The organism is Enterobacter cloacae complex sp. SHL018 (genome assembly GCF_049237905.1).
Taxonomy (GTDB): domain Bacteria; phylum Pseudomonadota; class Gammaproteobacteria; order Enterobacterales; family Enterobacteriaceae; genus Enterobacter; species Enterobacter hormaechei_C.
On the sequence record NZ_JBMKJE010000008.1, the window covers coordinates 1 to 57027 of the forward strand.

Sequence of the window (57027 nt, forward strand, 5' to 3'; positions counted from 1 at the left end):
TTTCAGAGTCAACCCGTTATTTCAGGATTTTTTCTCTTCAACCGACCGGGTTGTCTGTGAAGTGATTCACATCCGCCGTGTCGATGGAGGCGCATTATAGGGAGTTCCCGAGCGACCGCAACAGAAAAGTTGCAAAAAAATGACTGACTGCTGTATTCCCCAGCAAAACCCCGCCTTATACCTTTTTACGCACAGACTTATCCACAATCCATTGACGATCCCGGTGTGATCCAGCGATTTGAACACTATACTAGCGGCAAATATTTCTCTCGCGGGCCAACCTCATGACGACACAACGACTTCAACGTGACTGGCGTATCCCAACCGCCGGGCTCGCCGTGCTGGTGTTACTTATGGCAGGTTTTGCACTGCATACGCACTGGAATGCTTTTATTCAGTGGTGCCTCGCCACCCAGATCACCCTGCACCGATATCTGGTGATGTATCTGCTGCAACTTAATAATGATCAGTACAGCGGTGGGCTATGGTTGTTAACCGGTGCGTTTCTTTATGGTGTACTCCATGCCGTTGGACCTGGGCACGGCAAATTTATCGTTACCACGTATCTCACCACCAATAAAGAGAGCCAGCTCGCGGCGCGCGTCGTACCGTTTATCGGTAGCATGATGCAGGGCGTCAGCGCGATCGTCTTTGTCTTTATCCTGGCGGTTGGATTGAACCTCGCGTCAGGAGATATCAGCACCAGCCGTTGGTACGTCGAGAAAATCAGCGCCGTGCTGATTGCCGTCTTCGGTGCGTTTATCATTTATCAGGCGCTCAGCAGCCTGCGTCCGCGCAAAATGGCGATTAGCGCCATCAAGCCGCTTCACCAGCATAATGAACGCTGTGGCTGCGGCCATCACGGCGTAGGGGTGGATCTGACTAAAAGCGACTGGAAAACCCGTCTGGGCGTGGTGCTGGCCATTGGCGCACGCCCGTGCAGCGGGGCAATTATGATCCTGATGTTCTCGAATGCGCTCGGTATTATTAGCTGGGGGATTGCTGCTGTGATGACAATGTCGCTGGGCACGGCGCTGTCGATTATGGGGCTGTCGCTGGCAGTACGTTACGCGCGTGAACGCACAGTAGCCTGGTTTGGCGGCGGCACGTCCCTGAACTGGGTAATGCCGATGGTCAAAATTGCCGGAGGGATTGTTCTGATGCTGTTCGCGACGATCCTGTTCCTGACGGTGATCCCCGTCAGCGCCGGCGGCGACTATATTGCCGCAGGATGCTAATAAAAGAAAACCCGCCAGCGGCGGGTTTTTTTATCACTCGTTAATTCGCGGATGCTGATCGACAAGGCGAGAGCGTTTTGTCTGGAGCGCCTCAATCTCTGCGTCAATATCTTCAATCTTCTGCTCTACATTATCGTAGTGCTCACGCAGGATCTCTTTCGCTTCCTGAATATCAGACGCCGCAGGCGTTGCCCCTTTCAACGGACGATTCGCCGTCTCCTTCATGGTAATACCGGTAATCAGGCCGATCACCGCAATGACCATCAGATAGTAAGCAGGCATCATCAGGTTCTGCGTGCTCTCCACCAGTGAAGCAGCAAGCGTCGGCGTCAGGCCCGCAATCAGAACGGAGATATTAAAGGCTGCCGCCAGCGCACTGTAGCGAATATGCGTCGGGAACATTGCCGGCAGCGTAGAAGCCATCACCCCGATGAAGCAGTTGAGGATCACCGCCAGCATCAGCAGACCGGCGAAAATCAGCCCCAGCACATTGCTGTTAATCAGAATAAAGGCCGGGATTGCCAGTGCGAACAGGGCGACGCTGCCGAGAATAATGAATGGCTTACGGCCAAAGCGGTCGCTCAGCAGACCCATAATCGGCTGCACAAACAGCATACCCACCATGATGGCGATAATAATCAGCACACCGTGGTCTTCCGAGTAGTGCAGGTTATGCGACAGGTAGCTCGGCATGTAGGTCAACAGCATGTAATAGGTCACGTTGGTGGAAATCACCAGACCAATACAGGTCAGCAGGCTGCGCCAGTGTTTGGTCGCAATCTCCTTGAACGACACTTTCGGGCCATCCTGTAACCCTTCACGGTCACCCTGCTCCAGCTTTTCAACGTGCTGCTGGAACGCAGGCGTCTCTTCCAGGGCGTGACGCAGATAAAGCCCAATGATGCCCAGCGGCAGCGCCAGGAAGAACGGAATACGCCAGCCCCAGTCAAGGAAGTTCTCTTCACCCACTACAGTTGAGATCAGAACCACAACCCCCGCGCCCATGACAAAACCGGCAATCGAACCAAAGTCCAGCCAGCTGCCCATAAAGCCACGTTTACGGTCCGGAGAATATTCAGCGACAAAAATCGATGCGCCGGTATATTCGCCACCAACGGAGAAGCCCTGCGCCATCTTACAGATCAACAGCAGAATCGGCGCCCATATACCAATAGTTGCATACGACGGAATAAGGCCGATACAGAATGTACTTATCGACATGATGACAATGGTAATAGCCAGGATCTTCTGGCGACCATATTTATCACCCAGCATGCCGAAGAAAAGGCCACCGAGAGGACGAATCAGGAAGGGAACGGAGAACGTACCCAGCGCAGCAATCATCTGCAAGCTGGGATCGGCACCAGGGAAGAACACTTTACCAAGTGCATAGGCCACAAAGCCGTAAACACCAAAATCGAACCACTCCATCGCATTACCGAGCGAGGCCGCTGTAATCGCTTTGCGCAGTTTCGCGTCATCAATAATGGTGACATCGCGCAGCGTGATGGGTTTTACTTTTTTCCTTCTAAGCATAGCTTTCCTCGTAGACTCAGCCCCGTCCGTTTCACAGCGCATTTTGCAAGCTGTGAACCAGAGATCCGCTCCATGCGAATCTCCTTATTCAAGCGTAGCAGGTTTACTTACATTGACGTTTTACCTCAATACAACCGAACCTGTTGACGCCTGTCTGGGCAGTTAAAGACCTTTTTACCCTACCAGCGTTTATATATGTGATCAACTTCACACTTATTTTTCCTGTTCGTAAGTTGCCTTCAGCTTTTGTCAATTCACGATAAATAAGGTCATTCTAAACCCCCTTATCAAACAGATCTTAACGCCCGTTATTATTCTTCCCCAAACAAAATGCAAGCACATTTCTTCACAGCGAATTTACACAAAATTCAATTATTAACAGTGGGCAATCCTGTTTACATTCAATATGTGACGAAGATAACTAAAACAGCGTTTTATTTTCATTGAATCACAATTCCAAAGATCGCATGATAAATCCGAACACGATATCCCAGCGGCTTTCAAATGAAGGAATGCTGAACACCTGAATTTCGCTCTACAGCATAAATAACGAATCGATTGGCCCTAAAAAAGGCAATCTTTTGAATTTGTTGATCTATTTTTTGAGCTTTCCGCCAGCCATGCGGACGAGATGTGAGGGTTAATGATGAAGATTAAAGCAACAATAGAACGCATCCCGGGCGGGATGATGCTGGTCCCGCTGGTACTTGGCGCGATATTAAATACGCTAGCCCCGAATACCGGTGCTTATTTTGGCGGTTTTACAAAAGGTATGATTACCGGAACGGTACCGATTCTGGCAGTCTGGTTCTTTTGCATCGGCGCATCAATTAACTTGCGTGCAACAGGTACGGTATTACGTAAATCAGGGACGCTGGTCATTACTAAAATTGCGGTCGCCTGGGTTGTTGCCATGATCTGTGCAATGTTCATTCCGGAGAATGGAATTCAGACCGGCTTCTTCGCCGGATTATCCGTTCTGGCCATAGTCTCAGCAATGGATATGACCAACGGCGGTCTCTATGCCAGCCTGATGAATCAATATGGCACCAAAGAAGAATCGGGCGCGTTCGTGCTGATGTCCCTGGAGTCGGGTCCGCTGATGACGATGTTGATTCTGGGTTCTGCCGGCCTTGCCTCTTTTGAACCACACCATTTTGTCGGGGCGATCCTGCCGTTCCTGATTGGTTTTGCGCTGGGCAACCTCGATCACGATCTGCGTGATTTCTTCAGCAAAGCCACCCCGGTACTGATCCCGTTCTTCGGCTTCGCGTTGGGCAATACCATCAACCTGAACGTGATTCTGGAAACCGGCCTGCTGGGCATTGTGCTGGGTGTTGCCGTCATCGTCATCACGGGTATTCCACTGATTATTGCAGACCGCGTCATCGGGGGCGGCAACGGAACCGCGGGCGTGGCCGCCTCTTCGGCCGCAGGCGCTGCGGTAGCCAACCCGGTGATTATCGCCCAGATTAACCCGGCCTTTGAACCCGTGGCCGCTTCCGCCACGGCTCTGGTTGCCGCCAGCGTGATTGTGACGGCAATTCTGGTCCCTGTCATCACGGCACTGTATGCCAGACGCTTTGGGCATGTGCCTGAGTCCCGGACAGAACCTGAAGCGGTAGAAATGCACCACTAACCCTTTCGCCCCCTCCTTAAAAAGAGGGGGCAATCACGTACCAAATATCTCTTCCACCATGCCATCCACCAGCCGTTTTGCCGAACAGAGTCTCGGCATTCCCAGCGCGACCGTTTGCCAGCTCTGCGTCACTGACCAGCTCACCGGATGTTTATCCGCCTGACACCAGTCCCCCAGCCAGCCCAGCATATCTTTATAATCAATCAGACCGGGAGAAGCGGGCGTCGTCAGCCACTGATGGTAAAAATGCCGGGTGGTGGGAGAAGCATTAATTCCCTGTGCCAGATAGTTTGCGGCCATGCTGCGCAGATTATCTTTCAGCATGGCCGCCACATCGCTATTCGCCAGACGACAGGCATCGCCAAACGCCCCCCAGCGCAACTCTTCCAGCACGATAAAGCAGCGGCCAGCCAGCGACCAGCCGTCATACTGCCCGGCTCGCCAGCGGGTAAAAATTTGCTCGCTGTGCTCACCCGCCTGAACCGTCAGGCCGCGCTGCGCGAGCGCTTTCTCTTTATAGGCGGCACGCTGGTTGAAATGTGAGGAGAGCTCTTCGTACTGTTGCAACAATCCGGGCGGTTGAGGGAGGCGTGGATTCACCTGCTGGCGCAGGGCTACCAGCCTGTCGGACATACGGGTCAGCGCAAGGTGTCCGGGGTCGAGCATACCGGCCAGTTTCTCCGCCAGACCCAGCCGCAGCGCTGCATTTTCGTTGAGCATTCCCGCCATTGCCCACGGCCGCAGCCGGGTCTGCGTAATGATCTCCTGCGTCAAACGCTCACGAAATTGCAGTTGCTGTGGCCCCAGGAGGGAGTGACGTGCAGCGTCCGCCCCCTGGACCAAATCGACCATAAATTTTGGATGAATACACTCCAGCGTCCGCCCGGGACCGTCCAGTAGCTGTGTTGTCATGGTTGCTCTGCCGCGAATAAGGTTTGAATATCATCGCGTAACAGTCGGGTATCTTCCTGAATCCACGCCGCAGTAGTCATACTTTGCTTCAACAACTGGCTAAGCGCCCGGGTTGAATGTTCATTCTGCTGCCGCACGGCAAGGCTATCACGCAAGCTTTCCTGTAACCCGGTCAGGCACAACGAAAACTCTGCAAAGAACGTTGCCATACCTGCCGTAACAGAGACATCGACCTGCGCGGCCAAAGCTTTACGTATTTGATCGCAAAACTGATCGATATGTTGCGTAAATTTGCCATGAAGCTGAACGATGTCGATGACATAGCGTGTGCGCGTCACGACATACTCTTCCCAGCCCCAGCCGGGATTATTGAGCCAGCGCGAGACGGTATTACGTACGCTGCCTGCCCCTGCTGGCTGACTGGCGGGAGGGGTGTCCTGCACAATGGCATCATTAAATAAGCCGCGCGTATTGAAATTAAGCTGGTTTGCCTGAAACGCCGGGAAGCTAATCCGCGCCCGAAATCCGGCATGACTGAGCTGCTCCTTAATTCGCGTCTCGATGGGTCGCATCGCCTCATTCAACGATCGGGCGAGCGTAGACTCCAGCTGATCGAAGCGTAACGCCAGCTCCCGGCCAATTCTGCTCTGCGCATTCAGCATAATCTGCTCGCATGACGATCGGATCTTGCTCAGGACAATCTGCGCCTGCCCTTCATCGTCAAGCACCAGCTGCTGGATCGCATCCGCGTCGTCTGCACGCAAACTGGATGGCTCGCGCCCTGCTAAATCAAGAATAGACGGGCGGCTAAAAATGTCGCCCAGCGCCTGGTGAAGTTCACCTTTCTGGCGAAGCAGGAATGCATCCGTTGTGTTGAGCGCCTCTTCAACTTCATGCTGGACCTCATCGCTCACCACGCTCTGCCGCTGACGCAGCAACGTCATATCCTCTTCCAGACGCGCAATATTCAGCTCCAGCTCATCAAAAGCGACCGTCAGTCCCTGATGGCGAAAATCCAGGTATTCTCTGGCATTTTGCGCATAGTTCAGCAGCTTATGCGATGCCGACCGCAAAGCGAACAGCGAGGCGTTGGCGTAAGCCGCGTAAATCAGTTTGCGGATGGGCTGTTCGAACAGCGAATCCTCCCACAGCAGATCCGCCGCATGGCGAATATGGTCAATATCGTCCAGGTCGGCCGTTCGCCAGCGGCGGCCCAGCGCGGCCTCGGCAAAATCCTGTACCCAACGCTGATCCTGATGATCGGGAAGGCGCCCATGAACGTTCATCTCATAGCGGGCGCGGTTTGCCAGATAGGCCCACATGGAAGAGACCGGATAAATTTGCCCCGGAGAAATATTTCCTTTCATCAGCGTGCCGGAAATCATCGCCCGCACCTGCTCTTCATCGTCGCTGTTACGATCTTTCTGATCGAATTTGTTGACCAGGGCGTAAAGCGGCACGGATTTGCCGGCAGCCGAAATTGCCTGACGAACCTCCGCATCAGAAATAGATTTAAGCTGTGTATAGTCCATCACCGCCAGCACGGCGGAGGCGCGCGCCAGCTGCTCGCTGAGCATTTTTTGCAGGTGCGGCTGACCGGCCTCGTTCGGCCCCGGCGTGTCGAGCAGCGTCAGTTGCCCCAGGTGCGCATCCAGACCGGCGAGATGCACAAACTCCACCTCAATCACCGGAATATGTTCTATCGCGGCATACTCAGAGAACGGAAACTCCACGCCCAGCGCCTGAGACAGCCGCACCAGATCGTTCAGGCTTTTCAGACAATGAAAGATGGGCTCCGCGCCCAGGTGATGTTTTTCAAACGCCTCACCTCTTTCTATGCGCTCCAGCAGCGTATTCATGTCCTTGTCGATTTCCAGACGCCGCGCCAGCTTGCCGCGATCTTTATCGCACAGTTTTTTCTGCAACTGGGTAATCAGGGTATCGATGGGCGAAACGTGCAAAAAATGCAGCACCGGCTCCTTCTGGCCCGGCGTATGGCGGATCAGCGTGGGAAGTGCCGTCATCGGACGATTGCGGTTCGGCAGCACTTCCGTGCCCACAATCGCATTAATGGTGGTCGATTTTCCCGCTTTCATGGTACCCACAATCGCCAGCACCATTTCGAGGCGGGTTATTTTGCGTAATTCGTTATTCAGCATCGCCTGCTGAGCGTCGACACCCCGTGCGCTAAAATGTAACGGCAAAACGTTGTTATTAACGCCGCTCATCGCAGCAGCTGTGCTATCCAGCATTGCAATCGGCATAGATTTTAATGAATCAAGATTGTTCAGAGCGAGCTGTAACAATCGTTCAGCTTCCTGGCTTAATTCAAATATGGTCTGTGTGTGCATGATAAAAGCCTTCCCTTAACGCAAATTTATTACTTTTATTAAGCCACGATGTTTTAATTATACTTTTCAGGCTTATATGATCACGTATGGAAAACATGTTCATTTAATACAACTAACTGAAGATAATGAGAATTTAAAACCCACCCTCGTAATACGTGTAAAACATCCCCTGGCCAGAAAGCCAAAAGTGAATAGACAAAACGCATTTTCAGGAAACATCAGGATATATCATCGTTATTTACCCACCAAAAAAGAGAGGTATTCCCTGGCGCCAAAAGATGTATGGCGTCAGAAGAGGATAGATAAATAACGGCTTGTTCCTTCACCTTATCCGAAATGGCACAGCGTAGCAATTTGCTGTAATAAAATATTCGATACATTTAGCATGATTACGATCTCTGCCGTTCAGGGCTTAAGCTTCCCTTAATTCACTGACAGTTCGTGTCATCGCTTGCGCATTTATGCGCTATTTTTATAAAACAATATCACCGACAAAAGTGGGGATTTGCGTTATACTCGCTGCCTTTTTCGGCACACTGCCGTCATTTAGCTGGCGTTTTCCAGCGTGTTAACACTTTTGAGGATACCAACATGCAACTTCCACACTGCCCGAAATGCAATTCTGAATACACCTATGAAGACAATGGCATGTTCGTTTGCCCGGAATGCGCCCATGAATGGAACGATGCGGAGCCTGCACAGGACAGCGATGCGCTGATCGTGAAAGACGCAAACGGCAACCTGCTGGCAGACGGCGACAGCGTTACCGTTGTGAAAGATCTGAAGGTAAAAGGCAGTTCCTCCATGCTGAAGATCGGCACTAAAGTCAAAAATATCCGTCTGGTTGAAGGCGATCATAATATCGACTGCAAAATTGACGGCTTCGGTCCGATGAAACTGAAATCTGAGTTCGTGAAAAAGAACTGATTGTCCCGCCCGGTGACGCTTCGCTTACCGGGCGTTCGGGAACTACACTTAACGGGCTTTTCTTACGTGAGGTAAAGATTATGCCGTTAAGTCCCTACATCTCTTTCGCCGGCAACTGTGCGGAGGCGACCGCCTTCTATCAGCAGGCCGTCGGCGCAGAACTCCTCTACAAAATCACCTTCGGCGAAATGCCCAAAGACGAAAACAGCGAAGAAGGCTGTCCGTCAGGCATGAACTTCCCGGATACCGCCATCGCCCACTCTAATGTCCGCATTGCCGGCAGCGATATCATGATGAGCGATGGTCTGCCACCCGGTAGCAGCACGCAGTACGCCGGATTTACGCTGGTGCTCGACACGCAGGACGTGGATGAAGGCAAACGCTGGTTCGACAACCTCTCTGATGGCGGCAATGTCGAAATGGCCTGGCAGGAGACTTTCTGGGCGCACGGATTCGGGAAAGTCACCGATAAATACGGCGTGCCGTGGATGATTAACGTCGTTAAATCGTAGGCCACATAAGCGCAGCGCATCCGGCAACAGCGCCCGGAGACGCTGCGCTGACCGGGCCTGCGGTGATTGTCATCAAACTCCCCTCAACTCTTCAAACTCCCGCAACCAACACTTAACCTGAATGTCATATTGATGCGCCAGCATGAGGCCACATTTATCGTGAGGCCCGGCACATGCAAACTGTCATTCGCGTCGAGAAACTGAGCAAAACCTTCCATCACAACAAGGCGCTGCATGCCGTTGATCTGACCGTCCAGCAGGGCGAAATGGTGGCGCTGTTGGGGCCGTCTGGTTCAGGTAAATCAACCCTTCTTCGTCACTTGAGCGGCCTGATTACCTGTGACAAAACGCCGGAAAGCCGCGTCGAACTGTTGGGGAACACCGTGCAACATGCGGGGCGTCTGGCGAGCGATATTCGCAAAAGCCGCGCTCAGACGGGCTATATCTTTCAGCAGTTCAACCTGGTGAACCGCCTGACCGTGCTCGAGAACGTGCTGATTGGCGCGCTCGGCAGCACCCCGTTCTGGCGCACCTGCCTGCGCTGGTTCTCCCCATCCCAGAAGCAAGAAGCCTTACAGGCGCTGACCCGCGTCGGCATGGCGCATTTCGCCCACCAGCGCGTCTCCACGCTCTCCGGCGGACAGCAGCAGCGCGTCGCCATCGCCCGCGCCCTGATGCAGAAAGCCAAAATCATTCTGGCCGATGAACCTATCGCCTCGCTGGATCCGGAATCGGCCCGCATCGTGATGGAAACCCTGCGCGACATCAACCAGAACGACGGCATCACCGTGGTGGTGACGCTGCATCAGGTGGATTACGCCCTGCGCTACTGCGAGCGCATCGTCGCCCTGCGTCAGGGCCATGTGTTCTTCGATGGCGCAAGCCACCAGTTTGATAACGAACGTTTCGATCATCTCTACCGCAGCGTAAACCGCGTCGAAGAGCGCGCGCAGGCTGCTTAACGTCCCCATAACGAGGAATGGACATGAACTACAAAGCCGTTGCCGCGCTGGCCTTCACCAGCATGTTCAGCATCAGCACCCTGCTAAGCCCTGCTTACGCTGAGGAACAGGAAAAAGCGCTGAACTTTGGCATCATTTCAACGGAATCACAGCAAAACCTGAAGCCGCAGTGGGAACCGTTCCTGAAAGATATGGAAACCAAACTGGGGATCAAAGTAAACGCCTTCTTCGCCCCGGACTACGCGGGCATCATTCAGGGAATGCGCTTCAACAAAGTCGACATCGCCTGGTATGGCAACCTCTCTGCTATGGAAGCGGTAGATCGCGCGAACGGCCAGGTCTTCGCCCAGACCGTTGCGGCAGACGGCTCCCCGGGCTACTGGAGCGTGCTCATCGTTAACAAAGACAGCCCAATCAACAATCTCAACGACATGCTCGCCAAACGCAAAGAGCTGACCTTTGGTAACGGCGACCCGAACTCCACTTCCGGCTTCCTCGTCCCTGGCTACTACGTCTTCGCGAAAAACAACGTCTCCGCCAGCGACTTTAAGCGCACGGTCAACGCCAGCCACGAAACCAACGCCCTGGCCGTGGCGAATAAGCAGGTTGACGTCGCCACCAACAACACTGAAAACCTCGACAAGCTGAAGACCTCCGCGCCGGACAAGCTGAAGGAAATCAAGGTTATCTGGAAATCACCGCTGATCCCGGGCGACCCGATCGTGTGGCGCAAAAACCTCTCAGAGAACACCAAGGACAAGGTCTACGACTTCTTTATGAACTACGGCAAAACGCCGGAAGAGAAAGCGGTTCTGGCACGTCTGGGCTGGGCGCCGTTCCGCGCGTCCAGCGATTTGCAGCTGGTGCCGATTCGCCAGCTGGCGCTGTTCAAGCAGATGCAGGGCGTGAAGGATAACAAGGGTCTGAAGGAAGAAGAGAAGACCAGCAAAGTGTCGGAAATTCAGGCGCAGCTGGACGATCTCGACCGCCTGACCGCCGCGCTCGGCGCCATGACCAGCGTGAATAAAGCGGTGCAGTAACGCCTTTCTCCCTCTCCCTGTGGGAGAGGGCCGGGGTGAGGGCATCAACACGCACATTTCCCCCTCACCCTAACCCTCTCCCTCAAGGGAGAGGGGACTAAACCCAAAGGAGCCAACATGCAAACCATCACCCTCCCGCCGCCAAAGCGCAGCTGGTTCTCGCTCATAAGCTGGGCCGTTCTGCTGGCGGTGCTCGTTATCTCCTGGAAGGGCGCGGAGATGGATCCGCTGCTGCTCTTCAAAGATTCCGGCAACATGGCGACCTTCGCCGCCGACTTCTTCCCGCCGGACTTCAGCCAGTGGCAGGACTACCTCGGTGAAATGGCGATCACCCTGCAAATTGCCGTCTGGGGCACCGCCCTCGCCGTGATCCTCTCCATTCCGTTTGGCCTGATGAGCGCCGAAAACATCGTGCCGTGGTGGGTTTACCAGCCGATGCGTCGCCTGATGGACGCCTGTCGCGCCATCAACGAAATGGTCTTTGCGATGCTGTTCGTGGTCGCCGTCGGCCTGGGTCCGTTCGCGGGCGTGATGGCGCTGTTCATCCACACCACCGGCGTGCTCTCCAAGCTGCTCTCCGAAGCGGTTGAAGCCATCGAGCCCGGCCCGGTGGAAGGCATCCGCGCAACCGGAGCGAACAAAATCGAAGAGATCCTGTACGGCGTCCTGCCGCAGGTGATGCCGTTGCTCATCTCCTACTCCCTGTACCGCTTCGAGTCCAACGTTCGCTCCGCCACCGTGGTCGGCATGGTGGGCGCAGGCGGCATTGGCGTCACCCTGTGGGAAGCCATTCGTGGTTTCCAGTTCCAGCAAACCTGCGCCCTGATGGTGCTCATCATCGTCACCGTCAGCCTGCTGGATTTCCTCTCTCAACGTTTGCGTAAGCACTTCATCTGAGAAGCGAGGCTTTGATTTGTATGCACTTATCCAGACATCCGACCAGTTACCCCACCCGCTGGCAAGAGATTGCGGCAAAGCTCGAAGTGGAGCTGCGCACGCACTACCGCTGCGGAGACTACCTGCCCGCCGAGCAGCAGCTTGCCGACCGCTACGAAGTGAATCGCCACACCCTGCGTCGCGCCATCGATCAACTGGTGGAGCGCGGCTGGGTCCAGCGCCGTCAGGGCGTCGGCGTGCTGGTGCTGATGCGTCCGTTCGACTACCCGCTCAATGCCCAGGCGCGTTTTAGCCAGAACCTGCTCGATCAGGGCAGCCACCCCACCAGCGAAAAGCTGCTGTCAGTCCTGCGCCCCGCCTCCCGCCACGTGGCGGACGCGCTGGGGATTCAGGAGGGCGACAACGTCGTTCACCTGCGCACGTTGCGCCGGGTGAACGGCGTGGCGGTCTGTCAGATCGACCACTACTTCGCGGACCTCACCCTCTGGCCCGTGCTGCAACATTTCGCCAGCGGTTCCCTGCATGATTTTCTTCAGGACGCGACGGGTATCGCGCTCAAACGCACCCAGACGCGCATCAGCGCCCGCCGCGCGCAGGCGAAAGAGAGCAAGGTGCTGGAGATCCCCAACATGGCCCCGCTGCTCTGCGTGCGCACCCTCAACCACCGTGACGGCGACGTCAACGCAACGGAATACTCCGTCAGCCTGACCCGCGCCGACATGATTGAATTTACCATGGAGCACTGAATGCACTTCGACACCTCCACTCGTCAGCGCTGGATGCGCGTGCTGGCCCACAGCCAGCCTAATGCGCTGGCTGCCCGCATGAGCACGCTCGGCCTGACGCCGGACTACGACACGATCCGCGCGCCGGAGATCGGCCTGGTGCAGATCCAGGCACGCATGGGCGGCACCGGCGAGCGCTTCTTCGCCGGCGATGCCACCCTCACCCGCGCGGTGATCCGCCTGAAAAGCGGCACGCTGGGCTACGGCTACGTACTTGGGCGCGACAAAACGCACGCCGAGCGCTGCGCAGCGATCGACGCGCTTTTACAGGAACAGCCGCATTTTCAGACGTTAATGGAAACCCTTATTGCCCCGCTGGAAGCCGACCGCGCCGCACGCCTTGCCGCGCGTCAGGCCGAAGTGAATACCAGCCGGGTCGACTTCTTTACGCTCGTTCGCGGAGACAACGCATGACGCTTCAACCTGCTTTTACCCTGGCCGTCCAGGATGCCCAACAGAGTTTCCGTCGCCTGCTGAAAGCCATGAGCGAGCCGGGCGTCATTGTCTCGCTGCACCAGCTCTCCCAGGGCTGGCTGCCGCTGAACCTCGCCTCGACCAGCGTGCTGCTGACCCTGGCGGACAACGACACCCCGGTATGGCTGTCAGGCGCATTGCTGAACGATATCGCCAGCCAGAACCTGCGCTTTCACACCAACGCGCCGCTGGTCGAGCAGCCCCAGCAGGCGGTCTTCGCCGTGGCCGACGAGCAAATCAGCCACGAACAGCTTAACGCCCTGAGCGAAGGCAGCGCCGTCGCACCAGAAACCAGCGCTACGCTGATTTTGCAGGTCTCCAGCCTGAGCGGTGGCCGCATGCTGCGCCTGACGGGTGCAGGGATTGCCGACGAGCGGATGGTCGCCCCCCAGCTGCCGGAGTGCATCATTCATGAGCTGACCGAGCGCCCGCATCCGTTCCCGCTCGGTATCGACCTGATCCTGACCTGCGGCGAGCGCCTGCTGGCGATCCCGAGAACCACTCACGTGGAGGTGTGCTGATGTACGTTGCCGTCAAAGGGGGCGAGAAGGCGATCGCCGCCGCCCATGCCTTGCAGGCGCACAGACGCCGGGGGGATGACGCCCTTCCCGAGCTGAGCGTCGCCCAGATTGAACAGCAGTTAAACCTGGCCGTCGACCGCGTGATGACCGAAGGCGGCATCGCGGACCGCGAACTGGCGGCGCTGGCGCTGAAACAGGCCAGCGGCGATAACGTGGAAGCCATCTTCCTGCTGCGCGCTTACCGCACTACGCTTGCGAAGCTGGCGGTTAGCGAGCCGGTGAATACGGCGGAAATGCGATTAGAGCGCCGTATTTCTGCGGTGTACAAAGATATTCCTGGCGGCCAGCTGCTTGGTCCGACCTACGACTACACCCATCGCCTGCTGGACTTCACTCTGCTGGCGAACGGTGAAACACCGCAGCTCAGCGTCTCTGACGCTGAACAAGACGCCTCCCCGCACGTCTTTAGCCTGCTGGCAAACCAGGGGCTGGCGAAGGCGGAAGAGGACACCGGCAGCACACCGGATGACATCACCCGCACGCCGCCGGTCTATCCCTGTTCGCGCTCGTCTCGCCTGCAACAGCTGATGCGCGGCGATGAAGGGTATCTGCTGGCGCTGGCCTACTCCACGCAGCGCGGCTATGGGCGCAACCACCCCTTCGCGGCAGAGATCCGCAGCGGTTATATCGACATTGAAATCGTGCCGGAAGAGCTGGGTTTTGCGGTGAACATCGGCGAACTGCTGATGACCGAGTGCGAAATGGTCAACGGTTTTGTCGCGCCAGAGAATGAAGATCCGCACCTTACCCGCGGCTACGGGCTGGTGTATGGCCTGAGCGAGCGCAAGGCGATGGCGATGGCGCTGGTTGACCGTGCGCTCCAGGCGCCGGACTACGGCGAGCATATTGCAGGCCCGGCACAGGACGAAGAGTTCGTGCTGGCCCACGCGGATAACGTTGAGGCCGCCGGCTTTGTCTCGCACCTCAAGCTGCCGCACTACGTCGATTTCCAGGCCGAACTGGAACTGCTGAAACGCCTGCAACGGGAGCGCGCCAATGGCTAACTTAAGCGGCTACAACTTTGCCTATCTGGACGAACAAACTAAACGCATGATCCGCCGCGCCATCCTTAAGGCAGTGGCGATCCCCGGCTACCAGGTGCCATTCGGCGGCCGCGAAATGCCAATGCCCTACGGCTGGGGCACGGGCGGTATTCAGATCACCGCCAGCGTGATCGGCGAAGCGGACGTGCTTAAGGTCATCGACCAGGGGGCAGACGACACCACCAACGCCGTGTCGATCCGCAACTTCTTTAAGCGCGTAACGGGCGTTAATACTACCGAAAAAACCGAAGACGCGACGCTGATCCAGACCCGTCACCGCATTCCGGAGACCCCGCTGACTGAAGATCAGATTTTGATTTTCCAGGTGCCGATCCCGGAGCCGCTGCGTTTTATTGAGCCGCGGGAAACCGAAACCCGCACCATGCACGCCCTGGAAGAGTACGGGATCATGCAGGTCAAACTGTATGAGGACATCGCCCGCTTCGGCCATATCGCCACCACCTACGCCTACCCGGTGAAGGTGAACGGCCGCTACGTGATGGACCCGTCGCCGATCCCGAAATTCGATAACCCGAAGATGGACATGATGCCCGCCCTGCAACTTTTTGGCGCCGGACGTGAAAAACGCATCTACGCCGTACCGCCGTACACCCGTGTGGAGAGCCTGGATTTTGACGATCACCCGTTTACGGTGCAGGAGTGGGACGAGCCGTGCGCCATCTGCGGTTCGAAGCATAGCTATCTGGATGAAGTGGTGCTGGACGACACGGGCAAACGGATGTTTGTCTGCTCCGACACCGATTACTGCCGCCAACAGAGCGAGGCGAACAGCCAATGAAACCGCTGCTTTCGGTTAATAACCTGACTCACCTTTATGCGCCGGGCAAAGGCTTTAGCGACGTGTCGTTTGAGCTGTGGCCGGGCGAAGTGCTGGGCATTGTCGGCGAGTCCGGCTCCGGTAAAACCACCCTGCTGAAGTCCATCTCCGCGCGCCTGACGCCGCAGAATGGCGACATTTTGTATGAGGGCGTGTCGCTGTATGGCATGAGTGAAGCCGATCGCCGCCGCCTGCTGCGCACCGAGTGGGGCGTGGTGCACCAGCACCCGATGGATGGCCTGCGCCGCCAGGTGTCGGCGGGGGGCAACATCGGCGAACGGCTGATGGCCACCGGCGCGCGCCACTACGGCAACATCCGCGCCACGGCGCAGCACTGGCTGGAAGAGGTTGAAATTCCCGCCTCGCGCATCGACGACCTGCCGACCACCTTCTCCGGCGGCATGCAGCAGCGTTTACAGATTGCCCGCAATCTCGTCACCCATCCGAAGCTGGTGTTTATGGATGAACCGACCGGCGGGCTGGACGTCTCTGTACAGGCTCGCCTGCTCGACCTGCTGCGCGGCCTGGTGGTGGAGCTAAACCTGGCGGTGGTGATTGTCACCCACGATTTAGGCGTCGCGCGCCTGCTGGCAGACCGCTTGCTGGTGATGAAGCAGGGTCAGGTGGTGGAAAGTGGGTTAACCGACCGCGTGCTCGACGATCCCCATCATCCGTATACCCAGCTGCTGGTGTCGTCCGTATTGCAGAACTGAGGGCGCGGTTGCCGGGTGGCGCTGCGCTTACCCGGCCTACGAACACCGCACCTTGTAGGCCGGGTAAGGCGAAGCCGCCACCCGGCAAAACGAACACCGCACCCGTAGGCCGGGTAAGGCGAAGCCGCCACCCGGCAAAACGAATCGCGAGGCCAACATGATCCACGTACAAAACGTAAGTAAAACCTTTGTGCTCCACCAGCAAAACGGCGTCCGCCTGCCGGTACTGCAAAATGCCTCGTTAGAGGTCAGCAACGGCGAATGCGTGGTGCTGCATGGCCATTCCGGCAGCGGAAAATCCACCCTGCTGCGCTCCCTGTATGCCAACTACCTGCCGGACGAAGGCCATATTCATATTCGCCATAACAATGAATGGGTCGATCTGGTTCAGGCTCCCGCGCGCAAAGTGCTGGAAGTGCGCCGCTCGACGATCGGCTGGGTCAGCCAGTTCCTGCGAGTGATCCCGCGGATCTCCGCCCTGGACGTGGTCATGCAACCCCTGCTGGATCTCGGCGTGCCGCGCGAAACCTGCGCCGCTAAAGCCGCCAGCCTGCTGACGCGCCTCAACGTACCGGAGCGTCTGTGGCACCTCGCCCCGTCGACCTTTTCCGGCGGCGAGCAGCAGCGCGTCAACATCGCCCGCGGCTTTATCGTCGATTACCCGATTTTACTCCTGGATGAACCCACCGCCTCGCTCGACAGTAAGAACAGCGCAGCGGTGATGGAACTGATCGAACAGGCCAAAGCGCGCGGCGCGGCGATCGTCGGGATCTTCCACGACGAAACCGTACGCAGCCGCGTGGCAGACAGACTGCACCCGATGGGGACACACGTATGATTATCAATAACGTCAGGCTGGTGCTGGAAAACGAGGTGGTTGGCGGCTCAATCGAGATCCAGGACGGCGTCATCCGCGCCTTTGCCGAAACCCGGAGCCGCTCACCGGAAGCGATGGACGGCGAAGGCGGCTGGCTGCTGCCGGGGCTGATTGAGCTGCATACCGATAACCTCGATAAATTCTTCACCCCGCGCCCGAAGGTCGACTGGCCTGCTCATTCAGCGATGAGCAGCCACGACGCGCTGATGGTCGCCAGCGGCATCACCACGGTGCTGGACGCGGTGGCGATTGGCGACGTGCGCGACGGCGGCGATCGCCTGGAGAATCTGGAGAAGATGATCAACGCCGTGGAGGAGACGCAAAAGCGCGGCCTCAACCGCGCCGAGCACCGCCTGCACCTGCGTTGCGAGTTGCCGCACCACACCACCCTGCCGCTGTTTGAGAAGCTGGTGGGCCGCGAGCCGGTCTCGCTGGTTTCCCTGATGGATCACTCGCCGGGGCAGCGCCAGTTCGCCAACATTGAAAAGTATCGCGAATACTATCAGGGCAAATATTCGCTCAACGACGCGGAGATGGCGCGCTACGAAGAAGAGCAGCTCCAGCTGGCGGCCCAGTGGTCGCAGCCGAATCGCCTCTCCATTGCCGCGATGTGCCGGGACCGTAATATTGCCCTGGCCAGCCATGACGACGCCACGCACGATCACGTGCGCGAATCCCACCAGCTTGGCAGCGTGATAGCTGAATTTCCCACCACGTTTGAAGCGGCAGAGGCATCGCGTAAGCACGGCATGAACGTCCTGATGGGCGCGCCAAATATCGTGCGCGGCGGATCGCACTCCGGCAACGTGGCGGCAAGCAGGCTCGCCTCGCTCGGCCTGCTGGATATCCTCTCCTCTGACTATTACCCCGCCAGCCTGCTGGACGCGGCCTTCCGCGTCGCGGACGACGAGAACAACAGCTTCACGCTGCCACAGGCGATTCGCCTGGTGACGAAAAACCCGGCCAGCGCGCTTAATCTTCACGATCGCGGTGAAATTGCCGAGGGGAAACGGGCCGATCTGGTGCTCGCCCACCGTAAGGGCGAGCACATTCATATCGACCACGTCTGGCGTCAGGGAAAGAGGGTGTTCTGATGGGAAGACTCATCTGGTTAATGGGCCCGTCCGGCTCCGGGAAGGACAGCCTGCTGTCGGCGTTACGGCAGCGGGAACATTCACAGCTGCTGGTCGCGCACCGCTATATCACGCGCGATGCCAACGCCGGAAGCGAGAACCATATCGCCCTGAGCGAGCAGGAGTTTTTTACCCGCGCCGGACAAAACCTGCTGGCGCTGAGCTGGCATGCCAACGGTTACTACTATGGCGTCGGTATTGAGATTGACCTCTGGCTGCATGCGGGGTTCGACGTACTGGTTAACGGCTCGCGGGCGCATCTCCCGCAGGCTCGCGCCCGGTACGAAGCGGCGCTGCTCCCGGTCTGTTTGCAGGTTTCCCCGGACGTTCTCCGTAGCCGGCTGCAAAAGCGGGGGCGCGAAAACGCGCGCGAGATCGACCAGCGGCTGGAACGGGCGGCACGCTACACCCCGTCGGGTTGCCATCTCCTCAATAACGACGGAAGTTTGCTACAGTCAGTCGAGACCTTTCTATCGCTTATTCGCCAGAAGGAGAAACAGCATGCCTGACTGCCAGCTTCGCCCCGCCACCGCCGACGATGCGCCGATCGTTTACGCGCTGGTCTGCGAACTTAAGCAGGCCGAGTTCGATCATCAGGCGTTTCACGCCGGGTATCTGGCCAACTTGCAGGATCACAATATGCGCTACCAGCTGGCCGAGCTGGACGGGCAGATCATCGGTATGATCGGCCTGCATATGCAGTTTCACCTGCATCACGCCCGCTGGATCGGCGAGATCCAGGAGCTGGTGGTGATGCCGCAGGCGCGCGGATTAAAAGTGGGCAGCCAGCTGCTGGCCTGGGCAGAGGACGTCGCGCGACAGGCAGGCGCCGAGCTGACCGAGCTTTCCACCAGCGTGAAGCGCGTGGACGCGCACCGTTTTTATGTTCGTGAAGGATATACGCAAAGCCATTTCCGCTTCACCAAACCGCTGTAGAGGTGCGTTATGAGTCTGACGATCACGCTGACAGGAACCGGAGGGGCGCAGCTGGTGCCGGTGTTTGGCTGCGACTGCGCGGCGTGCCGACGGGCGCGTTTACAGGAAAATTATCGCCGTCGCCCCTGTAGCGCGGCGGTGAAATTCAACGATTCGGTCACCTTGCTGGACGCGGGTATTCCACACCTGATGGACGACTGGCCCGCGGGGAGTTTCAGGCAGATTTTGCTTACCCATTATCATATGGATCACGTTCAGGGGCTTTTTCCTCTGCGCTGGGGCGTGGGAGCGGCCATTCCGGTTTACGGTCCGCCGGACGACGCAGGCTGTGACGACCTGTTCAGGCATCCGGGCCTTCTCGATTTCAGCCACACGGTGGAGCCGTTTGTGATGTTTGAACTTCAGGGCTTGCGGGTCACGCCGCTGCCGCTCAACCATTCAAAACTCACGTTTGGCTATCTGCTGGAGTCCGCCCACAGCCGCGTGGCGTGGCTTTCTGATACCGCCGGGCTACCGGATAAAACGGTGACGTTTCTGCTAAACAATCAGCCGCAGGCGATGATTATCGACTGTAGCCATGAACCGCGCCCGGAGACGCCGCGCAACCATTGTGATTTGAATACGGTGATTGCGCTGAACGAGGTGATTGGCTGTCCGCAGGTGATCCTGACGCATATCAGCCATCAGTTTGACGTGTGGATGATGGATAACCCGCTGCCGTCCGGCATTGAAGCGGGGTATGACGGGATGATGCTGGTACTGGATTAGGTTTTGCCGGGTGGCGGCTGCGCCTTACCCGGCCTACGCGTTGCAATACCGGGGTTACCACCGATCGTAATCATCCTCCAACCGGCGCTCATCCTCTTCTAACCGACGCCGATCGTCATCCAGCTGCCGCTGACGCTCGTCTAAACGCTGGCGTCGATCTTCTAACTGTCGACGACGATCGTCGTACTGGCGGCTGTCGGTTTGATGGCTGCGATCGTAACGATCGTCGTCATCATCATTACGGCTGCTGCCGGGGTTATAGGCGTCGTTGATCGCCTGCTGAATATTGCCAATGGCATCATCAATCACATCGGCATGCGCCAGTTGGCTGGTTAAAGTCAGCAGACCCAATAACAGAGCGGTAGAGTAACGTTTCATAAGGCCAGACTCGCAGGTGAACTGGCCTTAAGGTAATGAATGGCAGGGAACCGGGATAGCGGAGGAATCTCAATTCCTGGCCTGTTCAATCGCCCCTATCGCATCGACTCGCGCCTGATGTCGTCCCCCTTCAAACGGTGCATTTAGCCAGGCATCAACGATCATTTTTGCCAGCTCCAGTCCGACCACGCGCGAACCAAATGCCAGCACATTCGTGTTGTTATGCTGCCTTGAAAGTTGAGCTGAATAAGGTTCGCTACAGACCACTGCGCGGATGCCCGGGAACTTATTGGCCGTAATGGAGATCCCTACCCCCGTTCCGCAGATCAGGATGCCGCCATCCACCTCCTTATCGATAATAGCCTGTGCAACCGCGCTGGCATAATACGGATAGTCAGTACGCTCCGGCGAACAGGTGCCCTTATCCACCACGTCGATGCCACGCGCGCGCAGATGGGCCAGAATATCCGCTTTCAGCATAAAACCTACGTGATCGCAGCCAAATGCAATCTTTTTCATAATAAACCTCATCGTGGGTTAACTTTACGAACTCGATGGAGTTGTGATTTAAGACCGGTCAGTTGTGCAATAAAACCTCAAAACCATCGAGTTCTGCGCGTGTTCTACACCCCTGACTTTGACATTTCAACTCTCTCATGACGGTATATTTCTTACGGCATGCATTAAAATCCGTTAACGCGTCATAATTAGATTGTTGATTTTTAAGGCTATTCTAAAGCAGTCGCCCCTCAAAACTTCACAACAAGTAAAACTTTATGAATTTATAAATATTGTGAAGTTATCAGCATATTTTCATGCCAGAGTGTGGTGATATAGTGTCGTCTTCATTTTTAAGGACAAAAGAGAGCGATGAGTCAGTCAGAATTTAAAAAAGAGCTGCCTAACGGCATTGGCCTTGCACCGTACCTGCGCATGAAGCAGGAAGGCATGACCGACAACGAAAGCCGTATCGTCGACTGGCTGCTCCAGCCGGGTAACCTGAGCGGCGCGCCTGCGATTAAAGACGTTGCCGAAACGCTGATGGTGTCGGAGGCGATGATCGTGAAAGTGGCCAAACTGCTCGGCTTTAGCGGTTTCCGTAACCTGCGTGCGGCGCTGGTCGACTACTTCTCGCAATCCGAACAAGTATTACCTGCGGAACTCGCTTTTGATGAAGCACCACAGGATGTGGTTAACAAAGTGTTCAATATTACGCTGCGCACCATTATGGAAGGCCAGTCGATAGTGAACGTGGATGAAATTCACCGCGCGGCACGTTTCTTCGCCCAGGCCAACCAGCGCGATCTGTACGGTGTGGGGGGGTCTAACGCTATTTGCGCCGACATCCAGCATAAGTTTCTACGCATCGGCGTGCGCTGCCAGTCGTATCAGGACGCGCACATTATGATGATGTCGGCATCGCTGCTGAAGGAAGGGGATGTGGTACTGGTGGTCTCCCATTCCGGCCGCACCAGTGATGTGAAAGCAGCAGTTGAGTTAGCAAAAAAGAACGGCGCCAAAATTATCTGTATTACCCATAGCTACCATTCGCCGATTGCTAAACTTGCTGATTATATTATTTGTTCGCCAGCACCAGAGACCCCGTTATTAGGGCGCAACGCCTCCGCGCGTATATTACAGCTTACATTATTAGATGCGTTATTTGTTTCCGTTGCACAACAAAATATCGAACAGGCCACACTTAATATGCAAAAAACCGGCGCTATTGTGGATTTCTTCTCTCCTGGCGCACTGAAGTAAATTAAAAGGTTAATCCTGCTCAGGCGGGATTAACAACAACATACCCTACATTGAGAACACTGCTATGAATAAATATCTGAAATATTTCAGCGGCGCCGCTATGGGCTTAATGTTATCCACCAGCGCGTTTGCTGCTGCGGAATATGCGGTGGTATTAAAAACGCTCTCCAATCCATTCTGGGTGGATATGAAGAAAGGGATTGAAGATGAAGCCAAAACCCTGGGAGTAAGCGTAGATATTTTTGCCTCGCCGTCAGAAGGGGATTTTCAGTCCCAGCTACAGCTGTTCGAAGATCTGAGTAATAAAAAATACAAGGGTATCGCTTTTGCCCCACTCTCCTCCGTGAATCTGGTCATGCCCGTCGCGCGCGCCTGGCAGAAAGGTCTCTATCTGGTGAATCTCGATGAAAAAATCGATATGGATAACCTGAAAAAAGCAGGTGGCAATGTAGAGGGGTTTGTCACAACGGACAACGTGGCCGTCGGCGCAAAAGGGGCCGAGTTTATTATCAATAAACTCGGCGCGGAGGGGGGCGAAGTCGCAATCATTGAGGGTAAAGCCGGTAACGCATCGGGCGAGGCGCGCCGCAATGGCGCAACAGAAGCCTTCAAAAAAGCAAACCAAATTAAGCTGGTTGCCAGCCAGCCCGCCGACTGGGATCGCATTAAAGCTCTGGATGTGGCAACCAACGTGCTGCAACGAAACCCGAATCTGAAAGCCTTCTACTGCGCGAACGATACCATGGCGATGGGCGTGGCACAGGCGGTGGCAAACGCCGGTAAAATCGGCAAAGTGCTGGTGGTCGGCACCGATGGTATTCCAGAGGCGCGTAAGATGGTCGAAGCCGGTCAGATGACGGCAACCGTCGCACAAAACCCGGCGGACATCGGGGCGACCGGCCTGAAATTAATGGTGGATGCCGCGAAAACCGGGAAAGTCATTCCGCTGGAAAAAACGCCTGAATTCAAGTTGGTGGATTCGATTCTGGTGACGAAATAACGCAGAACTGTGCGGCTTGATGCCCTCACTCCGGCCCTCTCCCACAGGGAGAGGGTGAACAGAGAAGGAAATAAACATGGTCACGCCATATATCTCGATGGCGGGTATCGGCAAATCCTTTGGTCCGGTTCACGCATTAAAATCGGTTGATTTAACTATATACCCTCATGAGATCCACGCGTTATTAGGGGAGAATGGTGCCGGTAAATCAACCTTAATGAAAGTAAGGTCGGGTATTCATGAACCGACCAAAGGCTCCATTATTATTAATGAAAAGAATTACGACAAATTGGATCATAAACTGGCAGCACAACTGGGCATCGGCATTATATATCAGGAACTCAGCGTTATTGATGAATTAACCGTGCTGGAAAATCTATATATAGGCCGTCACCTGACCAAAAAGGTTTGTGGCATCAGGATTATTGACTGGAAAGAGATGCGCATTCGCGGTGCGATGATGCTCTTACGCGTCGGATTAAAAGTCGATTTAGATGAAAAAGTAGCGAATTTATCCATCAGCCATAAACAGATGCTGGAAATTGCGAAAACCTTAATGCTCGATGCCAAAGTGATCATTATGGATGAACCCACATCTTCATTAACCAATAAAGAGGTGGATTATCTTTTCTTGATCATGAATCAGCTGCGTAAAGAAGGCACCGCCATTGTCTATATCTCGCATAAGCTCGCGGAAATCCGCCGCATCTGCGACCGCTACACGGTAATGAAAGACGGTTCCAGCGTATGCAGTGGCCTGGTGAGTGACGTTTCAAACGACGACATTGTGCGCCTGATGGTCGGCCGCGAACTGCAAAACCGCTTTAACGCCATGAAAGAGAGCACCGGCAACATCGAACGCGACACGGTGTTTGAGGTGAACAACGTCACCAGCCGGGACAAGAAAAAAGTGCGTGATATTTCGTTCAGCGTGAACCGCGGCGAAATACTGGGTTTTGCGGGTCTGGTCGGCTCGGGACGTACCGAACTGATGGACTGTCTATTCGGCGTGGATAAACGCGCGAGCGGTGAAATTCGCCTCAACGGCAAAACCATCTCCCCGCATTCGCCTCTGGATGCGTTGAAAAAAGGGATGGCCTACATCACCGAAAGCCGCCGCGAAAATGGCTTTTTCCCTAATTTCTCTATCGCCCAAAACATGGCCGTCAGCCAGAGCCTGAAAAACGGTGGCTATAAAGGGGCCATGGGGCTCTTTCGCGAGCATGAAGAACGCAAGACCGCCGAAGCACAGCGCCAGTTGCTGGCGTTGAAGTGCCAAAGCGTAGAGCAAAACATCACCGAACTCTCCGGCGGCAATCAGCAAAAGGTGCTGATTTCTAAATGGCTGTGTTGCAACCCGGACGTCATCATTTTTGATGAACCCACGCGAGGCATCGACGTCGGCGCAAAGGCCGAAATCTACAAGGTGATGCGCCAGCTGGCTGACGAAGGCAAGGTCATCCTGATGGTGTCATCTGAATTACCTGAAATTATCGCCGTCTGCGACCGCATCGCCGTGTTCTGCGAAGGGCGGCTGACGCAAATCCTGACCAATCGCGACGACATGAGCGAAGAGGAGATCATGGCATGGGCATTACCACAAGAGTGAAAGGCGATATGGCGGAGAAAAAGCCATTTAACTTCGCGCTGTTCTGGGACAAGTACGGTACCTTTTTTATCCTCGCGATTATAGTCGCCATCTTTGGCACGCTGTCATCGGAGTACTTCCTCACCACCAACAACATCACGCAGATTTTTGTCCAGAGCTCGGTAACGGTGCTGATCGGAATGGGCGAATTCTTTGCCATCCTTGTCGCGGGTATTGATCTGTCCGTCGGAGCCATTCTGGCACTCTCCGGCATGGTGACTGCCAAACTGATGCTGGCTGGTGTCGACCCGTTTTTTGCAGCACTGATTGGCGGCGTACTGGTCGGCGGCGCGCTGGGGGCGATCAATGGCTGTCTGGTCAACTGGACCGGGCTACATCCGTTCATTATCACTCTCGGTACTAACGCCATTTTTCGCGGCATCACGCTGGTGATTTCCGACGCTAACTCCGTCTATGGCTTCTCGTTCGATTTTGTAAACTTCTTCGCTGCCAGCGTCCTCGGGATACCCGTACCGGTCATCTTCTCGCTGATCGTCGCGGTGATCCTCTGGTTCCTCACCACCCGTATGCGGCTGGGGCGCAATATCTACGCCCTGGGCGGTAACAAAAACTCGGCGTTCTACTCCGGCATCGACGTGAAGTTTCATATTCTGGTGGTGTTCATTATTTCTGGCGTATGCGCCGGGCTGGCGGGCGTGGTGTCGACTGCGCGTCTGGGCGCAGCGGAGCCGCTGGCCGGGATGGGATTTGAAACATACGCCATCGCCAGCGCCATCATCGGCGGAACCAGCTTCTTCGGCGGTAAAGGCCGCATCTTCTCGGTCGTGATTGGTGGTCTCATCATCGGCACCATCAATAACGGACTCAATATCTTACAGGTACAAACCTACTACCAGCTGGTGGTAATGGGCGGGTTGATTATCGCCGCTGTTGCCCTCGACAGATTGATCAGTAAGTAAGGAAATCACTATGAAAATTTCACCCTCCCTGATGTGTATGGATCTGCTGAAATTCAAAGAACAGATCGAATTTATTGACCAGCACGCGGACTACTTCCATATCGACATCATGGACGGCCACTTTGTGCCTAATCTGACGCTGTCTCCGTTCTTTGTCGGCCAGGTGAAGAAGCTCGCCACCAAACCACTGGACTGTCACCTGATGGTGACTCGCCCGCAGGACTACATAAGCCAGCTGGCGCAGGCCGGAGCAGACTTCATCACACTGCACCCGGAGACCATCAACGGTCAGGCTTTCCGCCTGATTGAAGAGATCCGTCGTCACGGTATGAAGGTGGGACTCATCCTCAACCCGGAAACCCCGGTTGAGGCAATGAAATACTATATTCATAAGGCGGACAAAATCACCGTGATGACCGTCGATCCAGGCTTTGCCGGGCAGCCGTTCATTCCGGAAATGCTGGAGAAAATTGCCGAGCTGAAAGCCTGGCGCGAACGCGAAGGGCTGAGCTATGAGATTGAGATCGATGGCTCATGCAATCAGGCCACCTATAAAAAACTGATGGCCGCCGGCGCAGATGTCTTTATCGTCGGAACGTCTGGTCTGTTCAACCATGCAGAGAATATCGGGGATGCATGGCAGCTTATGGCCGGGCAGATCCTGTCGGCACGAAACGAGGTTGTTCCTCATGCAAAAACAGCCTGATGTCGTCGCCGGAGTGGATATGGGGGCCACTCATATCCGTTTTTGCCTGCAAACGGCCGACGGTGCGGTGTTGCATTGTGAAAAACAGCGCACCGCGGAGGTTATCCGCTCTGGTGTGGTGTGCGGCGTGACGGAAATGATCACGGCTCAGCTGCGTCATTTACAGGTTCACTGTCGCGGTCTGGTCATGGGCTTTCCGGCACTGGTCGGCAAAGACAAACGCACCATTATTTCGACGCCAAATCTGCCTTTGCAGGCGAATGAGCTCCGCGATCTGGCGGGAAAACTTGAAGATGCGCTAGGCTGCCCGGTCGAATTTTCCCGCGACGTTAACCTTCAGCTTTCGTTTGACGTGGTGCAACACAATCTCCAGCAGCAAGAGGTTCTGGCGGCCTACCTTGGCACCGGCATGGGATTTGCCATCTGGCTAAACGGTGCTCCATGGACGGGCGCGCACGGCGTAGCGGGCGAGCTCGGGCATATTCCACAGGGGGATATGACGCGGCACTGTGGTTGTGGCAACCCGGGATGTCTGGAAACGGTTTGTTCCGGTATCGTATTGAAACAGTGGTACGAACAGCAGCCCCGCGAGTATGCGATGGGAGATATCTTTTCAGCCGTACCCGATGACCCCTTCGTACAGCAACTCCTGAATCATGCAGCCCGCGCCATTGCCACCAGTGTAAATCTGTTCGATCCGGATGCGGTGATCCTCGGAGGCGGCGTAATGGATATGCCTGGCTTTCCGCGCGAAGCGCTGATTGTCGGGATAAAGCAGCATTTGCGCCGCCCGCTGCCGCATGAGTCCGTGAAATTTATCCCTGCCTCGTCGTCGTCTTTTAACGGCGCTCAGGGGGCCGCTACCCTGGCTCGCTGCCGGTTCCTGCCATCACCTTGCGCAGCGCCTGCGCCAGCTGTGCGCGGGTGAAAGGTTTTCGCAGTAACTGAACGTCCGGCAGCTGCGGGTTATGCGCCGGGCGCAAATCCTGCCCGCTGATCAGCAGCACCGGCAACTGCGGATAGTGGCTGCGTACATGGCCGATCACCTCCGCACCACTCAGGCCGCCCGGCAACATCAGGTCGCTGATAAACATGCCGATATCCGGTGATGCGTCCAGCATGTTCAGCGCCTGCTCGCCGTTTTCGGCTTCAAGCGTCAGGTAGCCAAGCTGGTGCAGTTGCTCGCACAGGGTCTGCCGCACGCCCGCCTCATCTTCCAGGACCAGCACAAGCAGCTCACTCTCTGCCGGGGCCGTGGTCGCCAGCGCGGCATCATCGGAGAACGCGGGCAGCGTCGAGCGCGGCAGCTGGAGCCGCACGGTGGTTCCCTGCCCCGGCGCGCTTTCGATCTCAACGCGCCCCCCGGACTGACGCACAAAGCCGTACACCATCGACAGCCCTAACCCGCTGCCGCTGCCGGTCTGTTTGGTGGTGAAGAACGGTTCAAAGACCTGCGATTTCACCTCCTGCGACATCCCGCAGCCGTGGTCAATCACCTCCAGCGCGACCATATCCTGCCTACGCCCGTCGCTGCGGGTCACACGCTGGTTCCAGGTGCGGATTTTGATCACACCATTTTGCCCCTCCATTGCATCACGGGCGTTCATTACCAGGTTGATAATGGCGTTTTCCAGCTGGCTGACGTCAATCCATGCGGGCCAGGCCGGGGTTTGCGCTTCAATATCCAGCGTCAGCGTGGCGGGAAGCGAGTGCCGCATCAGCTCGCTCAGGTTCTCCAGCAGCGGCTTCATCTCTACCGCATGAGGTTGCAGGGATTGCTTGCGCGAGAAGGCCAGCAGACGCTGGGTGAGCATGGCCCCGCGTTCCGCGGCTTTGAGCGCACGAGTGATGCGCGGCGCGTCCGGTGACGCTGAATCGGTCAGCTCCAGACTGCCGATAATCACCGCCAGCAGGTTATTAAAATCATGCGCCAGCCCGCCCGTCAGTTGCCCAACCGCCTTCATTTTCTGGCTGTGCAGCAGCGCCTCCTCCAGCCCCTGACGTTCGATGCGGTCGACCTCCATCTGCGAGGTCTTCTCCTTCAGTAGCCGCGTGGTGTGCTCCAGCGAAGCGGTATTGCGGGCAAAAACGTTAAACGCGCGCGCCAGTTCCCCCAGCTCATCACGCCGCTGTAGCGCGGGCACCGACACATCCTGCTCGCCGTGAGCGAGGCGCGACATTGCCCTTGAGATAGCCGTCAGGTTGGAGCCCAGATTGCGGTAAATATACCAGCAGGCGCAGCCGGTGATGATCAGCGCCAGCACCGCGAAGACGCTGATAAACACGCTGATGGAGCGCAGCTCCTGGTGGCTTTGGGCGGTACGCAGCCGGGAGGCCTGCGCCACCTGTTCAACGTACTGATTGATGTCGCGGTTTAATATCGCCACCAGCGCCTTGATGTGGAACATGTACCAGCTGATGGACAGATCGCTCTCCTCCAGCTGCTTTGACAGTGGCGCGAGCTTGCGCAGCTCATCATTAAAATCCGGGAGCACCAGGTTGACCACCGGTTGCAGGGCGCTCGCGGGTAACATCGCGGTTACTGCATCCAGCTGCTGCACCGTGGCGCGCGGTGAAGGGGTATCAATGGCGGCAACGATCAGCCTGTCCATCTCTGCAAGCTGCCGGGCGTCTGGCACATTGCTCGCGTAACGGCGGTTGATATCCTGCAAATGACGCAGATAGCTTTGGCTTTGATACAGCGCGCTGAGCAGCGCGTTACGCTCCAGATGCCGTTTTTGCCCGCGCTCCAGCATTCCCGTCACGCTCTGCTGTAACTCATTGCTCCTGCGGATAATACGCGCCACCAGCGCCGGCTCCTGCTGCGCCAGCGGCGCATCGGCAAGCTGCTCCAGCGAGTGGCGCAGCGCCATCTGCGTCTGTTTAAGCCGTTCAGCTTCGCCTTTGTACTCCAGCGCACCGACTACCTGCGACAGCCGCACCGCCGCCGTCGCCACATTCGCGGTATCACGCGCGAGGTTCATGCTGCCAGTCATATCATCCAGCGTTTGCTGCTGCACCTGCTCCTGGATCTGGCTGGCATGACGAAAGCCGAGCACCGCCACGCCGCTTACCATCAGCGTTAACGCCACCACCAGCAGGTTAAATATCAGCAGGCGACCGCGGGCGCTGGTGAAGAACGGGGGGCGTGAAGACATGGGTTTGGGCTCCTCTGCGGTTTGGTGCCCTCACCCTGGCCCTCTCCCACAGGGAGAGGGAAAAGGAAAATGTGATGGCGATTAGCTATTCATAACTATGACAAATATGAACAGCTTCTGACATTTTGCATTTACGCACCTGTGATGAAGTGCAGATATCGACATTCACAGGAGATCCGCCATGAGCAGAACCCCGGTTTTAGAGATGCGCAATATTGCCAAGACGTTTGGCAATTTCCACGCGCTCAAGGGTGTGGATTTGACGGTTTTCCCCGGTGAGATCCACGCGCTGATGGGGGAAAACGGCGCCGGAAAAAGCACGCTGATGAAGATCCTCGCAGGCGCCTATACCGCCAGCAGCGGCGACATCCTCATCGACGGTCAGCCGTTTCACATCAAAGGGCCGAAGGATGCGCTGGCCGCAGGCATTACCCTGATTTATCAGGAGATGCAGCTTGCTCCTAACCTGACCGTGGCGGAAAACATTTTTCTCGGCAGCGAGCTGTCGCGCGGCGGGCTGGTCCAGCGCAAAGAGATGGCTGCCCAGGCGCAGGCGGTCATTGACCGTCTGGGCGCGCAGTTCAGCGCCACCGACCTGGTCATGAAGCTGACCATCGCCGAGCAGCAGCAGGTGGAGATCGCCCGCGCGCTGCACCGCAACAGCCGTATTCTGGTGATGGATGAACCCACCGCCGCCCTCTCCTCGCGCGAAACCCACCGTCTGTTCGAACTGATTTTGCGCCTGCGCGATGAAGGGATGGCGATTATCTACATCAGCCACCGCATGGCGGAAGTGTATGAGCTTTCCGATCGCGTCAGCGTCCTGCGCGACGGGCAGTACGTCGGCAGCCTGACGCGCGACAAGCTGAATGCCTCTGAGTTGGTGCGCATGATGGTGGGCCGCCCGCTCAGCGATCTGTTTAACAAAGAGCGCGATATTCCGCTCGGCAGCCCGCGTCTGAACGTACACCACCTGACAGATGGCAAAAAAGTGCTGCCGTGCAGTTTGCAGGTTCGCTCCGGTGAAATCGTCGGGCTGGCGGGGCTGGTCGGGGCCGGTCGCTCCGAGCTGGCGCAGCTGATCTTCGGCGTGCGCAAAGCCACCGGCGGCATGATCGAGGTCGACGGCGAACCGGTGGTGATCCACTCCCCGCGCGCGGCCATTGAAAACGGCATCGGTTTTCTTACCGAGAACCGCAAGGAGCAGGGGCTGTTTCTGGAGCTGGCGGCGCAGGAGAACATCACCATGGCGACGCTGGAGCGCGACGCCACCTTCGGCTGGCTGAACCGCAAAAAAGCGCAGTCTATTTCCGATGACGCCATCGCCCTGCTCAATATCCGCGTGCCGCATTCTCAGGTGCGCGCGGGCGGGCTCTCCGGCGGCAACCAGCAAAAGCTGCTGATCTCCCGCTGGGTGGCGATAGGCCCGCGCATTCTGATTCTGGACGAGCCCACGCGTGGGGTGGACGTCGGCGCGAAAAGCGAGATCTACCGCATCATGAACCAGATGGCGCGCAAAGGCGTGGCGATTCTGATGATCTCCAGCGAGCTGCCGGAAGTGGTGGGCATGAGCGACCGGGTGTACGTGATGCGGGAAGGCAGCATCGCGGGTGAACTCCACGGACGCGACATCTCTCAGGAAAACATCATGACGCTGGCAACCGGCGTGAACGACACACATCATCAGGCGGTGTAATTATGACAACTCCAACCCATCCGCAGCAGGTGGCGAAATCCGCCTCCGCCAAAAAAATGCTGATGAGCGATCTGATGCAAACGATCGGCATTTTGCCAATTTTAATCCTGATTGTGGCGGTATTTGGCTTTATCGCCCCGAACTTTTTCACCGAGAGCAACCTGCTGAATATTACCCGGCAGGCGTCGATCAACATCGTGCTGGCGGCGGGGATGACCTTCATCATCCTGACCGGCGGGATTGACCTCTCTGTGGGCTCGATTCTGGGTACTACGGCGGTAGCGGCGATGGTGGTCTCGCTTATCCCGGAATTTGCGATGCTCTCCATTCCGGCGGCGCTGATGCTCGGTATGGTGCTGGGGCTGTTCAACGGCGCGCTGGTGGCCTTCGCCGGGCTGCCGCCGTTTATCGTCACGCTCGGCACCTATACGGCACTGCGCGGCGCGGCGTATCTGCTGGCGGACGGCACGACGGTCATTAACTCCAACATTAACTTCGAGTGGATCGGCAACAACTACCTCGGCCCGATTCCGTGGCTGGTGGTGATCGCCCTGGCGGTGATTGTGGTGTGCTGGTTTATTCTGCGTCGCACAACCCTCGGCGTTCACATCTATGCGGTCGGCGGCAATATGCAGGCGGCACGCTTAACCGGCATCAAGGTCTGGCTGGTGCTGCTGTTTGTCTACGGCATGAGCGGCCTGCTCTCGGGATTAGGCGGCGTGATGAGCGCCTCGCGCCTCTACAGCGCCAACGGCAACCTCGGCACGGGGTACGAGCTGGATGCGATTGCGGCGGTGATCCTCGGCGGAACCAGCTTCGTCGGCGGGATCGGCACGATCACCGGCACGCTGGTCGGCGCATTGATCATCGCCACCCTCAACAACGGCATGACGCTGATGGGCGTCTCCTACTTCTGGCAGCTGGTGATCAAAGGGGCGGTGATCATCATAGCGGTGCTGATCGACAAATACCGTACCCGACACCATCAAAGTGCATAACAACAATACCCTACGTGAGGAATACAGCATGAGATTGAAGCCCTTAGTGACCGCGCTCTGTGCTGGCGCGCTGCTGGCCGCAACCCCGTTTGCGCAGGCAAAAGATCTGAAGTCCATCGGCGTGACGGTGGGCGACCTGGCTAACCCGTTCTTCGTGCAGATCACCAAAGGTGCCGAGCTGGAAGCGCGCAAGCTGGCGGGAGATAACGTCAAGGTGACGCTGGTCTCCAGCGGGTACGATCTGGGCCAGCAGGTATCGCAGATCGATAACTTCATTGCCGCGAAAGTGGACATGATCATCCTCAACGCCGCGGATTCTAAAGGGATCGGCCCGGCGGTAAAACGCGCCAAAGAGGCGGGGATCGTGGTCGTGGCGGTTGACGTGGCGGCGGAAGGGGCCGATGCCACCATCACCTCTGATAACACCCAGGCGGGGGAGATGGCCTGTAAGTACATAACCGACCGTCTGAAAGGTAAAGGCAACGTGGTGATCATCAACGGGCCGCCGGTTTCTGCGGTACAAAACCGCGTGGAGGGCTGCCAGACCGAGTTCAGGCGCCACCCGGATATCAAAGTGCTCTCGGATAATCAGAACGCCAAAGGCAGCCGCGAAGGCGGGCTGGAGGTCATGACCTCCCTGCTGGCGGCCAATCCGAAGATCGACGGCGTATTCGCAATTAACGATCCGACGGCGATCGGCGCCGATCTGGCGGCAAAACAGGCGCAACGCAATGAATTCTTTATCGTTGGCGTGGATGGCAGCCCGGACGGTGAAGAAGCCCTGAAGCGCGAAAACTCCCTGTTTGTGGCGACGCCGGCGCAGGATCCGCAGGTGATGGCGGCGAAGGCGGTGGAGATCGGCTATGACATTCTTCAGGGCAAACCTGCGCCGAAAGAGCCTGTGCTGATCCCGGTGACGATGATCGATAAAAAGAACGTCGGCACGTATAAGGGGTGGACGGTTAAGTAAACCCGGTGCGGCCTGATGCCCTCACCCTAACCCTCTCCCACGGGGAGAGGGAACTTACTCCCCCTCAAGGGAGAGGGCCGGGGTGAGGGGGCGGCAAAAAACTTAAGGAGTCCCCATGAAACGCTCCGACATCAATGAAATCCTCGGCCACACGCGGCAGTTCTTCTCCATGCACGACGTGCATCTCCCGCCGTTTGCCAGCTTTCCGCCAACAAAATGGCAGCAGCTTGACCAGGCCGCCTGGCAGGAGGTGTTCGACCTCAGGCTCGGCTGGGACGTGACGGCGTTTGGCGGCAACCACTTTGCCGCACAGGGGCTGACGCTGTTCACCCTGCGCAACGGCTCCCCCAACGGCGTGCCTTATGAGAAGTGCTATGCCGAAAAAATCATGCACGTCCGCGACGGCCAGGTGACGCCGATGCATTTCCACTGGCGCAAGCGGGAGGACATCATCAACCGCGGCGGCGGGAATCTGATTATTGAGTTATGGAATGCGGGCGCGCATGAGGAGACCGAAAACACCGACGTGATCGTCACGATAGACGGTTGTCGGCAGACGCACACGCCCGGCAGCCAGCTGCGCCTCACGCCTGGGGAGAGCATCTGCCTGACGCCCGGCCTGTACCACAGTTTCTGGGGTGAACGCGGCTTTGGCGACGTTCTGGTGGGCGAAGTGTCGTCGGTCAATGACGATGAACACGACAACCACTTTTTACAGCCCATCGATCGCTACAACACCATCGAAGAAGACGAACCGGCGGTGCTGGTGCTGTGCAACGAGTACAACCTGTTTCGGATATAAGGAGTGAATGATGCCATTGATTTCTCTTGCCGACGGTCTGGCACACGCCAGAGAACACCGCTACGCCCTGGGCGCGTTCAACGTTCTCGACTCCCATTTTCTGCGCGCGCTGTTTGCCGCCGCGAAGCAGGAACGCTCGCCGTTTATCATCAACATCGCGGAAGTGCATTTTAAGTACGTGTCTCTGGAGTCGCTTGTCGAAGCGGTGAAGTTCGAAGCCGCCCGTCACGATATTCCCGTGGTGCTTAACCTCGACCACGGGCTGCATTTTGAGGCCGTCGTGCGCGCCCTGCGCTTAGGGTTCAGCTCGGTGATGTTCGACGGCTCGACGCTGAGCTATGAGGAAAATATCCGCCAGACCCGGGAAGTGGTGAAGATGTGCCACGCGGTGGGCGTCTCGGTGGAGGCGGAGCTGGGCGCAGTCGGCGGAGATGAAGGCGGCGCGCTGTATGGGCATGCCGATGAAGCGTTCTTTACCGACCCGCAGCTGGCGCGCGAATTTGTCGATTTAACCGGTATCGACGCGCTGGCGGTCGCCATTGGCAACGCGCACGGGAAATACAAGGGCGAGCCGAAGCTTGATTTCACGCGTCTGGACGCCATTCGCCAGCAGACGGGGCTGCCGCTGGTTTTACACGGCGGCTCGGGAATTAGCGATGCCGACTTCCGCCGCGCTATCGAGCTGGGCATTCATAAAATCAACTTTTATACCGGCATGTCGCAGGCCGCGCTCGCCGCCGTTGAGCAGCGCATGGCAAACCGCCAGCCGCTGTACGATGAGTTTGCCGAACTGCTGCTGGGCATTGAAGAGGCCATTACCGATACGGTCGCGGAGCAGATGCGCATCTTCGGCAGCGCGGGGCAGGCATAATGGAACGCAAAGGGATTATCGCCGCAGGCAACATGCTGGTAGATCACGTCCACCAGATCGTACAGTGGCCGGAGCGCGGCTGGCTGGCGGAAATCACCCACAGTGAGCGCTCAACCGGCGGTGCGCCGCTCAACGTTCTGCTGACGCTGGCGAAAATGCACGTCGGCCTGCCGTTACAGGCGGTGGGGCTGATTGGGGAAGACAGCGACGGAGACTATATTCTGGCGATGCTCGACCAGTATCACGTCAATCGCCAGCGCGTGCAGCGCACGACGTTCGCCCCAACGTCGATGTCGCAGGTAATGACCGACCCCAGCGGACAGCGCACCTTTTTCCACTCGCCGGGCGCCAACCGCCTGCTGGATCTTACCGCCTTCGATCGCCTCGACGGATCGCTGAAGATCTTCCATCTCGGCTATCTGCTGCTGCTCGACAGCCTGGACATGCCGGACGAGGAGTTTGGCACCCGCAGCGCGCGGTTACTGGCACAGATGCGCGATCAGGGGTATGAAACCTCGCTCGATCTGGTCTCCCGCAAGGGCGATCCACGCTATCAGCCGCTGGTGCTCCCTGCCCTGCGTCATCTTGATTATCTGGTGATTAACGAGCTGGAAGCCGGTGAGTTTAGCGGGCTTGAGATCCGCGACAGTCATGGTGCGCTGAACATGGTCCATATCGCCGACGCTGCCGCACAGTTGCTGGCGGCAGGCGTGCGGCAGCGGGTAGTGATCCACTGTCCGGAAGGGGCATGGGGTGAAGCGCCGAGTGAAAAAGGGCAATGGGTTCCTTCGTGGAAGCTGACGCAGGACGAGATTATCGGCAGCGTCGGTGCGGGCGACGCGTTTTGCGCAGGCTTTTTATACGGTTGCCATGAATCGCTGTCGCTTACCGAGAGTATTTATCTGGCGCACGCCTGCGCGCGGGCCAGCCTGCTGGCGGCCAATGCGATTGACGGCGCGAAAACGCTGGCCGAGCTTCAGGCGTTTATTCAGGAGAACGGTCAGGCGGCTTTCTCATGATGGGAAACGTCCGTGGCAAAAACATAGCCCAGACCGCGAATGGTTTTGATCAGCAAAGGCTGGTGCGGATTGACCTCAATTTTTCGCCGTAGCCGCATGATCAACACGTCGATAGTGCGGTCAAAGACCTCGGCGCTTTCGCTGTGGGTCAGCTCCAGCAGCTGTTCACGACTCAGTACCCGGCGGGCGTTTTGCGTTAATGCCAGCAGCAGGCCGTATTCGCCCTGGGTTAACGGCACGGTATTACGCTGCGGATCGCTCAGCTCGCAGCGGGTGGTGTCCAGCGTCCAGCCGTTAAAGGCAATACCTTCAACGCGCGGCGCGGCAGGCTCCGCGTCCAGCGCGCCGGTTCGACGCAGCACCGCCTTAACGCGGGCGACCACCACGCGCGGATTGAACGGTTTTCCGATGTAATCATCGGCGCCCATTTCGAGCCCGACGACCACATCTGATTCACTTCCCAGCCCCGTCAGCATCACCACCGGTAGCGATGGTCGCTGCTTTTGCAGTTGCAGCAAAACCTGTAATCCGTTGATATCCGGCAGCATCATGTCCAGCAGAACCAGCGCAATGCCAGGGTCCTGCTGGACACGGTTCACCGCGTCCTGACCGGTGTGACACGTCAGCACGGTAAAGACGTGCTCGCTGAGCACATCCTGTAGCAGTTCGCAGACTGCGACATCATCATCAACCACCAGAATCGCCGGTTTCATCGCATGCTTCCGTCAGGGAATTATGTTAAGTCTGAACCATTCTGCCGCTGGCTCCAGCCGAATTGTTTTTTACGTGACGGAATTCCAATCCATGTCACATCCCCTGCCCTTTCGACACGTCAATTTTGACGATTGGCTGTTTTTCGTCAGGGTTTTGCCCCGCAAAGGGCCGTAAAGTCAGGAAATACCCATAGTAAAAACATGGCATAGAAGCTGCATATTGGGCAGGTAAGAACTGTTTAACTGGAGCAAAGTGATGAAAAAAGTCGTCACGGTTTGCCCTTATTGTGCCTCAGGTTGCAAGATCCACCTGGTGGTCGATAACGGCAAAATCGTCCGGGCGGAAGCGGCGCAGGGTAAAACCAATCAGGGCACGCTGTGCCTGAAAGGGTACTACGGCTGGGATTTTATTAACGATACCCAAATCCTCACGCCGCGCCTGAAAACCCCTATGATCCGCCGCGAGCGCGGCGGCAAGCTGGAAGCCGTCTCCTGGAATGAAGCGCTGGATTACGTCGCCACGCGCCTCAGCGCCATCAAGGCCAAGTATGGCCCGGATGCGATTCAGACCACCGGCTCCTCACGCGGAACCGGGAATGAAACCAACTATGTGATGCAAAAATTCGCGCGCGCCGTTATTGGTACCAATAACGTCGACTGCTGCGCTCGCGTCTGACACGGCCCATCGGTTGCAGGTCTGCACCAGTCGGTCGGTAACGGCGCAATGAGTAATGCCATCAATGAGATAGATAACACCGATCTGGTGTTCATCTTCGGCTATAACCCGGCGGATTCTCACCCTATCGTCGCGAATCACGTTATTCGCGCCAAACAGAACGGGGCGAAAATCATCGTCTGCGATCCGCGTAAAATTGAAACCGCGCGCATTGCGGATATGCACATCGCACTGAAAAACGGCTCGAACATCGCGCTGTTGAATGCGATGGGGCACGTCATTATTGAGGAGAACCTCTACGACCAGGCGTTTGTCGCGAGCCGTACGGAAGGGTTTGAAGAGTATCGCAAGATTGTCGAAGGCTATACGCCGGAGTCAGTAGAGGCGATAACCGGCGTCAGCGCGCAGGAGATCCGCCAGGCGGCGCGGATGTACGCCGGAGCGAAAACCGCCGCCATCCTGTGGGGCATGGGCGTGACCCAGTTCTACCAGGGTGTGGAAACCGTGCGCTCGCTCACCAGCCTCGCCATGCTGACCGGCAATCTGGGTAAAGCGCATGTGGGCGTGAACCCGGTGCGTGGTCAGAATAACGTGCAGGGTGCGTGTGATATGGGCGCGCTGCCGGACACCTATCCGGGCTACCAGTACGTGAAGTTCCCGGAAAACCGCGAGAAGTTTGCGAAGGCCTGGGGCGTGGAAAGTCTGCCGGCACACACCGGATACCGCATCAGCGAGCTGCCGCACCGCGCGGCTCACGGTGAAGTACGTGCGGCCTACATCATGGGTGAAGATCCGCTCCAGACCGACGCCGAACTGTCCGCGGTGCGCAAAGGCTTTGAGGATCTGGAGCTGGTGATTGTTCAGGATATCTTTATGACCAAAACCGCGGCAGCGGCGGATGTGATTCTGCCGTCGACCTCCTGGGGCGAGCATGAAGGTGTCTATACGGCAGCAGACCGCGGCTTCCAGCGCTTCTTCAAGGCCGTCGAGCCGAAGTGGGATCTGAAAACGGACTGGCAGATCATCAGCGAAATCGCCACCCGCATGGGCTACCCGATGCACTACAACAACACCCAGGAGATCTGGGACGAGTTGCGGCATCTGTGTCCGGACTTTTATGGGGCAACCTATGAAAAAATGGGTGAGCTGGGCTACATCCAGTGGCCGTGCCGGGATGAGTCAGAATCCGATCAGGGGACGTCATACCTCTTTAAAGAGAAGTTCGACACCCCGAACGGGCTGGCGCAGTTCTTCACCTGCGACTGGGTCGCGCCGATCGATAAGCTCACCGACGAGTATCCGATGGTGCTCTCCACCGTGCGTGAAGTGGGCCACTACTCCTGCCGTTCCATGACCGGCAACTGCGCCGCGCTGGCGGCGCTGGCGGATGAACCGGGCTACGCGCAGATCAACACCGCCGACGCCGAACGGCTCGGTATTGAAGATGAAGCGCTGGTGTGGGTGAACTCGCGTAAAGGCCGCATCATTACCCGCGCGCAGGTCAGCGACCGTCCGAACAAAGGCGCGGTCTATATGACCTACCAGTGGTGGATTGGCGCCTGTAACGAGCTGGTGACGGAGAACTTAAGCCCGATAACCAAAACGCCGGAGTATAAATACTGCGCCGTAAACGTGGAGCCAATAGCGGATCAACACGCTGCGGAACAGTATGTGATCGACGAATATAACAAGCTGAAAGCCCGCCTGCGCGAAAGCGCAATGGGATGAAGCCGTTAATTAATCGCTGACTAAATGGGGTGAGATATTCACCCCATTATTATTTCTGGCACCGCTATTAATTACATCTATATATATTTCTGAAGACGTCTCGCAGAAAAAATGTAATTTGCGCGAAAATTAATTACATCTTTGCATTTTAATTCAGCGAGATAAGATATGCGGCGGGTGCTTAAGACTTTCTGTCTTGAGCATTGTTGAGGGACAGAAAGTGGAAAGCCCCGGGAAATTTGCATTTACCCGAGGCTACCCCTCAACAACCAACAGGTTGAGAGTAGCCTCTTATTCTTTTTTTCACAAGGAGTAAAAGGCATGACGCCATTAAAAACTACGTTAGGCATCGTCTTTATTATTTGCCTGACGATAGTGATCTTTACCTTTATTACTCGCGATAAGCTCTGCGAGTTTTAATAAAGAGTGAACATCAGGAGGTGGCGGCGAAATTAGCCTGTAACGCAGGCTAACCTCTTCGGGCGGAACGCGTGTTCCGCCCGGCTTGTGGGATGCTGAGGTCTTAACGCACCCGTTTTTTTCTTCTGTCACCGCGATTATACTGCGCGGCGTGTACTCAGATGATAAGAATCCATGAAAACCCTTTTTCTGATGTTGTTATTTTTAACCGCGTTTGCCCATGCCGATGAGATAGGCAGCCAGTATAAAAAGCAGGCTGAAGCGGGCGATGCGCGCGCGCAGTATTATCTTGCCGATACCTGGTTCAGTTCCGGCGACAGCGCGCAGGCGGCGCTGTGGGCGGAAAAAGCGGCAAAAGGCGGTGATGTCGACGCCATGGCGCTGCTGTCGCAAATCCACTTTTCGCAGGGCGACTATGCTCAGGCCAAAGCCCTGGCCCAGCAGGCAAACATTGCGGGCAGCAAACGCGGCGCGATCATGCTGGCGCGGGTGCTGGTGAACACGCAGGCGGGCAAAACCGACTACCCGCAGGCCATCGCACTGCTGCAATCGGCGACCGAAGACATCGATAGCGACTCGGCGGTAGACGCGCAACAGCAGCTGGGGCTGATCTATGCCAACGGCGTTGAAGTCCCTCAGGATGACGTGCAGGCCGCGTCGTGGTTCAAGCGGAGTTCGGCTCTGTCCCGGACGGGCTATGCGGAGTACTGGGCAGGAATGCTGTTCAGGCAGGGTGAGAAAGGCTTTATCACACCGAATAAGCAGAAAGCGCTTTACTGGTTAAACCTGAGCTGTACCGAAGGGTTTGATACCGGGTGTGAAGAGTTTGATGCGTTGAGCGGGGAGTAACGTGCCGGGTGGCGGCTTCGCCTTACCCGGCCTACAAAACCCGTAGGCCCGGTAAGCGCAGCGCCACCGGGCTTAGAATGTTACTGGTCAGCCGTTTTATCAAAACGACCCAGCACCTCGCGTTCATACGCTAGCGCTTTTTTACGGTCGAACTTGTGTTCCCACTTGGAGATTACCAGCACCGCCAGCGCATTACCCACCACGTTCAGCGCAGTACGCGCCATGTCTAGGATACGGTCCACACCGGCAATAAACGCCAGGCCTTCCAGCGGAATACCGACGCTGCCCAGCGTCGCCAGCAGCACCACGAAGGAGACGCCCGGGACGCCTGCGATGCCTTTTGAAGTCACCATCAGCGTCAGAACCAGCACGATCTCCTGCCACAGCGACAGGTCAATGCCGTACAGCTGCGCGATAAAGATTGCCGCAATACTCTGATACAGCGTCGAACCATCCAGGTTAAAGGAGTAACCCGTTGGCACCACGAAGCTGGTAATGGACGCCGGCGCACCGTAGGCCTCCATCTTCTCAATGATACGCGGCAGTACGCTCTCGGAGCTTGCCGTGGAGTAGGCCAGAATCAGCTCATCCTTCAGGATGCGGATCAGGATCCAGATGCTGAGCCCGCACAGGCGCGCCACAATGCCCAGCACTACCAGCGCGAAGAACAGAATCGCGAAGTGCACCAGAATCACCAGCTTCGCCAGCGGCCACAGGGAGGCAAAGCCGAAGTTCGCTACGGTCACCGCAATCAGCGCGAATACCCCGACCGGCGCATAGCGCATCACCATGTGGGTGACTTTGAACATGGTTTCGGAGACAGATCGGAACACGGTGACCAGCGGTTCACGGTGCGTCGCGGGCAGGGAAGAAAGCCCCAGACCAAAGAGTACCGAGAAGAAGATGATCGGCAGCATCTCGCCCTTCGCCATGGACGCGATAATGTTGGTCGGCACCAGCGAGAGAATAGTCCCCATCAGTCCATGCGAATGGCTCTGCACATCGGCGGTTGTGCTTTGGTATTTCGAAATATCCACCGTCGCCAGCTGCGACATATCGATCCCGGCACCAGGCTGGAACACATTCGCCAGGGTGATGCCAAGAACGATGGCAACCGTGGTGATCACTTCGAAATAGAGAATAGTTTTAACGCCGATGCGGCCTAACTGTTTCGCATCACCGACACCCGCGATACCGACCACCAGCGTCGAGATCACAATCGGCACAACAATCATCTTGATCAGATGAATAAAGATATCGCCCGCAGGGGAGAGAAGGTTCGCAATCAGCCACTCGCGGCTGTCGCTATGATAATGGAGGTAACTGCCCAGCAAGATGCCCAGCACAAGGGCCAGCAGGATCTGCCAGGCCAGGCTGACTTTCAAATTTTTCATAGAAACTGACTTCCTCAATGAAATCTCCGTACCATCAAAACTGCATGAATATGGAGACATACTGAAAGGGTATGAATTGTGTTGCGTTGGTTTATGGGATTTTTTTAACGCGCCGTATGAGTATCATTTGCACGGCATGCTGCGCAAGCCTTAAAGAACGAGGCATTTCACTGCAAAAAGTGTCATTGACGGCAATTTATAGCAATTCGCATAAATAACCATTTGTTATACAAAATATTTTCACTTCAAAAAAGTGAATAATTCTTCAGGTGAATTATTTCCCTTCAAAGTTTCATTCGCTCAATTTTCATACTCTTCAGACATTGCGTGATCTGTCGCCCAAATACTAAACAAAGCTTGTAAAGCCCCTACTATTAACGTTTTTGCGACATATTATTAACATCTTACAAGGAGAAAAAAAGCCATGAGCCAAATACACAAACACGACATTCCCGCAAACATTGCGGACCGTTGCCTGATAAGCCCGGAGCAATACCAGGAGAAATACCAGCAGTCCGTTTCCAGCCCTGACGCGTTCTGGGGTGAGCAGGGCCACATCCTCGACTGGATCAAACCTTATCAGAAGGTAAAGAACACCTCTTTCGCGCCGGGCAACGTCTCCATTAAATGGTATGAAGACGGCACGCTGAACCTGGCGGCGAACTGCCTGGACCGCCATCTTGCTGAACGCGGCAACGAAACGGCCATCATCTGGGAAGGCGACGATGCCTCTCAGAGTAAACACATCTCGTATAAAGAACTTCATCGCGACGTGTGCCGCTTTGCCAACGTGCTGCTGGCCCAGGGCATTAAAAAAGGCGATGTGGTGGCGATCTATATGCCAATGGTGCCGGAAGCCGCCGTGGCTATGCTGGCCTGCGCGCGCATCGGCGCGATCCACTCCGTGATCTTCGGCGGTTTCTCGCCGGAGGCGGTTGCCGGGCGTATTGTCGACTCAAATTCGAAGCTGGTGATCACCGCTGACGAGGGCGTGCGCGCCGGGCGCGGTATTCCGCTGAAGAAAAACGTTGATGAAGCGCTGAAAAACCCGAACGTAAAATCCATCAACAACGTCATTGTCCTCAAGCGCACGGGCGGCAAAATCGACTGGCACGAGGGGCGCGACCTGTGGTGGAGCGATCTGATTGAAAACGCGAGCGACCAGCATCAGCCGGAAGAGATGAACGCGGAAGATCCGCTGTTTATCCTGTATACCTCCGGCTCCACCGGTAAGCCGAAAGGCGTGCTGCATACCACCGGCGGTTATCTGGTCTATGCGGCCACCACCTTTAAATACGTTTTCGACTATCATCCGGGCGACATCTACTGGTGTACCGCCGACGTGGGCTGGGTCACCGGTCACAGCTACCTGCTGTACGGCCCGCTGGCCTGCGGCGCAACGACGCTGATGTTTGAAGGCGTACCGAACTGGCCGACCCCGGCGCGTATGTGCCAGGTGGTTGATAAGCATCAGGTCAACATTCTCTATACCGCGCCAACGGCGATCCGTGCGCTAATGGCGGAAGGCGATAAAGCCATCGAAGGGACCGACCGCTCTTCCCTGCGTATCCTCGGCTCCGTGGGCGAGCCGATCAACCCCGAAGCCTGGGAGTGGTACTGGAAGAAGATCGGCAACGAGAAGTGCCCGGTGATGGATACCTGGTGGCAGACCGAAACCGGCGGCTTCATGATCACCCCGATGCCGGGCGCCACGCAGCTGAAAGCCGGTTCGGCCACCCGTCCGTTCTTCGGCGTGCAGCCTGCGCTGGTGGATAACGAAGGCAATCCGCAGGAAGGCGCTACCGAGGGCAACCTGGTGATCGTCGATTCCTGGCCTGGCCAGGCGCGTACCCTGTTCGGCGACCATGAGCGCTTCGAGCAGACCTACTTCTCGACCTTCAAAAACATGTACTTCAGCGGCGACGGCGCGCGCCGGGATGAAGACGGTTATTACTGGATCACCGGACGCGTGGACGACGTGTTGAACGTTTCCGGCCACCGTCTGGGTACGGCGGAAATTGAATCTGCGCTGGTGTCGCATCCGAAAATTGCCGAAGCGGCGGTTGTCGGCATTCCTCACAACATCAAAGGCCAGGCGATCTACGCCTACGTCACCCTGAACCACGGCGAAGAACCGTCGCCAGAGCTGTATACCGAGGTGCGCAACTGGGTGCGTAAAGAGATCGGCCCGCTTGCCACGCCGGACGTGCTGCACTGGACCGACTCGCTGCCGAAAACCCGTTCCGGCAAGATTATGCGCCGTATCCTGCGCAAAATCGCGGCGGGCGACACCAGTAACCTCGGTGATACCTCAACGCTGGCCGATCCTGGCGTGGTGGACAAACTGCTCGAAGAGAAGCAGGCCATCGCAATGCCTTCCTAGTGTTTTCTCCCTCTCCCCGTGGGAGAGGGCCGGGGTGAGGGCATCAGACCGCACCTTCCTCCCCTCACCCTCTCCCCACAGGGGAGAGGGGATAAAAACAAACCAACCTTACTTCTGGAGACTCTGTGATGAATAACGATATTTGTCAGCAGATAGAGAATAGTGCGCACTACAGGGAGCTCGTCGAAAAACGGCAACGGTTTGCCTTCATCCTTTCCATCATCATGCTGATTATCTACGTCGGCTTTATTCTGCTGATCGCCTTTGCGCCGCACTGGCTGGGCACCCCGCTGCATGAGGGTACCAGCGTCACGCGCGGTATTCCGATTGGGATTGGCGTGATCATCATTTCGTTTGTGCTCACGGGTGTGTACGTCTGGCGTGCGAACGGTGAATTCGATCGTCTTAACAGAGAAGTTCTGCGCGAGGTAAAAGCATCATGAAGCGAGTCCTGACGGCGCTAGCCGCCACACTTCCCTTTGCTGCCCATGCGGCAGATGCCCTTACCGGCGAGGTTCAGCGCCAGCCAACCAACTGGCAGGCGATTATCATGTTCCTGATTTTCGTGGTGCTGACGCTGTACATCACCTACTGGGCGTCGAAACGCGTACGCTCCCGTAACGATTACTACACCGCGGGCGGCAATATTACCGGCTTCCAGAACGGGCTGGCGATCGCGGGGGACTTTATGTCCGCCGCCTCGTTCCTTGGGATCTCCGCGCTGGTGTATACCTCAGGGTATGACGGCCTGATCTACTCCCTCGGGTTCCTGGTGGGCTGGCCAATCATTCTGTTCCTGATTGCCGAGCGCCTGCGTAACCTGGGGCGCTATACCTTTGCTGACGTCGCCTCCTATCGCCTGAAGCAGGGGCCGATTCGTACCCTCTCCGCCTGCGGTTCGCTGGTGGTGGTGGCACTTTATCTGATCGCCCAGATGGTCGGCGCGGGCAAACTGATCGAGCTGCTGTTCGGCCTGAACTACCACGTCGCGGTGGTGCTGGTCGGCGTGCTGATGGTGATGTACGTCCTGTTCGGCGGCATGCTGGCCACCACCTGGGTACAGATCATCAAAGCGGTACTGCTGCTGTTCGGCGCCAGCTTTATGGCCTTTATGGTGATGAAGCACGTCGGGTTCAGCTTCAATAATCTGTTTACCGAAGCGATGGCGGTCCACCCGAAAGGGGAAGCGATCATGAGCCCGGGCGGGCTGGTGAAAGATCCGATATCCGCGCTCTCGCTCGGTCTCGGCCTGATGTTCGGTACCGCTGGCCTGCCGCATATCCTGATGCGTTTCTTTACCGTGTCAGATGCGCGTGAAGCGCGTAAAAGCGTGTTCTATGCCACCGGCTTTATGGGTTACTTCTACATTCTGACCTTTATCATCGGCTTTGGCGCGATCATGCTGGTGGGGGCGAACCCGGCGTTTAAAGACGCGGCGGGCGCGCTGATTGGCGGTAACAACATGGCGGCGGTGCATCTGGCCGACGCGGTGGGCGGCAACCTGTTCCTCGGCTTTATCTCTGCCGTGGCCTTTGCCACCATCCTCGCGGTGGTTGCAGGGCTGACGCTGGCCGGTGCGTCTGCGGTATCGCATGACCTCTACGCCAACGTCTTCCGCAAAGGCGCGAGCGAGCGCGATGAGCTGAAAGTCTCCAAAATCACCGTGCTGGTGCTGGGCGTCGTCGCCATCCTGCTGGGGATTTTGTTCGAGAAACAGAACATCGCCTTTATGGTCGGGCTGGCCTTCTCGATTGCGGCAAGCTGTAACTTCCCGATCATTCTGCTCTCCATGTACTGGTCAAAACTGACCACCCGTGGGGCGATGATTGGCGGCTGGCTGGGCCTGCTGACGGCGGTGATTCTGATGATCCTCGGCCCGACCATCTGGGTGCAGATCCTCGGTCACGAAAGCGCTATCTTCCCGTATGAATACCCGGCGCTGTTCTCCATTGCCGTGGCGTTTATCGGGATCTGGATCTTCTCTGCCACCGATAATTCACCGGAGGGTAACCTGGAGCGTGAAAAATTCCGCGCCCAGTTTATCCGCTCGCAAACCGGCCTGGGCGTTGAGCAGGGCCGCGCGCACTAAGCCTTTTCTCCCCGGTCGCTCTGGCCGGGGAGCTTAAAACATCACCCACGCCACCAGCGGCGCAATCAGCACCATCGTGACGCCCGAAAGCATCATCACCAGGCTCGCGACCACGCCCTCCTGCTGTCCCAGCTCATACGAACGTGCCGTCCCCGCCCCGTGCGACGCCGCGCCAAACCCCGCGCCTTTCGCCATCCCTTCGCGAATGGAAAGCCGCAGAAACAGCACATCCCCCACTGCCATGCCGAAGACGCCCGTCACCACCACAAACAGCGCCACCAGATCCGGCTGGCCACCGAGCGGTTTGGCGGCTGCCAGCGCAAACGGCGTGGTCACCGAACGCACCGCCAGGCTGCGCTGGATTTCATCCGACAGGGTAAACAACCGCGCCAGCCAGACCGAACTGCACACCGCCACCACCGTCGCGGTGACGACACCCGCGCTGAGCGACATCCAGTGGCGTCTGATAATGGCGAGGTTGTCATAAACGGGTACGGCGAAGGCGATGGTCGCCGGGCCGAGCAGCCACAGCAGCCAGTGGGATTCGCCAATGTAGTTCTGCCAGGAGATATGGCCGAAGACCAGCATCAGCACCAGCAGGATCGGCGTAAAGACCAGCGGCATCAGCGGCAGCGCGCGAAAGCGGCGATACAGGCGCTTGTTGGCAAAGTAGATGACGACTGTCGCAATCAGGCACAGCACGCTTATCTGAAAGTTAGTCATGCGTCTGCCTGCTGATTTCAAAGCGATACACTTTATCCACCACCCAGGCGGTGGCGCCCAGCACCATCAGCGTGCTCAGGGCGATAACCGCAAAGATGCGCCAGCCGTCGACCATCAGCAGCTGGGCATAGTTCACCACCGCCACCACGGCCGGCACAAAGAACAACAGCATCTCCGCCAGCAGCCAGCGTGCGCCGGCCCGCACCCAGCTAAGGGGCAACGCGCGACAGAGGATCAGCGTCAGCATCAGCACCATCCCCACCAAGTTGGCGGGTAAAGGCAGATGCAGCCAGTCGACAAGATATTCCGCGAAAACAAACAGTCCCGCGTAAAGCAGTACCTGAACCGGTACCTGGAGTCGTTGCACAACGGCAGGCGTAACACGGCTTAACGCCACGGCCATGGGGGTTTTCCTCAGAAATGAGACGAGGCGCCAGTATAGTGAGCGTACGGTATCGACTGAAATGAATTAAAATCATCGAAGGTATAGTTTCGAGGAATAATCATGGACATAAGAACGCTGCGCTATTTTGTCGAGGTGGTTCGCCAGCAAAGTTTTACCCGCGCAGCGGAGAAGTTATTCGTAACCCAGCCAACCATCAGCAAGATGCTGAAAAACCTCGAAGATGAGCTGAACTGTACCCTGCTGATCCGCGACGGACGCAAGCTACTGCTGACCGATACCGGTCGCGTGGTGTTCGAGCGCGGGCTGGCAATTCTGGCGGAGTTCCGCCAGCTGGAGGCCGAGCTTGGGGACATCAACCATCTGACAAAAGGGCTGCTGCGGCTCGGTATTCCGCCGATGGTCGGCATGATGATGGCCGGTCCGATAAGTCTGTTTCGTCAGCGCTATCCCGGCGTGGAGCTAAAAATTTCTGAATTTGGCGGCCTGACCGTGCAGCAGGCGGTGATGAACGGTGAACTGGACGTGGCCATGACGGCCCTTCCCGTGGAGGAGGAGAGCGGCCTGGCGACGCTGCCTCTGTTCAGTCACCCGCTGTGCGTGCTGGTGCCGCGCTCCGGCGACTGGCTGAAGATTGAGTCAGTAAAACCCGAGCTGCTCGGCGAACACCCGCTGCTGATTTACAACGAAGATTTCGCCTTAAGCCGCCAGCTGATGGCGCTGTTTAACCAGCATAACGTGAAGCCGCGCATTGCGGTGCGCAGCGGCCAGTGGGATTTTCTGGCGGCGATGGTACAGGCGGGCGTGGGGATTGCCATTCTGCCGCAGCCGATCTGCGAGCGGCTGGATAAAAATACGCTGCGCTGGATCCCGCTGGAGAGCGACCTGCACTGGCAGCTGGGGATGATCTGGCGTGAAGGGGTCTATCTGTCGCACAGCGCGCAGGCGTGGTTGCAATGCTGTGAGGGGTTTTGGGTACCCTCTCCCACAGGGAGAGGGTACCGATCGAGCACGTAGGCCCGGTAAGCGCAGCGCCACCGGGCAATTACAGCGCTACTGATTCTCAATCAACAACGCTTCCAGCAGATCCAGATCGTGCAGCAGCTTTTGCAGCGTCTCGTTGCTGATCTGCCGCGTGGCGCGCAGGTGATACAGCTCGGCACGCTCGGAGCGCAGCGCCGCCAGGCGGAAACGGCGTTCGAGGTTCTCTTCCTGCAACGAACTTTCCACGTCGTTACGTCCGTCAGCACGGCGACGCAAATTACCGATCACGCGTGAACTGACTTCCTTCAGCAGCTGGTTATCAATGTTCTCTTCGGCATCGGCGGCCAGACGCTCCTCCATCTTCTCGATGGCGACAATCGCCACTTCCGCCGTCGCCGCACGGGCAATCCGCTCTTCTTTGTGCTGTTGCGAGGAGTCCCCTGCGTCAATATGTTGCAGCAGAATCGGCAGCATAATCACGCCGACAAACAGGGAGAAGAGGATCACGCCCGCCGCCAGGAACACCAGCTCGTAGCGCGCCGGGAAGACGTCACCCGTCGGCAGCAGCAGAGGAATGGAGAGCACACCAGCAAGGGTGATCGCCCCGCGCACGCCCGCGAAAGAGGCAATCAGCAGCTCGCGCGTGGTCCACGAGCCGAACTCCATCGGCTTTTTGGTCAGGAAGCGAACGCTGAATTTCTTCATCGTCCACAGCCAGCCGAAACGCACCAGCATCAGCGCAAGGTAGATGAGCACGATATCGGTAAACAGCATCCAGACTTCAACGTTTGGATCCGCTTCGGCTGCAATCAGCGAGGATTCCATAATGCCCGGCAGTTGCAGACCCAACAGCAGGAACACCATGCCGTTAAACACAAACTCGAGCATGGCCCAGGTACTGTTCGCACGCAGGCGCATCGCCAGCGGCGCGCGCCGCATAACGCCAGAGCGGGTGATGGTCATCCCCGCGGCTACCGCCGCCAGAATGCCCGACACGCCAATGTGTTCGGCAATCAGGTAAGAGGCGAACGGCAGCAGGAACAGCAGGACGATCTGCGTCGCCGGTTCATCACCACCCCAGCGGCTAAGGAAGCGCAGCGAGCGTCCGTACAGCCAGCTCACTACGAAGCCCGCGAGGATACCGCCAATCGCCACCTTGAAGAATTCCAGGGTCGCGCCGCCGACGGTAAAGACCATGGTGCCCATGGCAACCGCCACGGCAAACTTCAGGGCGACCAGGCCAGAGGCGTCGTTCATCAGCGCCTCGCCCTGCAAAATGCCCATGATTTTCTTTGGAATGCGCCCTTCGCCCACAATGCCGGACAGCGCCACGGCGTCGGTAGGCGACAGCACGGCGGCCAGCGCAAAGGCGGGTATGAGCGGGATCCCCGGTACGGCCCAGTAGATCAGAAAACCAATCCCGACCACGGTGACCACCACCAGCGCCAGCGCCAGGCCGAAGATCTCTCGCCCGTGCTCCAGAAATTCGCGCGTCGGCGTTTTCCAGCCATCGGCAAACAGCAGCGGCGGGATGAACAGCACGAGGAACAGTTCCGGATCGAACTCCACGTGCAGACCGAACGTCGGCCACGCCAGCAGCGCACCGATAGCTATTTGCATTAAAGGCAGGGGGACCTGGAAGGGCAGTACGCGTGTAACCACCCCGGATAATGAGACCACAAGGGTCATGATGAGTATTGTGAAGAAAATTTCCATGCGTTCCCTGTTTGCTGTGTTTCTTATATGCCAAACCTGAGGCGTCGTGCCTCTTATTCTATCCTCTCCAGAGTAACGTAAAAGGCAACAGGATGAGTCCTGAAAATAAAAACGGGCGGCCTGAGCCACCCGTTTTCGCATAAAAAGTCAATTCAGATGGCCCAGCCGCCCGCGTAGAACGCCACCAGCGCAACGGCGATGACCACGGTACCGATGTTCAGCTTACGCCACTCACCGGAGACCAGACGCCCAATCACCAGCGAGGCGAAGCCGATCATAATGCCGGTCACGATGTTACAGGTCAGCACGATGAATACCGCAGTGATCAGGCCGGACATGGCATCAACAAAATCCGCGAAGTCGATTTTCGCCACGTTGCTCAGCATCAGCAGGCCGACGTACATCAGCGCAGGTGCGGTCGCGTAAGCCGGCACCAGATAAGAGAGCGGAGAGAGGAACAGGATCAGCAGGAACAGCACGCCAACGGTGATGGCCGTCAGGCCGGTTTTACCGCCTGCCGCCGTACCCGCTGCGGACTCAATGTACACCGCCGCAGGCGCCGCACCTACCAGGCCAGAGAAAACGCTGCTCAGGGAGTCGGTGGTCAGCGCTTTGCCGCCGTCAATAATCTGTCCGTCTTTATCCAGCAGGTTAGCCTGACCGGCCACCGCGCGGATGGTGCCCGTGGCATCAAACACCGCGGTCATTACCAGCGCCAGCACGCTTGGCAGGATCACTGGGTTCAGCGCGCCCACAATATCCAGGCTGCCAATCAGGGAGTTACCGTTGTCATCGCTCAGCGACGGCATGGCGAAAATCCCGGAGAAATGAACGGTCGGGTCGAAGATCAGGCCGACGATGGACACGCCGATAATGGTCAGCAGAATGCCGCCCGGCACTTTCAGTTTTTCCAGGCCAATGATCACCGCCAGACCCACCAGCGACATGATCACCGGGAAGCTCGCGAAGTTACCCAGCGCAACCGGCAGGCCGTCCAGCGGGTTCTTGATGACCAGACCCACGCCGTTGGCAGCGATCAGCAGCAGGAACAGGCCAATACCGATGCCGGTGCCGTGCGCCACGCCCTGCGGCAGGTTGCGCAAAATCCAGCTACGAATGCCGGTTGCTGAAATTACGGTGAACAGCACGCCCATCAGGAACACGGCGCCGAGCGCTACCGGGACGCTGATATGCTGGCCCAGCACCAGGCTGAAGGCGGTAAACGCGGTCAGGGAGATGGCGCACCCGATCGCCAGCGGCAGGTTCGCCCACAGGCCCATCACAATCGAACCCACACCCGCAACCAGGCAGGTGGCAACGAAGACCGCCGCTGGCGGGAAGCCCGCTTTGCCGAGCATGCCTGGCACCACGATGACGGAGTACACCATCGCCAGAAACGTGGTCAGACCGGCAACAACTTCCTGGCGCACGGTGCTGCCGCGAGCAGAAATTTTAAACATGGCGTCAAGTGAACCGCCGGTACGCGCAGATGGCGTAGACATAGAAAACATCCCCTGAAAATTTTTATTGAAAGTCCGTAAGCGTGGTGGAGACTCCACTGCCAGCGAAACGTCAAATCCTTGTGCTGCGTTTGCGACGAAAGGGGCGTCACAAAAAAAGCAAACGTTTAGCTCCGCGCTTACAAAACGGGTGGTCAAATGTAGGCAAACGATTATCTAGCCTAATACCCGCCCTTTTCAACTGAACTTTCTCGTTTTTCGCTAAAATTGCCTCATGACGATGAAGAATTAAGCAGAGGATGCGCAAACGTTATCGTCCATGCGCAATTTCGTTACATTTCATCCCTCGCCGGGGATTGTCAGCGGGCCGCCTTTCGCAAGCGTTGTCTGCCAGCCCGGACGTGCCTCCACTCTCTGTTTCCACGCCGCTATGTGGTCGAGATTGTCAATGCCGCCTCTCGCCAGCAGGGCGAAGAGGGGAAAACTCATCTGGATATCAGCCATGGTCAGCGTGTCGCCGGCAAACCAGCTGTTTTCGGCAAGATGATCGTTAATAAAGCGCGCATGCGTTTCCAGCTGGCGGTTGAGATACGCTTTTTGCACCCCCTGCCCCAGCGCCTTACCCAGCGTGCGCAGGCCAAACGGGACGGGTGGTTTGCCGAGGCTGTTAAACACCAGCTTCATTAACAGTAGCGGCATCAAAGACCCTTCGGCGTAATGCAGCCAGAAGCGATACTGCACTTTATGGGCGGGATCTAACGGTTTGAATCGTGACGCCGAATCGTACGTTTCCTGAAGATATTCCAGAATCGCGCCTGATTCGGCCAGCACCAGTCCGTTATCTTCCAGTACCGGGGATTTCCCCAGCGGATGCACTTTTTTGAGCGAATCCGGTGCAAGCATTGATTTCTCGCGCTGGTAGCGCACAATCTCATACGTCAGACCCAGCTCTTCCAGCGCCCAGAGGACGCGATGTGAACGAGACTGATTAAGGTGGTGGACCGTTAGCATGATGTTCTCCGGTGATTCATACTTTTTAACTATAGAAAACTGAACAACTTCACGAAAAAAATTCGGCTAAAATCTCACCGTCTCCGGTGGCAAAAACGGGGGCCGGGCATAGAATTAAAGTGTCAGTACAAACCGGAACCTCCTCCACAAGCTCGACACGAGGGGTACTGATGTCGGGGGAAACCCTCCCGTGAGCCAGCGGGATAGAGAGAAAGACAAAGACCGGAAAAAACTAAAGCGCCCTTAGTGGCGCTTTAGTTCTTTATGCTTGTTGCCGGGTGGCGGCTGCGCCTTACCCGGCCTGCAAAACCGAGAGCGTAGGCCGGGTAAGCGAAGCGTCACCCGGCAAACACCTCTCAATCCTCCTCCAGCAACCGCGCCCCTGTTCCCTGCTCGCCCAGCCTGTCACCCGGGTTACGCAGCGGACAATCGCTGCGTGATAAACACCCGCAACCAATGCAGCCGTCCAGCTCATCGCGCAGGGCCACCAGCGTGTGAATACGACGATCCAGCTCTTCTCGCCACTGGGACGACAGCTGCTTCCACTCCTTCGCGCTCAGCGAGTGACCTTCCGGCAATACGCCGAACGCGTCACCGATGGTGGCCAGAGGAATGCCGATACGTTGCGCAATTTTGATGATCGCCACGTAGCGGAGCACATCGCGGGTGTAGCGCCGCTGGTTTCCGGCGTTACGGATACTTTTTATTAACCCTTTGCTTTCATAGAAGTGGAGTGCCGACACCGCCACACCGCTTCGCTTAGCCACTTCACCGGGGGTTAACAGCGCTTTGATGCGCGGTAATCTCTTTTCCATAAAACCTCTTTACCTCAAGTTAACTTGAGGAATTATACTCCCCCGCAGAGAAAACGACGAATCAACCAGGACAGATGTCTCCACAGAGGGGTAACCTTATGTCGCATCAGCAAATTATTCAGACACTTATTGAATGGATTGATGAACATATCGACCAGCCGTTGAACATTGATGTGGTCGCTAAGAAGTCGGGCTATTCGAAATGGTATTTACAGAGAATGTTCCGCACCGTAATGCATCAAACGCTGGGTGATTACATTCGCCAGCGCAGGCTCCTGCTGGCGGCGCAGGCGTTACGCTCAACGCAGCGGCCCATTTTTGATATCGCAATGGATCTGGGCTATGTGTCGCAGCAGACCTTTTCCCGCGTCTTCCGCCGCGAGTTTGACCGTACGCCGAGCGACTACCGCCATCAGCTCAATTAATGCGTGTTAACGCAAGGGTTGCTGCTGCCAGGCCATAAATGCCTGGGGCGGCATCGCTTTCGCGAAGTGCCATCCCTGACAATACTGCACGCCACGCTTCAGCAACCAGCTCACCTGCTCCCCCGTCTCGACCCCTTCCGCAATGGTTTTCAGCCGCAGGCTTTGCGCCATCTCAATGATGTGCTCGGCAATCAGGTGGCTGGTGCTGTTGGTGGTTAAGGTATCGATAAAGGATTTGTCGATTTTCAGGATATCGACGTTCAGCGAATAGAGGTTATGCAGGTTAGAGTAGCCGGTTCCGAAATCATCAATCGCCACTTCATACCCCGCCTGGCGAAACGCCTGAATGACCGGCGTGGTTTTTGGCACGTCAATAAACCCCCGCTCCGTCACCTCAATTTTGATTTGCTGCGCGCGAACCGAGTAAAAGCGGGCTTTGTCGGAGATCAGGGCGATAAGACGCGAAGAGTGAAAATCCGACGCCGACAGGTTAATCGAGACATACAGATCGGGATGAGCGGCAAGAAAATGGCCCAGATCGCTGAACACCTCCTCCACGACGTAATCCGTAATGCGCTCAATCATCCCCTCTTTTTCTGCCAGGGGAATAAATTCCGCCGGGCTCATAACCTGACCGTTGAATCCAGGCCAGCGCAACAACGCCTCTGCCCCCACGCACTGGTTATTTTTAATATCAATAATGGGCTGATAATGGACGCACAGCTGGCGTTTATTCAGCGCCCGGTGCAGAAGTCGGCCAGGCGAATTGAATTCACGGTGTGTACGCGACCACACCAGCAGAATAATAATGCTGCAAATTATCCCCAGCGGTAGCGTCAGGGTAGCCTGATGATAAAGCGTTTTATAAAAACGGGCGCTGGAGGTTGAAACGATGGCCGCAATCGGCCGCTGCCCGGATTTCACGATCGTATAAAAACGGTCACCTTTCTGAAAAGTCGTTTCCTGATGTCGAAGCATCGAATGCAATAAAGAAATATTGGCTTTCTGGCTTACAGAAAAGAATGCATTGCTGACAGTGTCATACACCCCCCACGACAGGGAACGATCGTCTGACATCACCTCACTGTACGAAAGCGGGTTGACCACTGCGACATAATTTCCGCGCTGCATATATATCATTTTATAACCATCAAAAAATGGCGTATCGCGAAAATAATAGATAGCAACGTCGGGTTTACGTGTGTAATTGGCAGCGGGAATGGTGTAAGGATGATCCGGCGTAAAAAGGGTCGAGCAGAGAAACGACTGGCCTTCAGCATAAATTAAATCGGCAACAAAAAGACGACCGCGGGAAACGTTCAACATATATTGACGATGCTCCGGCGTACACACTTTTCCCTGATATTTTTCCGCGTCTTCCCGGGCCAGATCAACCTGTTGAATAACCCGTTCAGTTTTGTTTAAAGCAAGTTCAGCAAACGTGCGCAGCTGGGCGCTGATTTCCGACACGGCTCTAAGCTGGGCAAACCATAGCGCAAGCATCACCGGCAGCATAACTACCATGATAATCCCGACCACTTTGAGCATGTTGCGCAGCGCGCTACGATTCATTTCCCGCTCTGTATCCCTGCATGTTGTACGCCTGTAGCAATGAAGACCGGCTGCTTTGATAAACAGGTGATTACGTTGCATGAATCATGGGAAGTTAGCAACTGACTTTTGGTATTAAAAATCCTAAAATTCGTGATGCCGATAATATTTTCCCGTAAGCCAAACTAAAAGTATTCATTTCGTTTCTGATAAGGAAAATAATTACCCGCGACAGGTGTGGAAAATTCGCTGGCTGAAATAGCCTGCTCTTTGTTCTTATGCTGATTTATAAATAATCAGACGCCAGGACCGTTTTTCCTCTTCCCGTACGCTTGGCGTCATATAATGCCTTATCGGCACGCATCAGTATGGCAGAAGTATCCCGTTGCCCCTGACAGACTTCAACCACCCCGGCGCTGAAAGAGAGTACCAGCGTTTTATCGCCCACACGCAGCGGTTTTGAGATCAGCGCGGCACGCAGCCGGGAAGAGAGCAACGTAGCGGCCATACCATCCGTGTGCGCCAGCAGAAGAACAAACTCTTCGCCCCCCACCCGTCCCAGCGCCGACCCGGCCGGGCTCACCTCGCGAATACGGTCGCAAAAGTGGATCAATGCCGCATCGCCAACCTGATGTCCCCACCGATCGTTGATCTGCTTGAAATAATCGAGATCGAACATCAGGAGACAGAAGTGGCTACTGACATCCTGCGGCGAACTGGCTGCCAGCGCTATTTTGAGACGCTGTAAGATTGTCGAGCGATTCAGACAGCCCGTCAGATCGTCCGTGGTGGCTTTGACGGTCAGCTGCTGTTCTGCTTTTTTACGTTCGGTGATATCCAGGCCAATGTTGAGAATGGAGTTATCCGGCAAAAGGATGTTTGACCAGAGAATGGTTAACTGCGTCCCGTCTTTACGAACCGGGTGCCATTCGTACATATCCTTAAGTGGTGCGAAACGAACCGACTCCTGCACGCGCTGTCGCTCCTCAGGATCCGGGTAAAACAGGGCCAGCGGATCGGGATGCTCGCCGATTTCAGTCATACTCCAGCCAAAGACTTTTTCGCATTCGGCATTCCACAATACACACCGGTTATGCCTGTCAAAGGCGTTCATTAATACCGGAGCACGCTCAAATAAGGTTTTATATTGCGTGACGACGCGCTGCATTTCCTGCGCCGTTTTTTCCCGCACGATGATGTCATCAAAATAATCTTTTAGCTTCTCAACCAATACCACCACGATATTTTTCAATATCGGCAACGAGGTCAGTTTTTCATTAAAAGCCAAAAAGAAATAACCACTGCACTGTCTGCCATGCGCTGAGAATTTACACAGCACGCCGCTTTGCAGCCGCGCATAGCCTGGGTGCTGAGGGGAAAATACCGCCCGGCCAATATGCTCTTTCCAGTAGATCACCCGCCAGGCGCGGTGATGCCGCTGCAACAGGGTGCTGGCAAGAAAATCCGCCACGTTAAAGGCGTGACACGTCACGTCGCCGGCACAAACCACGCGCGGCCCGTCTGCGGATTCGACACTGACCCATGAGAGATTTGCCCCCAGTGCGCTGTTGATAATTTCCAGCATTTCAACCGGCGAA

53 protein-coding genes and 1 pseudogene (1 of these 54 only partly in view) are annotated in these 57027 nt (G+C 56.7%); 38 read left to right on the top strand and 16 right to left on the bottom strand.

What is annotated here, in order from left to right; genetic code table 11:
- Positions 1 to 284: 284 nt before the first annotated feature.
- On the top strand, positions 285 to 1238 hold the full coding sequence (locus ACOTY5_RS21020) for a nickel/cobalt transporter (RefSeq protein ID WP_045141418.1): 954 nt from the start codon (positions 285 to 287) through the stop codon (positions 1236 to 1238).
- Positions 1239 to 1271: 33 nt separating this feature from the next.
- Here ACOTY5_RS21020 and proP read toward each other — a convergent pair whose 3' ends face one another.
- Positions 1272 to 2774, bottom strand: a complete 1503-nt coding sequence (gene proP, locus ACOTY5_RS21025) for a glycine betaine/L-proline transporter ProP (protein WP_015570231.1) — start codon at positions 2772 to 2774, stop codon at positions 1272 to 1274.
- 646 nt (positions 2775 to 3420) lie between these two features.
- Between proP and kdgT the strand changes: the two genes are divergently transcribed.
- Positions 3421 to 4413 (top strand): 2-keto-3-deoxygluconate transporter, encoded by a 993-nt coding sequence (gene kdgT / locus ACOTY5_RS21030; RefSeq protein ID WP_017382657.1) that lies wholly within the window; start codon positions 3421 to 3423, stop codon positions 4411 to 4413.
- Between the two features lie 33 nt (positions 4414 to 4446).
- Here kdgT and ACOTY5_RS21035 read toward each other — a convergent pair whose 3' ends face one another.
- The gene (locus ACOTY5_RS21035; protein WP_015570229.1) at positions 4447 to 5325 is read right to left on the bottom strand and encodes a diguanylate cyclase regulator RdcB family protein; all 879 of its coding nucleotides are present in this window, start codon (positions 5323 to 5325) and stop codon (positions 4447 to 4449) included.
- Positions 5322 to 7676, bottom strand: a complete 2355-nt coding sequence (gene crfC, locus ACOTY5_RS21040; protein WP_045141419.1) for a clamp-binding protein CrfC — start codon at positions 7674 to 7676, stop codon at positions 5322 to 5324. The genes ACOTY5_RS21035 and crfC overlap by 4 nt, the downstream gene beginning before the upstream one ends.
- Before the next feature lie 591 nt (positions 7677 to 8267).
- Here crfC and ACOTY5_RS21045 point away from each other — a divergent pair.
- The 16 genes from ACOTY5_RS21045 to phnP all read left to right on the top strand — a co-directional run bounded on the left by ACOTY5_RS21045 (position 8268) and on the right by phnP (position 20162).
- On the top strand, positions 8268 to 8603 hold the full coding sequence (locus tag ACOTY5_RS21045) for a zinc ribbon domain-containing protein YjdM (RefSeq protein ID WP_003860206.1): 336 nt from the start codon (positions 8268 to 8270) through the stop codon (positions 8601 to 8603).
- An 80-nt stretch (positions 8604 to 8683) separates the two neighbouring features.
- On the top strand, positions 8684 to 9115 hold the full coding sequence (gene yjdN, locus ACOTY5_RS21050; protein WP_003860208.1) for a VOC family metalloprotein YjdN: 432 nt from the start codon (positions 8684 to 8686) through the stop codon (positions 9113 to 9115).
- Between the two features lie 173 nt (positions 9116 to 9288).
- Entirely contained in the window at positions 9289 to 10077 is a 789-nt protein-coding gene (phnC, locus tag ACOTY5_RS21055) for a phosphonate ABC transporter ATP-binding protein (protein WP_003860210.1), read from the top strand.
- Between the two features lie 23 nt (positions 10078 to 10100).
- Positions 10101 to 11117 carry a phosphonate ABC transporter substrate-binding protein gene (phnD, locus tag ACOTY5_RS21060; protein ID WP_032104778.1) on the top strand — a complete coding sequence of 339 codons (1017 nt, stop codon included), beginning with the start codon at positions 10101 to 10103 and terminating at the stop codon, positions 11115 to 11117.
- 117 nt (positions 11118 to 11234) lie between these two features.
- Positions 11235 to 12014 (top strand): phosphonate ABC transporter, permease protein PhnE, encoded by a 780-nt coding sequence (gene phnE, locus ACOTY5_RS21065; protein WP_032620758.1) that lies wholly within the window; start codon positions 11235 to 11237, stop codon positions 12012 to 12014.
- A gap of 20 nt (positions 12015 to 12034) precedes the next feature.
- Positions 12035 to 12760: a phosphonate metabolism transcriptional regulator PhnF gene (gene phnF, locus ACOTY5_RS21070; RefSeq protein ID WP_006810434.1), complete on the top strand. Its 726-nt coding sequence runs from the start codon at positions 12035 to 12037 to the stop codon at positions 12758 to 12760.
- Positions 12761 to 13213, top strand: a complete 453-nt coding sequence (gene phnG, locus ACOTY5_RS21075; protein ID WP_015570223.1) for a phosphonate C-P lyase system protein PhnG — start codon at positions 12761 to 12763, stop codon at positions 13211 to 13213. It abuts the gene before it with no gap.
- A complete protein-coding gene (gene phnH / locus ACOTY5_RS21080) occupies positions 13210 to 13794 on the top strand; it encodes a phosphonate C-P lyase system protein PhnH (RefSeq protein WP_003860219.1) in 585 nt (194 codons plus the stop codon). Before phnG ends, phnH begins: the two co-directional genes overlap by 4 nt.
- A complete protein-coding gene (locus tag ACOTY5_RS21085; protein WP_017382652.1) occupies positions 13794 to 14858 on the top strand; it encodes a carbon-phosphorus lyase complex subunit PhnI in 1065 nt (354 codons plus the stop codon). The genes phnH and ACOTY5_RS21085 overlap by 1 nt, the downstream gene beginning before the upstream one ends.
- On the top strand, positions 14851 to 15696 hold the full coding sequence (phnJ, locus tag ACOTY5_RS21090) for an alpha-D-ribose 1-methylphosphonate 5-phosphate C-P-lyase PhnJ (RefSeq protein WP_006810438.1): 846 nt from the start codon (positions 14851 to 14853) through the stop codon (positions 15694 to 15696). Before ACOTY5_RS21085 ends, phnJ begins: the two co-directional genes overlap by 8 nt.
- Positions 15693 to 16448, top strand: coding sequence for a phosphonate C-P lyase system protein PhnK (phnK, locus tag ACOTY5_RS21095; RefSeq protein WP_015570221.1), 756 nt, complete (start codon positions 15693 to 15695; stop codon positions 16446 to 16448). The genes phnJ and phnK overlap by 4 nt, the downstream gene beginning before the upstream one ends.
- Before the next feature lie 157 nt (positions 16449 to 16605).
- Positions 16606 to 17286: a phosphonate C-P lyase system protein PhnL gene (phnL, locus tag ACOTY5_RS21100; protein ID WP_045141420.1), complete on the top strand. Its 681-nt coding sequence runs from the start codon at positions 16606 to 16608 to the stop codon at positions 17284 to 17286.
- Positions 17283 to 18419, top strand: coding sequence for an alpha-D-ribose 1-methylphosphonate 5-triphosphate diphosphatase (gene phnM, locus ACOTY5_RS21105; RefSeq protein WP_045141421.1), 1137 nt, complete (start codon positions 17283 to 17285; stop codon positions 18417 to 18419). Before phnL ends, phnM begins: the two co-directional genes overlap by 4 nt.
- On the top strand, positions 18416 to 18967 hold the full coding sequence (phnN, locus tag ACOTY5_RS21110) for a ribose 1,5-bisphosphokinase (protein WP_026080559.1): 552 nt from the start codon (positions 18416 to 18418) through the stop codon (positions 18965 to 18967). Before phnM ends, phnN begins: the two co-directional genes overlap by 4 nt.
- A complete protein-coding gene (phnO, locus tag ACOTY5_RS21115; RefSeq protein ID WP_045141422.1) occupies positions 18960 to 19394 on the top strand; it encodes an aminoalkylphosphonate N-acetyltransferase in 435 nt (144 codons plus the stop codon). The genes phnN and phnO overlap by 8 nt, the downstream gene beginning before the upstream one ends.
- Before the next feature lie 9 nt (positions 19395 to 19403).
- Positions 19404 to 20162 carry a phosphonate metabolism protein PhnP gene (gene phnP / locus ACOTY5_RS21120; protein ID WP_045141423.1) on the top strand — a complete coding sequence of 253 codons (759 nt, stop codon included), beginning with the start codon at positions 19404 to 19406 and terminating at the stop codon, positions 20160 to 20162.
- Between the two features lie 54 nt (positions 20163 to 20216).
- On the opposite strand, the gene yjdP is transcribed toward phnP, so the two are convergent.
- Together yjdP and rpiB are read right to left on the bottom strand one after the other, a co-directional pair.
- A complete protein-coding gene (yjdP, locus tag ACOTY5_RS21125; protein ID WP_032668803.1) occupies positions 20217 to 20540 on the bottom strand; it encodes a DDRRRQL repeat protein YjdP in 324 nt (107 codons plus the stop codon).
- Positions 20541 to 20609: 69 nt separating this feature from the next.
- Positions 20610 to 21059: a bifunctional allose-6-phosphate isomerase/ribose-5-phosphate isomerase RpiB gene (gene rpiB, locus ACOTY5_RS21130; RefSeq protein WP_045141424.1), complete on the bottom strand. Its 450-nt coding sequence runs from the start codon at positions 21057 to 21059 to the stop codon at positions 20610 to 20612.
- Positions 21060 to 21410: 351 nt separating this feature from the next.
- Here rpiB and ACOTY5_RS21135 point away from each other — a divergent pair, with 351 nt between their 5' ends.
- The 6 genes from ACOTY5_RS21135 to alsK all read left to right on the top strand — a co-directional run bounded on the left by ACOTY5_RS21135 (position 21411) and on the right by alsK (position 27503).
- Entirely contained in the window at positions 21411 to 22301 is an 891-nt protein-coding gene (locus tag ACOTY5_RS21135; protein ID WP_015570213.1) for a MurR/RpiR family transcriptional regulator, read from the top strand.
- 64 nt (positions 22302 to 22365) lie between these two features.
- Entirely contained in the window at positions 22366 to 23301 is a 936-nt protein-coding gene (gene alsB, locus ACOTY5_RS21140; protein WP_045141425.1) for a D-allose transporter substrate-binding protein, read from the top strand.
- A 76-nt stretch (positions 23302 to 23377) separates the two neighbouring features.
- On the top strand, positions 23378 to 24910 hold the full coding sequence (alsA, locus tag ACOTY5_RS21145) for a D-allose ABC transporter ATP-binding protein AlsA (RefSeq protein ID WP_045141426.1): 1533 nt from the start codon (positions 23378 to 23380) through the stop codon (positions 24908 to 24910).
- Positions 24889 to 25869, top strand: a complete 981-nt coding sequence (gene alsC, locus ACOTY5_RS21150; protein ID WP_017382644.1) for a D-allose ABC transporter permease — start codon at positions 24889 to 24891, stop codon at positions 25867 to 25869. Before alsA ends, alsC begins: the two co-directional genes overlap by 22 nt.
- A 10-nt stretch (positions 25870 to 25879) precedes the next feature.
- Positions 25880 to 26575 carry a D-allulose 6-phosphate 3-epimerase gene (gene alsE / locus ACOTY5_RS21155; protein WP_015570210.1) on the top strand — a complete coding sequence of 232 codons (696 nt, stop codon included), beginning with the start codon at positions 25880 to 25882 and terminating at the stop codon, positions 26573 to 26575.
- Entirely contained in the window at positions 26559 to 27503 is a 945-nt protein-coding gene (alsK, locus tag ACOTY5_RS21160) for an allose kinase (protein ID WP_032620751.1), read from the top strand. Before alsE ends, alsK begins: the two co-directional genes overlap by 17 nt.
- Here alsK and ACOTY5_RS21165 read toward each other — a convergent pair.
- Positions 27436 to 29733 (bottom strand): ATP-binding protein, encoded by a 2298-nt coding sequence (locus ACOTY5_RS21165; protein WP_421632016.1) that lies wholly within the window; start codon positions 29731 to 29733, stop codon positions 27436 to 27438. The genes alsK and ACOTY5_RS21165 overlap by 68 nt on opposite strands.
- A 181-nt stretch (positions 29734 to 29914) precedes the next feature.
- Between ACOTY5_RS21165 and ACOTY5_RS21170 the strand changes: the two genes are divergently transcribed.
- The 6 genes from ACOTY5_RS21170 to ACOTY5_RS21195 all read left to right on the top strand — a co-directional run bounded on the left by ACOTY5_RS21170 (position 29915) and on the right by ACOTY5_RS21195 (position 36089).
- A complete protein-coding gene (locus ACOTY5_RS21170; RefSeq protein WP_017382641.1) occupies positions 29915 to 31429 on the top strand; it encodes a sugar ABC transporter ATP-binding protein in 1515 nt (504 codons plus the stop codon).
- Positions 31430 to 31431: 2 nt separating this feature from the next.
- Positions 31432 to 32427 (top strand): ABC transporter permease subunit, encoded by a 996-nt coding sequence (locus tag ACOTY5_RS21175; protein ID WP_003860239.1) that lies wholly within the window; start codon positions 31432 to 31434, stop codon positions 32425 to 32427.
- A 28-nt stretch (positions 32428 to 32455) separates the two neighbouring features.
- A complete protein-coding gene (locus tag ACOTY5_RS21180; RefSeq protein ID WP_003860240.1) occupies positions 32456 to 33397 on the top strand; it encodes an ABC transporter substrate-binding protein in 942 nt (313 codons plus the stop codon).
- A 115-nt stretch (positions 33398 to 33512) separates the two neighbouring features.
- Positions 33513 to 34199 (top strand): D-lyxose/D-mannose family sugar isomerase, encoded by a 687-nt coding sequence (locus tag ACOTY5_RS21185; protein ID WP_017694710.1) that lies wholly within the window; start codon positions 33513 to 33515, stop codon positions 34197 to 34199.
- Positions 34200 to 34209: 10 nt separating this feature from the next.
- On the top strand, positions 34210 to 35070 hold the full coding sequence (locus tag ACOTY5_RS21190; RefSeq protein WP_017382639.1) for a ketose 1,6-bisphosphate aldolase: 861 nt from the start codon (positions 34210 to 34212) through the stop codon (positions 35068 to 35070).
- Entirely contained in the window at positions 35070 to 36089 is a 1020-nt protein-coding gene (locus tag ACOTY5_RS21195) for a carbohydrate kinase family protein (RefSeq protein WP_045141427.1), read from the top strand. Before ACOTY5_RS21190 ends, ACOTY5_RS21195 begins: the two co-directional genes overlap by 1 nt.
- Here ACOTY5_RS21195 and ACOTY5_RS21200 read toward each other — a convergent pair.
- On the bottom strand, positions 36071 to 36802 hold the full coding sequence (locus ACOTY5_RS21200; RefSeq protein WP_032104458.1) for a response regulator: 732 nt from the start codon (positions 36800 to 36802) through the stop codon (positions 36071 to 36073). The genes ACOTY5_RS21195 and ACOTY5_RS21200 overlap by 19 nt on opposite strands.
- Before the next feature lie 256 nt (positions 36803 to 37058).
- Between ACOTY5_RS21200 and fdhF the strand changes: the two genes are divergently transcribed.
- The 3 genes and pseudogenes from fdhF (at position 37059) to ACOTY5_RS21215 (ending at position 40475) form a co-directional block, all read left to right on the top strand.
- The gene (gene fdhF, locus ACOTY5_RS21205) at positions 37059 to 39206 is read left to right on the top strand and encodes a formate dehydrogenase subunit alpha (RefSeq protein WP_080024796.1); all 2148 of its coding nucleotides are present in this window, start codon (positions 37059 to 37061) and stop codon (positions 39204 to 39206) included.
- A 321-nt stretch (positions 39207 to 39527) separates the two neighbouring features.
- Positions 39528 to 39679, top strand: a pseudogene (locus ACOTY5_RS21210) (Hok/Gef family protein).
- A 121-nt stretch (positions 39680 to 39800) separates the two neighbouring features.
- On the top strand, positions 39801 to 40475 hold the full coding sequence (locus ACOTY5_RS21215; protein WP_045141428.1) for a tetratricopeptide repeat protein: 675 nt from the start codon (positions 39801 to 39803) through the stop codon (positions 40473 to 40475).
- A gap of 80 nt (positions 40476 to 40555) precedes the next feature.
- Here ACOTY5_RS21215 and gltP read toward each other — a convergent pair whose 3' ends face one another.
- A complete protein-coding gene (gene gltP, locus ACOTY5_RS21220) occupies positions 40556 to 41869 on the bottom strand; it encodes a glutamate/aspartate:proton symporter GltP (protein ID WP_015570199.1) in 1314 nt (437 codons plus the stop codon).
- 424 nt (positions 41870 to 42293) lie between these two features.
- Between gltP and acs the strand changes: the two genes are divergently transcribed.
- From acs to actP, 3 genes are all read left to right on the top strand, one after another.
- Positions 42294 to 44252, top strand: coding sequence for an acetate--CoA ligase (gene acs / locus ACOTY5_RS21225; RefSeq protein WP_040117094.1), 1959 nt, complete (start codon positions 42294 to 42296; stop codon positions 44250 to 44252).
- Between the two features lie 128 nt (positions 44253 to 44380).
- A complete protein-coding gene (locus tag ACOTY5_RS21230; RefSeq protein ID WP_017382635.1) occupies positions 44381 to 44695 on the top strand; it encodes a DUF485 domain-containing protein in 315 nt (104 codons plus the stop codon).
- Positions 44692 to 46341: a cation/acetate symporter ActP gene (gene actP / locus ACOTY5_RS21235; RefSeq protein ID WP_017382634.1), complete on the top strand. Its 1650-nt coding sequence runs from the start codon at positions 44692 to 44694 to the stop codon at positions 46339 to 46341. Before ACOTY5_RS21230 ends, actP begins: the two co-directional genes overlap by 4 nt.
- Positions 46342 to 46374: 33 nt before the next feature.
- Here the strand turns inward: actP and ACOTY5_RS21240 are convergent, their stop codons facing one another.
- Both ACOTY5_RS21240 and ACOTY5_RS21245 read right to left on the bottom strand, forming a co-directional pair.
- Positions 46375 to 47064, bottom strand: a complete 690-nt coding sequence (locus tag ACOTY5_RS21240) for an LrgB family protein (protein ID WP_015570195.1) — start codon at positions 47062 to 47064, stop codon at positions 46375 to 46377.
- On the bottom strand, positions 47057 to 47467 hold the full coding sequence (locus ACOTY5_RS21245; protein WP_032103693.1) for a CidA/LrgA family protein: 411 nt from the start codon (positions 47465 to 47467) through the stop codon (positions 47057 to 47059). The genes ACOTY5_RS21240 and ACOTY5_RS21245 overlap by 8 nt, the downstream gene beginning before the upstream one ends.
- A gap of 102 nt (positions 47468 to 47569) precedes the next feature.
- Between ACOTY5_RS21245 and ACOTY5_RS21250 the strand changes: the two genes are divergently transcribed.
- The gene (locus ACOTY5_RS21250) at positions 47570 to 48484 is read left to right on the top strand and encodes a LysR family transcriptional regulator (RefSeq protein WP_032103692.1); all 915 of its coding nucleotides are present in this window, start codon (positions 47570 to 47572) and stop codon (positions 48482 to 48484) included.
- Between the two features lie 36 nt (positions 48485 to 48520).
- Here ACOTY5_RS21250 and ACOTY5_RS21255 read toward each other — a convergent pair whose 3' ends face one another.
- The 4 genes from ACOTY5_RS21255 to soxR all read right to left on the bottom strand — a co-directional run bounded on the left by ACOTY5_RS21255 (position 48521) and on the right by soxR (position 53453).
- The gene (locus ACOTY5_RS21255; RefSeq protein ID WP_003860270.1) at positions 48521 to 50167 is read right to left on the bottom strand and encodes a Na+/H+ antiporter; all 1647 of its coding nucleotides are present in this window, start codon (positions 50165 to 50167) and stop codon (positions 48521 to 48523) included.
- A 152-nt stretch (positions 50168 to 50319) separates the two neighbouring features.
- Positions 50320 to 51669 (bottom strand): guanine/hypoxanthine transporter GhxP, encoded by a 1350-nt coding sequence (ghxP, locus tag ACOTY5_RS21260; protein WP_023295766.1) that lies wholly within the window; start codon positions 51667 to 51669, stop codon positions 50320 to 50322.
- A 297-nt stretch (positions 51670 to 51966) separates the two neighbouring features.
- Positions 51967 to 52638 (bottom strand): glutathione S-transferase family protein, encoded by a 672-nt coding sequence (locus ACOTY5_RS21265; protein ID WP_017694715.1) that lies wholly within the window; start codon positions 52636 to 52638, stop codon positions 51967 to 51969.
- A gap of 356 nt (positions 52639 to 52994) precedes the next feature.
- Complete coding sequence (gene soxR / locus ACOTY5_RS21270; protein ID WP_003860275.1) at positions 52995 to 53453, bottom strand: redox-sensitive transcriptional activator SoxR; 459 nt, start codon at positions 53451 to 53453, stop codon at positions 52995 to 52997.
- 98 nt (positions 53454 to 53551) lie between these two features.
- Here soxR and soxS point away from each other — a divergent pair, with 98 nt between their 5' ends.
- Complete coding sequence (gene soxS / locus ACOTY5_RS21275) at positions 53552 to 53878, top strand: superoxide response transcriptional regulator SoxS (protein ID WP_003860277.1); 327 nt, start codon at positions 53552 to 53554, stop codon at positions 53876 to 53878.
- A 6-nt stretch (positions 53879 to 53884) separates the two neighbouring features.
- On the opposite strand, the gene ACOTY5_RS21280 is transcribed toward soxS, so the two are convergent.
- Together ACOTY5_RS21280 and ACOTY5_RS21285 are read right to left on the bottom strand one after the other, a co-directional pair.
- On the bottom strand, positions 53885 to 55450 hold the full coding sequence (locus tag ACOTY5_RS21280) for an EAL domain-containing protein (RefSeq protein WP_015570189.1): 1566 nt from the start codon (positions 55448 to 55450) through the stop codon (positions 53885 to 53887).
- Between the two features lie 265 nt (positions 55451 to 55715).
- Positions 55716 to 57027: the 3' portion of a sensor domain-containing diguanylate cyclase gene (locus tag ACOTY5_RS21285; protein WP_032103688.1), read on the bottom strand. It continues 89 nt past the right edge of the window; the window shows 1312 of its 1401 coding nt (coding positions 90-1401); its start codon lies beyond the right edge, outside the window; the stop codon is at positions 55716 to 55718.

What these genes read in the sequence shown, in the direction of transcription:
- ACOTY5_RS21255 (WP_003860270.1), bottom strand. Translation starts at nt 50,167, where the DNA reads ATGGAAATTTTCTTCACAATACTCATCATGACCCTTGTGGTCTCATTA.
- ACOTY5_RS21180 (WP_003860240.1), top strand. Translation starts at nt 32,456, where the DNA reads ATGAGATTGAAGCCCTTAGTGACCGCGCTCTGTGCTGGCGCGCTGCTG.
- soxS (WP_003860277.1), top strand. Translation starts at nt 53,552, where the DNA reads ATGTCGCATCAGCAAATTATTCAGACACTTATTGAATGGATTGATGAA.
- alsK (WP_032620751.1), top strand. Translation starts at nt 26,559, where the DNA reads ATGCAAAAACAGCCTGATGTCGTCGCCGGAGTGGATATGGGGGCCACT.
- phnF (WP_006810434.1), top strand. Translation starts at nt 12,035, where the DNA reads ATGCACTTATCCAGACATCCGACCAGTTACCCCACCCGCTGGCAAGAG.
- phnM (WP_045141421.1), top strand. Translation starts at nt 17,283, where the DNA reads ATGATTATCAATAACGTCAGGCTGGTGCTGGAAAACGAGGTGGTTGGC.
- phnD (WP_032104778.1), top strand. Translation starts at nt 10,101, where the DNA reads ATGAACTACAAAGCCGTTGCCGCGCTGGCCTTCACCAGCATGTTCAGC.
- ACOTY5_RS21250 (WP_032103692.1), top strand. Translation starts at nt 47,570, where the DNA reads ATGGACATAAGAACGCTGCGCTATTTTGTCGAGGTGGTTCGCCAGCAA.
- ACOTY5_RS21135 (WP_015570213.1), top strand. Translation starts at nt 21,411, where the DNA reads ATGAGTCAGTCAGAATTTAAAAAAGAGCTGCCTAACGGCATTGGCCTT.
- actP (WP_017382634.1), top strand. Translation starts at nt 44,692, where the DNA reads ATGAAGCGAGTCCTGACGGCGCTAGCCGCCACACTTCCCTTTGCTGCC.
- yjdN (WP_003860208.1), top strand. Translation starts at nt 8,684, where the DNA reads ATGCCGTTAAGTCCCTACATCTCTTTCGCCGGCAACTGTGCGGAGGCG.
- gltP (WP_015570199.1), bottom strand. Translation starts at nt 41,869, where the DNA reads ATGAAAAATTTGAAAGTCAGCCTGGCCTGGCAGATCCTGCTGGCCCTT.
- alsE (WP_015570210.1), top strand. Translation starts at nt 25,880, where the DNA reads ATGAAAATTTCACCCTCCCTGATGTGTATGGATCTGCTGAAATTCAAA.
- ACOTY5_RS21020 (WP_045141418.1), top strand. Translation starts at nt 285, where the DNA reads ATGACGACACAACGACTTCAACGTGACTGGCGTATCCCAACCGCCGGG.
- phnH (WP_003860219.1), top strand. Translation starts at nt 13,210, where the DNA reads ATGACGCTTCAACCTGCTTTTACCCTGGCCGTCCAGGATGCCCAACAG.
- ACOTY5_RS21280 (WP_015570189.1), bottom strand. Translation starts at nt 55,450, where the DNA reads ATGAATCGTAGCGCGCTGCGCAACATGCTCAAAGTGGTCGGGATTATC.
- alsC (WP_017382644.1), top strand. Translation starts at nt 24,889, where the DNA reads ATGGGCATTACCACAAGAGTGAAAGGCGATATGGCGGAGAAAAAGCCA.
- alsA (WP_045141426.1), top strand. Translation starts at nt 23,378, where the DNA reads ATGGTCACGCCATATATCTCGATGGCGGGTATCGGCAAATCCTTTGGT.
- proP (WP_015570231.1), bottom strand. Translation starts at nt 2,774, where the DNA reads ATGCTTAGAAGGAAAAAAGTAAAACCCATCACGCTGCGCGATGTCACC.
- ACOTY5_RS21045 (WP_003860206.1), top strand. Translation starts at nt 8,268, where the DNA reads ATGCAACTTCCACACTGCCCGAAATGCAATTCTGAATACACCTATGAA.
- ACOTY5_RS21190 (WP_017382639.1), top strand. Translation starts at nt 34,210, where the DNA reads ATGCCATTGATTTCTCTTGCCGACGGTCTGGCACACGCCAGAGAACAC.
- ACOTY5_RS21245 (WP_032103693.1), bottom strand. Translation starts at nt 47,467, where the DNA reads ATGGCCGTGGCGTTAAGCCGTGTTACGCCTGCCGTTGTGCAACGACTC.
- ACOTY5_RS21185 (WP_017694710.1), top strand. Translation starts at nt 33,513, where the DNA reads ATGAAACGCTCCGACATCAATGAAATCCTCGGCCACACGCGGCAGTTC.
- ACOTY5_RS21035 (WP_015570229.1), bottom strand. Translation starts at nt 5,325, where the DNA reads ATGACAACACAGCTACTGGACGGTCCCGGGCGGACGCTGGAGTGTATT.
- ACOTY5_RS21200 (WP_032104458.1), bottom strand. Translation starts at nt 36,802, where the DNA reads ATGAAACCGGCGATTCTGGTGGTTGATGATGATGTCGCAGTCTGCGAA.
- acs (WP_040117094.1), top strand. Translation starts at nt 42,294, where the DNA reads ATGAGCCAAATACACAAACACGACATTCCCGCAAACATTGCGGACCGT.
- ACOTY5_RS21265 (WP_017694715.1), bottom strand. Translation starts at nt 52,638, where the DNA reads ATGCTAACGGTCCACCACCTTAATCAGTCTCGTTCACATCGCGTCCTC.
- yjdP (WP_032668803.1), bottom strand. Translation starts at nt 20,540, where the DNA reads ATGAAACGTTACTCTACCGCTCTGTTATTGGGTCTGCTGACTTTAACC.
- soxR (WP_003860275.1), bottom strand. Translation starts at nt 53,453, where the DNA reads ATGGAAAAGAGATTACCGCGCATCAAAGCGCTGTTAACCCCCGGTGAA.
- ACOTY5_RS21165 (WP_421632016.1), bottom strand. Translation starts at nt 29,733, where the DNA reads ATGTCTTCACGCCCCCCGTTCTTCACCAGCGCCCGCGGTCGCCTGCTG.
- ACOTY5_RS21240 (WP_015570195.1), bottom strand. Translation starts at nt 47,064, where the DNA reads ATGACTAACTTTCAGATAAGCGTGCTGTGCCTGATTGCGACAGTCGTC.
- phnO (WP_045141422.1), top strand. Translation starts at nt 18,960, where the DNA reads ATGCCTGACTGCCAGCTTCGCCCCGCCACCGCCGACGATGCGCCGATC.
- phnJ (WP_006810438.1), top strand. Translation starts at nt 14,851, where the DNA reads ATGGCTAACTTAAGCGGCTACAACTTTGCCTATCTGGACGAACAAACT.
- rpiB (WP_045141424.1), bottom strand. Translation starts at nt 21,059, where the DNA reads ATGAAAAAGATTGCATTTGGCTGCGATCACGTAGGTTTTATGCTGAAA.
- ACOTY5_RS21215 (WP_045141428.1), top strand. Translation starts at nt 39,801, where the DNA reads ATGAAAACCCTTTTTCTGATGTTGTTATTTTTAACCGCGTTTGCCCAT.
- phnL (WP_045141420.1), top strand. Translation starts at nt 16,606, where the DNA reads ATGATCCACGTACAAAACGTAAGTAAAACCTTTGTGCTCCACCAGCAA.
- ACOTY5_RS21195 (WP_045141427.1), top strand. Translation starts at nt 35,070, where the DNA reads ATGGAACGCAAAGGGATTATCGCCGCAGGCAACATGCTGGTAGATCAC.
- crfC (WP_045141419.1), bottom strand. Translation starts at nt 7,676, where the DNA reads ATGCACACACAGACCATATTTGAATTAAGCCAGGAAGCTGAACGATTG.
- phnE (WP_032620758.1), top strand. Translation starts at nt 11,235, where the DNA reads ATGCAAACCATCACCCTCCCGCCGCCAAAGCGCAGCTGGTTCTCGCTC.
- phnC (WP_003860210.1), top strand. Translation starts at nt 9,289, where the DNA reads ATGCAAACTGTCATTCGCGTCGAGAAACTGAGCAAAACCTTCCATCAC.
- phnG (WP_015570223.1), top strand. Translation starts at nt 12,761, where the DNA reads ATGCACTTCGACACCTCCACTCGTCAGCGCTGGATGCGCGTGCTGGCC.
- kdgT (WP_017382657.1), top strand. Translation starts at nt 3,421, where the DNA reads ATGAAGATTAAAGCAACAATAGAACGCATCCCGGGCGGGATGATGCTG.
- phnP (WP_045141423.1), top strand. Translation starts at nt 19,404, where the DNA reads ATGAGTCTGACGATCACGCTGACAGGAACCGGAGGGGCGCAGCTGGTG.
- phnK (WP_015570221.1), top strand. Translation starts at nt 15,693, where the DNA reads ATGAAACCGCTGCTTTCGGTTAATAACCTGACTCACCTTTATGCGCCG.
- ACOTY5_RS21085 (WP_017382652.1), top strand. Translation starts at nt 13,794, where the DNA reads ATGTACGTTGCCGTCAAAGGGGGCGAGAAGGCGATCGCCGCCGCCCAT.
- ACOTY5_RS21230 (WP_017382635.1), top strand. Translation starts at nt 44,381, where the DNA reads ATGAATAACGATATTTGTCAGCAGATAGAGAATAGTGCGCACTACAGG.
- ghxP (WP_023295766.1), bottom strand. Translation starts at nt 51,669, where the DNA reads ATGTCTACGCCATCTGCGCGTACCGGCGGTTCACTTGACGCCATGTTT.
- ACOTY5_RS21175 (WP_003860239.1), top strand. Translation starts at nt 31,432, where the DNA reads ATGACAACTCCAACCCATCCGCAGCAGGTGGCGAAATCCGCCTCCGCC.
- ACOTY5_RS21170 (WP_017382641.1), top strand. Translation starts at nt 29,915, where the DNA reads ATGAGCAGAACCCCGGTTTTAGAGATGCGCAATATTGCCAAGACGTTT.
- alsB (WP_045141425.1), top strand. Translation starts at nt 22,366, where the DNA reads ATGAATAAATATCTGAAATATTTCAGCGGCGCCGCTATGGGCTTAATG.